This is a genomic window from Sporosarcina sp. (assembly GCF_029257255.1).
In the GTDB taxonomy this organism is placed as follows: domain Bacteria; phylum Bacillota; class Bacilli; order Bacillales_A; family Planococcaceae; genus Sporosarcina.
This window is the reverse complement of sequence record NZ_JARICI010000087.1, coordinates 1-57,671: the sequence shown is the minus strand read 5'-3', so window position 1 is coordinate 57,671 and position 57,671 is coordinate 1. Positions and strand designations below refer to the sequence as shown.

Annotated in this window: 56 protein-coding genes, 1 pseudogene, 2 riboswitches and 1 other annotated feature (1 of these 60 running past the window's edge); of the genes and pseudogenes, 41 read left to right on the top strand and 16 right to left on the bottom strand. The window is 44.6% G+C overall.

All coding sequences use genetic code 11. The annotated features are described in order from the left end of the window. From opp4A to Q1J64_RS15930, 4 genes are all read left to right on the top strand, one after another. A protein-coding gene (gene opp4A, locus Q1J64_RS15945; protein WP_483315936.1) for an oligopeptide ABC transporter substrate-binding protein crosses the window boundary here: on the top strand, window positions 1–1,019 show its 3' portion. Its footprint begins 760 nt before the window's first position; 1,019 of the gene's 1,779 nt are visible here — the last part of the coding sequence; its start codon lies beyond the left edge, outside the window; it ends in the stop codon at window positions 1,017–1,019. A 243-nt stretch (window positions 1,020–1,262) separates the two neighbouring features. Beyond that, window positions 1,263–2,192 carry a S66 peptidase family protein gene (locus Q1J64_RS15940; protein ID WP_301110165.1) on the top strand — a complete coding sequence of 310 codons (930 nt, stop codon included), beginning with the start codon at window positions 1,263–1,265 and terminating at the stop codon, window positions 2,190–2,192. Further along, window positions 2,193–3,302 (top strand): mandelate racemase/muconate lactonizing enzyme family protein, encoded by a 1,110-nt coding sequence (locus tag Q1J64_RS15935; RefSeq protein ID WP_301110105.1) that lies wholly within the window; start codon window positions 2,193–2,195, stop codon window positions 3,300–3,302. Continuing rightward, window positions 3,295–4,221: a C40 family peptidase gene (locus tag Q1J64_RS15930; RefSeq protein WP_301110104.1), complete on the top strand. Its 927-nt coding sequence runs from the start codon at window positions 3,295–3,297 to the stop codon at window positions 4,219–4,221. Before Q1J64_RS15935 ends, Q1J64_RS15930 begins: the two co-directional genes overlap by 8 nt. A 133-nt stretch (window positions 4,222–4,354) precedes the next feature. On the opposite strand, the gene Q1J64_RS15925 is transcribed toward Q1J64_RS15930, so the two are convergent. Then, a complete protein-coding gene (locus Q1J64_RS15925; RefSeq protein ID WP_301110103.1) occupies window positions 4,355–4,828 on the bottom strand; it encodes an immunoglobulin-like domain-containing protein in 474 nt (157 codons plus the stop codon). 126 nt (window positions 4,829–4,954) lie between these two features. Here Q1J64_RS15925 and Q1J64_RS15920 point away from each other — a divergent pair, with 126 nt between their 5' ends. The 6 genes from Q1J64_RS15920 (at window position 4,955) to Q1J64_RS15895 (ending at window position 10,687) form a co-directional block, all read left to right on the top strand. Next, window positions 4,955–5,434, top strand: a complete 480-nt coding sequence (locus tag Q1J64_RS15920) for an acyl-CoA thioesterase (RefSeq protein ID WP_301110102.1) — start codon at window positions 4,955–4,957, stop codon at window positions 5,432–5,434. A gap of 318 nt (window positions 5,435–5,752) precedes the next feature. Further along, window positions 5,753–6,538: a hypothetical protein gene (locus Q1J64_RS15915; protein WP_301110101.1), complete on the top strand. Its 786-nt coding sequence runs from the start codon at window positions 5,753–5,755 to the stop codon at window positions 6,536–6,538. A 2-nt stretch (window positions 6,539–6,540) separates the two neighbouring features. Beyond that, a complete protein-coding gene (locus Q1J64_RS15910) occupies window positions 6,541–7,335 on the top strand; it encodes a hypothetical protein (protein WP_301110100.1) in 795 nt (264 codons plus the stop codon). A 2-nt stretch (window positions 7,336–7,337) separates the two neighbouring features. Continuing rightward, window positions 7,338–7,706, top strand: a complete 369-nt coding sequence (locus Q1J64_RS15905; RefSeq protein WP_301110099.1) for a GntR family transcriptional regulator — start codon at window positions 7,338–7,340, stop codon at window positions 7,704–7,706. Further along, a complete protein-coding gene (locus tag Q1J64_RS15900; RefSeq protein ID WP_301110098.1) occupies window positions 7,699–8,391 on the top strand; it encodes an ABC transporter ATP-binding protein in 693 nt (230 codons plus the stop codon). Before Q1J64_RS15905 ends, Q1J64_RS15900 begins: the two co-directional genes overlap by 8 nt. 388 nt (window positions 8,392–8,779) lie before the next feature. Continuing rightward, complete coding sequence (locus Q1J64_RS15895; protein WP_301110097.1) at window positions 8,780–10,687, top strand: DUF2207 domain-containing protein; 1,908 nt, start codon at window positions 8,780–8,782, stop codon at window positions 10,685–10,687. 15 nt (window positions 10,688–10,702) lie between these two features. Here Q1J64_RS15895 and mscL read toward each other — a convergent pair whose 3' ends face one another. After that, a complete protein-coding gene (gene mscL, locus Q1J64_RS15890) occupies window positions 10,703–11,089 on the bottom strand; it encodes a large conductance mechanosensitive channel protein MscL (protein WP_301110095.1) in 387 nt (128 codons plus the stop codon). Window positions 11,090–11,095: 6 nt separating this feature from the next. Continuing rightward, window positions 11,096–11,767, bottom strand: coding sequence for a phosphatase PAP2 family protein (locus Q1J64_RS15885; RefSeq protein WP_301110094.1), 672 nt, complete (start codon window positions 11,765–11,767; stop codon window positions 11,096–11,098). A 139-nt stretch (window positions 11,768–11,906) separates the two neighbouring features. Between Q1J64_RS15885 and ytxJ the strand changes: the two genes are divergently transcribed. The 5 genes from ytxJ (at window position 11,907) to dsdA (ending at window position 16,728) form a co-directional block, all read left to right on the top strand. Continuing rightward, window positions 11,907–12,236, top strand: a complete 330-nt coding sequence (gene ytxJ / locus Q1J64_RS15880; protein WP_301110093.1) for a bacillithiol system redox-active protein YtxJ — start codon at window positions 11,907–11,909, stop codon at window positions 12,234–12,236. A 231-nt stretch (window positions 12,237–12,467) separates the two neighbouring features. Beyond that, window positions 12,468–13,517, top strand: coding sequence for a Delta(5) desaturase DesA (desA, locus tag Q1J64_RS15875; protein WP_301110092.1), 1,050 nt, complete (start codon window positions 12,468–12,470; stop codon window positions 13,515–13,517). Window positions 13,518–13,629: 112 nt separating this feature from the next. Next, complete coding sequence (locus Q1J64_RS15870; protein WP_301110091.1) at window positions 13,630–14,757, top strand: sensor histidine kinase; 1,128 nt, start codon at window positions 13,630–13,632, stop codon at window positions 14,755–14,757. Window positions 14,758–14,763: 6 nt separating this feature from the next. Continuing rightward, on the top strand, window positions 14,764–15,375 hold the full coding sequence (locus tag Q1J64_RS15865; RefSeq protein ID WP_301110090.1) for a response regulator transcription factor: 612 nt from the start codon (window positions 14,764–14,766) through the stop codon (window positions 15,373–15,375). A 42-nt stretch (window positions 15,376–15,417) separates the two neighbouring features. Then, window positions 15,418–16,728: a D-serine ammonia-lyase gene (dsdA, locus tag Q1J64_RS15860; RefSeq protein WP_301110089.1), complete on the top strand. Its 1,311-nt coding sequence runs from the start codon at window positions 15,418–15,420 to the stop codon at window positions 16,726–16,728. Window positions 16,729–16,987: 259 nt separating this feature from the next. Here the strand turns inward: dsdA and thiW are convergent, their stop codons facing one another. Genes thiW through thiM form a run of 4 tightly spaced genes read right to left on the bottom strand, consistent with a single transcriptional unit; the run spans window position 16,988 to window position 19,741 of the window. Beyond that, the gene (gene thiW, locus Q1J64_RS15855; protein WP_301110088.1) at window positions 16,988–17,476 is read right to left on the bottom strand and encodes an energy coupling factor transporter S component ThiW; all 489 of its coding nucleotides are present in this window, start codon (window positions 17,474–17,476) and stop codon (window positions 16,988–16,990) included. Window positions 17,477–17,483: 7 nt separating this feature from the next. Continuing rightward, window positions 17,484–18,131 carry a thiamine phosphate synthase gene (gene thiE / locus Q1J64_RS15850; protein ID WP_301110087.1) on the bottom strand — a complete coding sequence of 216 codons (648 nt, stop codon included), beginning with the start codon at window positions 18,129–18,131 and terminating at the stop codon, window positions 17,484–17,486. Next, a complete protein-coding gene (gene thiD / locus Q1J64_RS15845) occupies window positions 18,132–18,947 on the bottom strand; it encodes a bifunctional hydroxymethylpyrimidine kinase/phosphomethylpyrimidine kinase (protein WP_301110086.1) in 816 nt (271 codons plus the stop codon). It abuts the gene before it with no gap. Between the two features lie 23 nt (window positions 18,948–18,970). Then, entirely contained in the window at window positions 18,971–19,741 is a 771-nt protein-coding gene (gene thiM, locus Q1J64_RS15840) for a hydroxyethylthiazole kinase (protein ID WP_301110085.1), read from the bottom strand. A gap of 59 nt (window positions 19,742–19,800) precedes the next feature. After that, a riboswitch (TPP riboswitch) is annotated at window positions 19,801–19,909 on the bottom strand. A 191-nt stretch (window positions 19,910–20,100) separates the two neighbouring features. Between thiM and Q1J64_RS15835 the strand changes: the two genes are divergently transcribed. Next, on the top strand, window positions 20,101–21,297 hold the full coding sequence (locus tag Q1J64_RS15835; protein ID WP_301110084.1) for a DUF3238 domain-containing protein: 1,197 nt from the start codon (window positions 20,101–20,103) through the stop codon (window positions 21,295–21,297). A gap of 102 nt (window positions 21,298–21,399) precedes the next feature. On the opposite strand, the gene Q1J64_RS15830 is transcribed toward Q1J64_RS15835, so the two are convergent. The 6 genes from Q1J64_RS15830 to Q1J64_RS15805 all read right to left on the bottom strand — a co-directional run bounded on the left by Q1J64_RS15830 (window position 21,400) and on the right by Q1J64_RS15805 (window position 28,671). After that, the gene (locus Q1J64_RS15830; protein WP_301110083.1) at window positions 21,400–22,803 is read right to left on the bottom strand and encodes an ATP-binding protein; all 1,404 of its coding nucleotides are present in this window, start codon (window positions 22,801–22,803) and stop codon (window positions 21,400–21,402) included. Next, window positions 22,800–23,495 (bottom strand): response regulator transcription factor, encoded by a 696-nt coding sequence (locus Q1J64_RS15825; RefSeq protein ID WP_301110082.1) that lies wholly within the window; start codon window positions 23,493–23,495, stop codon window positions 22,800–22,802. The genes Q1J64_RS15830 and Q1J64_RS15825 overlap by 4 nt, the downstream gene beginning before the upstream one ends. 87 nt (window positions 23,496–23,582) lie before the next feature. Beyond that, on the bottom strand, window positions 23,583–24,734 hold the full coding sequence (locus Q1J64_RS15820; protein WP_301110081.1) for a Ger(x)C family spore germination protein: 1,152 nt from the start codon (window positions 24,732–24,734) through the stop codon (window positions 23,583–23,585). After that, window positions 24,731–26,182 carry a spore germination protein gene (locus Q1J64_RS15815; RefSeq protein WP_301110080.1) on the bottom strand — a complete coding sequence of 484 codons (1,452 nt, stop codon included), beginning with the start codon at window positions 26,180–26,182 and terminating at the stop codon, window positions 24,731–24,733. Before Q1J64_RS15815 ends, Q1J64_RS15820 begins: the two co-directional genes overlap by 4 nt. Window positions 26,183–26,210: 28 nt before the next feature. After that, on the bottom strand, window positions 26,211–27,302 hold the full coding sequence (locus tag Q1J64_RS15810; protein WP_301110079.1) for an endospore germination permease: 1,092 nt from the start codon (window positions 27,300–27,302) through the stop codon (window positions 26,211–26,213). Between the two features lie 223 nt (window positions 27,303–27,525). Continuing rightward, entirely contained in the window at window positions 27,526–28,671 is a 1,146-nt protein-coding gene (locus tag Q1J64_RS15805; protein ID WP_301110078.1) for a S1C family serine protease, read from the bottom strand. 286 nt (window positions 28,672–28,957) lie between these two features. On the opposite strand from Q1J64_RS15805, the gene adh reads away from it, so the two are divergent. Together adh and Q1J64_RS15795 are read left to right on the top strand one after the other, a co-directional pair. Beyond that, entirely contained in the window at window positions 28,958–30,499 is a 1,542-nt protein-coding gene (adh, locus tag Q1J64_RS15800) for an aldehyde dehydrogenase (protein ID WP_301110077.1), read from the top strand. A gap of 43 nt (window positions 30,500–30,542) precedes the next feature. Next, on the top strand, window positions 30,543–30,899 hold the full coding sequence (locus tag Q1J64_RS15795) for a DUF779 domain-containing protein (RefSeq protein ID WP_301110076.1): 357 nt from the start codon (window positions 30,543–30,545) through the stop codon (window positions 30,897–30,899). A 30-nt stretch (window positions 30,900–30,929) separates the two neighbouring features. Here Q1J64_RS15795 and Q1J64_RS15790 read toward each other — a convergent pair whose 3' ends face one another. Beyond that, complete coding sequence (locus Q1J64_RS15790; protein WP_301110075.1) at window positions 30,930–31,331, bottom strand: thiol-disulfide oxidoreductase DCC family protein; 402 nt, start codon at window positions 31,329–31,331, stop codon at window positions 30,930–30,932. A gap of 174 nt (window positions 31,332–31,505) precedes the next feature. On the opposite strand from Q1J64_RS15790, the gene Q1J64_RS15785 reads away from it, so the two are divergent. Further along, window positions 31,506–31,850, top strand: coding sequence for a hypothetical protein (locus Q1J64_RS15785; RefSeq protein ID WP_301110074.1), 345 nt, complete (start codon window positions 31,506–31,508; stop codon window positions 31,848–31,850). A gap of 60 nt (window positions 31,851–31,910) precedes the next feature. Here the strand turns inward: Q1J64_RS15785 and metH are convergent, their stop codons facing one another. Together metH and Q1J64_RS15775 are read right to left on the bottom strand one after the other, a co-directional pair. Beyond that, window positions 31,911–35,354: a methionine synthase gene (gene metH / locus Q1J64_RS15780; protein WP_301110073.1), complete on the bottom strand. Its 3,444-nt coding sequence runs from the start codon at window positions 35,352–35,354 to the stop codon at window positions 31,911–31,913. Continuing rightward, window positions 35,335–37,194, bottom strand: coding sequence for a bifunctional homocysteine S-methyltransferase/methylenetetrahydrofolate reductase (locus tag Q1J64_RS15775; RefSeq protein WP_301110072.1), 1,860 nt, complete (start codon window positions 37,192–37,194; stop codon window positions 35,335–35,337). Before Q1J64_RS15775 ends, metH begins: the two co-directional genes overlap by 20 nt. Before the next feature lie 80 nt (window positions 37,195–37,274). Next, window positions 37,275–37,383, bottom strand: a riboswitch (SAM riboswitch). A 165-nt stretch (window positions 37,384–37,548) separates the two neighbouring features. Between Q1J64_RS15775 and Q1J64_RS15770 the strand changes: the two genes are divergently transcribed. From Q1J64_RS15770 to nusG, 22 genes and pseudogenes are all read left to right on the top strand, one after another. Beyond that, window positions 37,549–37,746: a histidine kinase gene (locus Q1J64_RS15770; RefSeq protein ID WP_301110071.1), complete on the top strand. Its 198-nt coding sequence runs from the start codon at window positions 37,549–37,551 to the stop codon at window positions 37,744–37,746. Window positions 37,747–38,049: 303 nt separating this feature from the next. Continuing rightward, window positions 38,050–38,823, top strand: a pseudogene (locus Q1J64_RS15765) (Cof-type HAD-IIB family hydrolase). Window positions 38,824–39,214: 391 nt separating this feature from the next. Continuing rightward, window positions 39,215–39,814: a biotin transporter BioY gene (locus Q1J64_RS15760; RefSeq protein ID WP_301110070.1), complete on the top strand. Its 600-nt coding sequence runs from the start codon at window positions 39,215–39,217 to the stop codon at window positions 39,812–39,814. Further along, window positions 39,811–40,815 (top strand): biotin synthase BioB, encoded by a 1,005-nt coding sequence (bioB, locus tag Q1J64_RS15755; RefSeq protein ID WP_301110069.1) that lies wholly within the window; start codon window positions 39,811–39,813, stop codon window positions 40,813–40,815. Before Q1J64_RS15760 ends, bioB begins: the two co-directional genes overlap by 4 nt. A 228-nt stretch (window positions 40,816–41,043) precedes the next feature. Beyond that, on the top strand, window positions 41,044–41,514 hold the full coding sequence (locus tag Q1J64_RS15750) for a CtsR family transcriptional regulator (RefSeq protein WP_301110068.1): 471 nt from the start codon (window positions 41,044–41,046) through the stop codon (window positions 41,512–41,514). Window positions 41,515–41,525: 11 nt separating this feature from the next. After that, window positions 41,526–42,077, top strand: a complete 552-nt coding sequence (locus Q1J64_RS15745; RefSeq protein ID WP_301110067.1) for a UvrB/UvrC motif-containing protein — start codon at window positions 41,526–41,528, stop codon at window positions 42,075–42,077. Next, window positions 42,067–43,155, top strand: coding sequence for a protein-arginine kinase McsB (gene mcsB / locus Q1J64_RS15740; protein ID WP_301110066.1), 1,089 nt, complete (start codon window positions 42,067–42,069; stop codon window positions 43,153–43,155). The genes Q1J64_RS15745 and mcsB overlap by 11 nt, the downstream gene beginning before the upstream one ends. Window positions 43,156–43,340: 185 nt before the next feature. Beyond that, window positions 43,341–45,788, top strand: coding sequence for an ATP-dependent Clp protease ATP-binding subunit (locus tag Q1J64_RS15735; protein WP_301110065.1), 2,448 nt, complete (start codon window positions 43,341–43,343; stop codon window positions 45,786–45,788). A gap of 82 nt (window positions 45,789–45,870) precedes the next feature. After that, window positions 45,871–47,241, top strand: coding sequence for a DNA repair protein RadA (gene radA, locus Q1J64_RS15730; protein ID WP_301110064.1), 1,371 nt, complete (start codon window positions 45,871–45,873; stop codon window positions 47,239–47,241). 128 nt (window positions 47,242–47,369) lie between these two features. Continuing rightward, entirely contained in the window at window positions 47,370–48,449 is a 1,080-nt protein-coding gene (locus tag Q1J64_RS15725; protein ID WP_301110063.1) for a PIN/TRAM domain-containing protein, read from the top strand. Window positions 48,450–48,476: 27 nt separating this feature from the next. Continuing rightward, window positions 48,477–49,157, top strand: coding sequence for a 2-C-methyl-D-erythritol 4-phosphate cytidylyltransferase (gene ispD, locus Q1J64_RS15720; RefSeq protein ID WP_301110062.1), 681 nt, complete (start codon window positions 48,477–48,479; stop codon window positions 49,155–49,157). A 13-nt stretch (window positions 49,158–49,170) separates the two neighbouring features. Continuing rightward, window positions 49,171–49,650 (top strand): 2-C-methyl-D-erythritol 2,4-cyclodiphosphate synthase, encoded by a 480-nt coding sequence (gene ispF / locus Q1J64_RS15715; protein WP_301110061.1) that lies wholly within the window; start codon window positions 49,171–49,173, stop codon window positions 49,648–49,650. A gap of 113 nt (window positions 49,651–49,763) precedes the next feature. Then, window positions 49,764–51,224, top strand: a complete 1,461-nt coding sequence (gene gltX / locus Q1J64_RS15710) for a glutamate--tRNA ligase (protein WP_301110060.1) — start codon at window positions 49,764–49,766, stop codon at window positions 51,222–51,224. Between the two features lie 55 nt (window positions 51,225–51,279). Next, window positions 51,280–51,492: a binding site (T-box leader), on the top strand. A 372-nt stretch (window positions 51,493–51,864) separates the two neighbouring features. Continuing rightward, on the top strand, window positions 51,865–52,539 hold the full coding sequence (gene cysE, locus Q1J64_RS15705; RefSeq protein WP_301110059.1) for a serine O-acetyltransferase: 675 nt from the start codon (window positions 51,865–51,867) through the stop codon (window positions 52,537–52,539). Next, window positions 52,520–53,920: a cysteine--tRNA ligase gene (cysS, locus tag Q1J64_RS15700; RefSeq protein WP_301110057.1), complete on the top strand. Its 1,401-nt coding sequence runs from the start codon at window positions 52,520–52,522 to the stop codon at window positions 53,918–53,920. Before cysE ends, cysS begins: the two co-directional genes overlap by 20 nt. Before the next feature lie 4 nt (window positions 53,921–53,924). Next, on the top strand, window positions 53,925–54,344 hold the full coding sequence (locus Q1J64_RS15695; RefSeq protein WP_301110056.1) for a Mini-ribonuclease 3: 420 nt from the start codon (window positions 53,925–53,927) through the stop codon (window positions 54,342–54,344). Further along, entirely contained in the window at window positions 54,341–55,096 is a 756-nt protein-coding gene (rlmB, locus tag Q1J64_RS15690; protein ID WP_301110055.1) for a 23S rRNA (guanosine(2251)-2'-O)-methyltransferase RlmB, read from the top strand. The genes Q1J64_RS15695 and rlmB overlap by 4 nt, the downstream gene beginning before the upstream one ends. Continuing rightward, window positions 55,093–55,608: an NYN domain-containing protein gene (locus tag Q1J64_RS15685; RefSeq protein WP_301110054.1), complete on the top strand. Its 516-nt coding sequence runs from the start codon at window positions 55,093–55,095 to the stop codon at window positions 55,606–55,608. Before rlmB ends, Q1J64_RS15685 begins: the two co-directional genes overlap by 4 nt. An 80-nt stretch (window positions 55,609–55,688) precedes the next feature. Then, a complete protein-coding gene (gene sigH / locus Q1J64_RS15680; protein WP_301110164.1) occupies window positions 55,689–56,327 on the top strand; it encodes an RNA polymerase sporulation sigma factor SigH in 639 nt (212 codons plus the stop codon). Between the two features lie 80 nt (window positions 56,328–56,407). Beyond that, the gene (gene rpmG, locus Q1J64_RS15675) at window positions 56,408–56,557 is read left to right on the top strand and encodes a 50S ribosomal protein L33 (RefSeq protein WP_301110053.1); all 150 of its coding nucleotides are present in this window, start codon (window positions 56,408–56,410) and stop codon (window positions 56,555–56,557) included. Between the two features lie 56 nt (window positions 56,558–56,613). Further along, window positions 56,614–56,799 carry a preprotein translocase subunit SecE gene (gene secE / locus Q1J64_RS15670; RefSeq protein WP_301110052.1) on the top strand — a complete coding sequence of 62 codons (186 nt, stop codon included), beginning with the start codon at window positions 56,614–56,616 and terminating at the stop codon, window positions 56,797–56,799. A gap of 107 nt (window positions 56,800–56,906) precedes the next feature. Then, window positions 56,907–57,443, top strand: a complete 537-nt coding sequence (gene nusG / locus Q1J64_RS15665; protein ID WP_153722552.1) for a transcription termination/antitermination protein NusG — start codon at window positions 56,907–56,909, stop codon at window positions 57,441–57,443. Window positions 57,444–57,671 lie beyond the last annotated feature (228 nt).

Sequence of the window (57,671 nt, the reverse complement as noted above, 5' to 3'; positions counted from 1 at the left end):
GTGAATCTGTTTTATTGGAACGCAATGAAAACTACTGGAGAGGACAGCCGCAGCTTGAATCTGTTGTATTGAAGACGGTGAATGAAGCGATTGTGACCGAGTCGCTGAAACGTGGGGATATCGATATAGCGAGAATCCCGGCAGACCAGACAGAAGCGGTAAAGCAGCTAGGCAATATTGAGTTGCTAGGAGATATCGATCTGGCATACACCTATATAGGATTCAAGCTGGGCAGATGGGATGAGGAGAAAAAGGAAAACCGAATGGATCCTAAAGCGAAACTTTCGAATAAATTAGTGCGGCAGGCGATGTGGCACGCGATGGATAATGAGTCGGTCGGAAAATATGTCTATCACGGACTGCGTTTCCCTGCTTCCACACTGATTGTGCCAGTTTTAGATACGTATCATGATAAGGGAAATGCCGGCCGTCCATATGACCCGGAAAAAGCGAATGCACTGCTCGATGAAGCAGGCTATCTTGACGTGAGCGGTGATGGTTTCCGGGAAGAACCGGAAGGCCAGCCGTTCACTTTGCGTTTTGCCTCGATGGCAGGAGGAGATTCGGCGGAGCCTGTCGCTATGTACTATATTCAAAATTGGGCAGATGTCGGACTGAAAGTGGAACTGACGGACGGAAGACTGCATGATTTTAATGCATTTTACGACCTGGTGAAATCGGATGATCCGAAGGTGGATATATTCCAGGGAGCCTGGGGTGCCGGGTCTGATCCGGATCCATCCGGTCTTTACGGACGCAAGGCACTGTTTAATTACTCACGGTATGTGAGTGAGAAGAATGATGAGCTGCTTGAATTAGGAACTTCTGAAGCGGCATTTGATTCGCAGGAAAGGCGTGAAATCTATAACGAGTGGCAGGCGTTGATGGTAGAAGACGTGCCACTTGCGCCGACACTGTATCGCTATGAAATTTTGGGTGTGAATAAGCGGGTTGTTAATTATTCGATTGATCCAAAGTCGGAGAATAGCCGCGTTTGGAAGTGGGGCGTGTCAGAATGAACGAAATTTGTGGGGTGCGCTCATACATAGCGGTCAAGTAATCATAGCAACCGTGGCGGCGCTCATACACCACGCGCGCGTGATCATAACCTTCCGTTACACGCCCATACAGCAAGCGTCCGTGATCATAACCCCAACCCGCGCGCTCATAGCACCTCAAAAACCGCAGTTTTCGCGTAGATGAAACTGCGGTTTTATCTGCGTACCGCATTGAATATGATAAAGTAGGACACAGAAAGGGTGATGACTAGTATGATCCGTCCTAATCGTTTAGTAAAAGGTGATGTAATTGGAATTGTGGCGCCGGCGAGTCCCGTCGCGCAGGCAGACGTGGAGCGTTCGTTTTCATTTTTGGAACAGCTCGGACTGCGTTATAAAATCGGGCACTCTGTCTATAAAAAGAACGGCTATCTAGCAGGGACCGATGAGGAACGTCTTGCTGATCTGCATGATATGTTCCGTGATCCTGAGGTGAAAGGAATCCTATGCGCTGGCGGCGGTTATGGGTCAGCACGCTTTGCGGATCGTCTGGATATGGAGTTAATTCACGAACATCCGAAAGCGTTTTGGGGATTCAGTGATATCACCTATCTGCATACGGCAATTCGCCAAGGTGCAGGGCTTGTGACGTTTCATGGCCCGATGCTTGCTTCCTGTGTGGCAAAAGATGAATTCCACGAACTGTCAGGGAAGATGTTCGGGCAGCTGTTTGAACCTGTCGAAGTGCATTATACAGAAGCGATTTCTCCGCTTAAAGCACTGAGCGCGGGCATAGCGGAAGGAGAAGTAGTCGGCGGTAACTTAACACAGTTAGCGAACAGCCTTGGCAGTGAATTTGAAATAGAGACGAATCAAAAATTACTGTTCATTGAGGATGTCGGGGAAGAGCCATATAAAGTGGATCGTTTGCTGAATCAGCTTCGTTTGGCGGGCAAGCTGCGTGAAGCATCAGGGATAATCATAGGTGATTTTGCAAAAGCGGAGCCTTCCAATCCAGAGAAGTCGCTGACACTTGACGAAGTGTTTGCTCACTATTTCAAAGATCTGGGCAAGCCGGTCGTAGAGGGCTTCCAAATGGGACACTGCGAACCGAATATCGCCATACCGCTCGGCGTCAAAGGGCGTTTGAATGCGAATGAAAGGACGCTCACTATCTTACCGGGAGTGGAATGAATGAACATTCGCACCGTCGAAACATTTGTGGTGCAGTCAAAGCTTACGAAACCGTTTGTCACGGCATTGCGGGCCGTTCATAATGTGCAATCAATTATTGTGAAGGTCACGTTGGAAACCGGTTTAATCGGCTGGGGGGAAGCTGTGCCGACTCACGTGATCACCGGGGAGACGTTCGGAAGTATACGCTATGCTATTGACCGAGTGCTTGGACCGGTTTTAATTGGAGAGGACGTGACAAGGCGTGAAGTGCTGTTTGAAAAAGTTCAGCGTTCATTGCTAGGCAACACGAGCGCTAAGGCAGCAGTTGATATGGCGATTCACGACATACTAGCGCAGCAATGCGGTCTTCCATTAGTGCAGATGCTTGGGGGATACAACGACCGCTTGACGACCGATTTGACGGTCAGTGTGGGCGCCCCGGAAGATATGGTGAAAGAAGCAACGGAACATGCGGCAAAAGGATTCTCTGTACTGAAGATAAAAATCGGTACAGGGAATTTTCAGGAAGAGCGTGCAAGAATCCAGGCTATTCGACGGGAAGTCGGACCGAGTATTGTGCTTCGGCTAGACGCTAATCAAGGTTGGAAACCAAAGGAAGCAATCCGGATCATCCGTCAGCTTGAAGACGACGGCATGGATATCGAACTGGTTGAGCAGCCAGTTGCAGCGAATGATCTTGAGGGACTGCGTGAAGTGACGAAGCGAACGGATACTTTGATCATGGCAGATGAATCATTGTTTTCCGCAGCTGATGCAAGAAGGTTGCTTGAAATGCACGCTGCCGATTTGCTGAATATCAAATTGATGAAGTCGGGGGGGATCCACGAAGCGTTGAAAATCAATGCAATGGCGCAAAGCTATGGAGTGGAATGTATGACGGGCAGTATGATGGAGACAGCTGTCGGTGTGACGGCAGCCGCTCATTTTGCAGCGAGCCAGCCAAATGTTACGCGTACGGATTTAGATGCACCGCTTTTATTGGCGGATGTGTTTAATTGTGGGGGGATCGTGTACAAAGGCTCTGTAATAGAGTTTGGCAACGGATTTGGTTTAGGATTTGACTTGAACCGGATGCAGCAATGGGTGAAGGAACGTGCCAATGAATGAAAATTGGGTATGCGCCGTCAGTGTCGCAACTGTTTGGACCGATCCGGATGCACCGCGGCTCGTTGATTTGCCTGCGCTGCAGCAGCCGGTTCAGCTGGAGAAGTGGTTTGGACAGCTCATGTTTGAAGAGCGATTGGCGCTGAGTGAGGAAAATCGGATTCAGACCCAGATTTTATATGGCGAGCCGGTTATTGTGGAAGAGATTGTGGAAGATTGGGCGAAAGTGATCGTCAGCGGTCAGCCTTCTTCCAAAGATTCACGAGGTTATCCCGGCTGGGTGCCGCTCGTGCAATTATCCCAGCGCACCGCATCTTTAACGAGGGTACATGTGCGTGTGACCGCCCCAAAAACTTGGCTGAACAATGAAACGGGTGAGCGGTTTTTACCGGTTTCATTCAACACGGTTTTTCCGTGCAGCCGCTGTCATGGCGATCAGTTCCGCGTATGGACACCGCATGGGTGGAAACTGGTTCGCAGTAGAGACGTAAAACAAGTCGAAGAATTTGAAAGCGGCAGACCTCTTGCAAAAGGCAAAAAGTTTTTAGGACTGCCATATGTCTGGGGTGGTATGTCCGGATGGGGCTTTGATTGTTCGGGATTTGTCCATCAATTGTGGAAATCCTGTGGTGTGCTGCTGCCTAGGGATGCGGCGGATCAGGCAGAAGTCGGATTGCCGGTATCATGCAATCAGGCAACCTGGCAAAAAGGAGATCTGCTTTTCTTCAAGGACAGACAGGATGGTCCTGTCACCCATGTTGCCATGTATGCGGGAGGTGGTCAGATGCTGCACGCACCGTCGACCGGCAAAGCAGTCGAACAAATTAAAATTGCCGGCTCTGCCTATAACCCGAAACTGTCAGGGGTTCGAAGAGTTTCAGACTTGATTTATGAGATGAAAAGCAGTGTGGCTGAGACATAACTAAAGAATAGTCCGTTCCCCTACAAGCCTGCACACTAAATAGGGAAAATTTATAAATAAGCAGTTAAATTCAAAGAATGCATGAAGGAGAATGGTCCCTCATGCATATTGGAGGCTATATCCCAGCTTCTTTCTAGTGGACTATAAAAGGCGCTGCAATCATCACCTCATGATAAGGTTCTTTCTGTACTGCGGTTTTAACAAGCCGGTATGTGCCTTTGTACAATTCTACACCCAGATCTTCAACGGAGAATTCCTGAGTTATTTCACTGTGGGAATTCAGCGAAATGCCGCTGTCCCGGAAATGCGGATCGCGAAGAAATACCGCGTCTGAATATGTGATGATATACCACAGGTTTTCTTTATACAGCTCTATATGATAAAACGGACCGATTTCAAATGTCCCGTCCGCCTTATTTGTGATAATGGTTTTAATTGCAGAGGGGGAACCATGGAACTCATTCTTTATTAACTCCAATGAAATACCCTCAGATTGTGAAGGCAGCAGCTGGTCAGGTGCTGGTTCAGCCAATGTGCTAACTGCTAAGGTGCTTCCGCAGCCGGAGAGAAAAAACAGCATGACGCTGAGCAACATCCATTTTTTCATTTCGATCACCTCTATTTCAGTATAAACCCAATGCAAAGATTAAAAATTGATTTGTATCAAGAATTGGTGATACCTGTTCATTGTTCGTTATACTGAAGAGGAAGAATTCATAAGGGAGCTGTCGCAATGTCTGAAGAAAAATCCATGAGCCAATCGAGAACTATTCAAAGCAAACTGGTCCTACCGCCTGATACCAACCATATCCAATCCATATTTGGAGGCAAAGTACTTGCTTATATCGATGAGATTGCGGCGATTTGTGCAATGAAACACGCAGGTACAAGAGCTGCTGTAACGGCTTCAATCGACTCAGTCGATTTCGTTTCACCTGCTTTGCTCGGGGATGTCATCGAACTCGAAGCGGTGGTAACTTCTGTCGGTAATACCTCCATGGAAGTGTTCGTAACGGTTCATTCGCAGAATTTAGTAACTGGTGAAGTCAGGCTAACTACAGAATCCTTCTGTACGATGGTGGCGGTCGATGATACGAATAGACCAGTTCCTGTCGCAAAGATTTATCCAGAAACGCAAGCGGAGCAGCGTCTGTTTGATTCCGCACCGGCGAGACGCGAACTACGTCAGCAGCGCCGATTAATGAAGTATTAATGTGAAAGAGAGGGACTGTTCAAGAAGTCATTGTAAATGACTTCCTGTGCAGTTCTTTTTTATTGCCTGGAAACGGTGAGAATGTGCGGTCAAATCCCGGTTTGGTTCGTTGCGAGACGAGATAGGTGCGGTGTAGTTTGCGAAAGGTTCGGCGGGATGCAGCTTTGGTTCGCTTCATGGAAGTTTTAGAGCGGAATGAGACCGTTTTGGCGCGTTGCTGAAGATTTCATTTATATTTATATTTGTAACAACTTGCCAATCCATTTCATATAGTGTACTATGTAACTAATACAGTAATACGAAAGGGGATGAAATTAGTTGGCAATATGGAAAGGGCTATGGAAAAAGGAATGGCTGATGATGAAAGGCTGGATCTACGCCACAACGGTAATGGCGGTTTTGCTTGTAATCATTGCATCAGCAGGATTATCATTTCTCGCTGAAGGAAAATTAGTCATGTCGTTTATGTTGGGGATTTCATTGATGATGTGGATATTGATCGCTGTGTGCATACCGATTGCATTATTATTGAACAGTTTATGGAGTGAATGGAAACGGCCGGATGTGTGGCTGCATTCTCCCCGGTCGATTTATCAATTGTTTGGAAGCAAAGTATTACTTGCTGCTGTAATCGGATTCACTTACATGCTGTTGCCAGGTTTCACGCTTGCTGTGTACGCGACTGTTACTGAAGAATCAATTGAAGGATTAGGAGCAGGGGAGATTATTCGTGTGATGTTTGGATTTACTTCGTCACTTTTCTTAGCGGCAATCGGATTCATGCTAATCGGCTTATTCTTAGCTGTTGTCTACCGGGTGATTAAATCATATATCCGCCGCGGAGCAATCTTCATCTGGCTTGGAGTTCTATTTATTTCGATGTGGCTGTTTCAATCCATTATGGAATCTGAGCTTTACTGGAAAGTCGCTCATTTTGGTCAATTGCCGAGTATCTTCCAGTCAGATGATATCAATATCGGAGACTTTTATTACGCACTGAGCGCTGGAACAATGTATGTCGGACAGATTTTATTAATAGCCGGCTTCCTGGCGTTTCTCTTCTTTACTTCCGCTTGGCTATTTGAAAAGAAAGTGAGGTTATGACTATGAAGACAGCATGGCGCGGGTTATTCCGCAAAGAATGGGTTTTACTGAAATGGCTGACGATATGGATTGTTGGGTTGAATGCACTGGTAATCCTTGCAGTGCCATCTGCAATTACCAGTTTGAGTGGAATTCCTGGTACTTTATATGAGCACACACATATCGTCACGGGAACCTGGTTTGCCCTCTATACGTTTTCAGGGGCTGGAATCCTGTTATACAGTCTGACAAAAGAAATAAAAACACCGGATATATGGCTGCACTCACCAAGATCCATGTTTCAGCTGGCAGGAGCAAAGGCTTTGTTCTCAGCTTTTATTGCGATCGCCACACTGTTTTTTGGCGGACTGCTGGCAGGGATCATGTTTTCTATACTAGGTGAATGGTCAACGGATTCTGCGTGGCATGGGGCTTTGGCGCTCATCAGTATCCTGCTTGCGATTTCTTTAAAATCATGTTTCCTGATGGCAGTAGGTTTCTTCTTCTGGAGTCTGTATCAGGTTATTCGGTTACGGACGCGTTTCTTCGCGGTACCGTTGACGGTGATGCTATTCTTCTTGGCACTGGTGATTTGGGAAATGCTTCGGATCAATGACTTCTTTGATTGGCTTCGTACGCTGATGCCAATTAAATTAACAAATGAGTCGTTCTATAATGAACAGACAGATTACTTTTTCACTGGATTTGTGCGTGATGGAATCGTGTTCTCTGTCGGCAGTGTGCTGTTTTACGCAGTTCTCATCTATGTGTTGTTTGCGGTAGGATCGCGGTTGTTTGAAAAGAAAGCGAGGTTGTAGCGATGAGCATGGAGTTTCTCTCAGATAAACCGATTTACCAGCAGCTCGTCGATCATATCATTGGAGATATAATTCGAGGCACCATAAAAGTCGGAGAAAAACTGCCGTCCGTGCGTGATTATGCCGTTTCGGTCGGCGTCAATGCCAATACGATGCAGCGCGTTTATAAGGAACTGGAGCAAATGGAAATTACGGAGACCAGAAGGGGGCAGGGATCATTCGTGACGGACAATACAGAGCGGATTCAGGAACTGCGCGAGGAAATGAAGGAGCAACTCGTGCAGACGTTTATACAAAGCGTAGAAGCACTCGGTTTTACGACAAATGAAATGGTCAGCTATCTGCAGAAACGGGGTGGAAGTGATGATTAAATTGCAGGCAGTTTCAAAGCGTTATGGATTCAAGCAGGCGCTCGACAGTGTGACCCTTTCATTGCCGGCTGGGAAAATCATCGGTCTTGTTGGTGAAAACGGCAGCGGGAAAACAACATTGCTTAAGCTGCTGGCGGGTTTGCTGTCACCGAATTCTGGAGTAGCGGCACTTGACGGCCAGGCAATTACAAGACGTGTTGCAGCGACAGTCGCCTATATGCCTGATACCGATCTATTCTATCCATATTTCACGGTCAGACAGCTGTTTGAATTTTACGATTCGCAGTTTGAGGATTTTCAAATGAAGAAGGCAGAAGAAATTCTAGAGTTCCTGAATCTTTCATTGGACACGAAGATCAGTACGCTTTCAAAAGGAAACCGCGGCCGTGTCAAAATTGCCGTTACACTCGGCCGGGAAGCAGACTATTATCTGCTGGATGAACCATTCTCAGGGCTAGATCCGATGGTGCGGGAGGATATTGCGAAGGGGCTGATCCGCTTTACTGATACGGAACGGCAGACGATTGTGATGTCCACCCATGAACTAAAAGAAGTAGAGCCACTACTTGATGAACTGATTGTCTTGAAGGGCGGGCAGGTGCTGGCCCATAAAACAATTGATGAAATTCGCGACGACTACGGAATGGATGCAACGGCCTGGATGGTGTCTCTTTTCCGATCATAAAAAAACAGCAGCGTATGAAAAGGCTACCCTTTCATACGCCGCTGTTACGTTTTTAGTTATTGCTGCTGAATGTACGGACTAAGCCCAGTACTGTTCCACCGAGAATAAATGCGAACAATGCATACATGATATAGATGAACCACATGAATATCCACTCCTTTAATCAGTATCCTGCCTTCCATTGTACCACCCTGGCAGGCGCGTTGCAATGGCGTTTGCAGGCCAACTGTGTCAGCTGTACGACCGTAGGCACAGACTGGTTTTCTGGGAAAATAGACTGCTATTTCAATGAACTTCTCCCTCTTAACTCCTGGATTTACCAGTAATTGAAACTGTTTCACATCATGGTTCGTAATCATTTTAATAGACTGGTTTAAGGGGTGCGACTATGAAGAGGTTTCTGACTGTATTTATATTTTTATTCGTAATAGGACTGCCTATAGGAACAGTGGCGGCAAAATCGTATTCTATTGATGAGGTGCAGATTCGCGGATGGATTGATCCAAATGGGACGATCCTCGTAAATGAATTGTTCACGTATTCATTTGACGGTAACTTTTCGAAGCTGACTCGTGCTTTTCCTGCTGAACACCGGCCGCAAATCGAGGGATTTAAGGCGTTTCAGATAATGAATGGCAATGCTAGAGTGGGATATGTCGACGATCGTCAGTTGAAGAGACTTCCTGTTTCATTGGATAAAGAAAATTGGGTAACAAAAATAGCGCAAAAAGATGGAACGATTCAGGTAATGTACATTTATTATGTTCAGAACGCAACTGTTTCATACGATACATACAGCGATTTGCAGCTGGCTTTTTTTGAAGAAGGTTCCAATCATGATGTGGATATGAAAGACGTGCAGATTTCTTTCATTTTGCCTGAAGAAGCAGATGAAAAGAATATTCATGGTTACCTTTATGCTTCAGAAGGTGAAGAGCCGGTCATTCACGGCAATGGCATTCAATTTCACACTCCGGTTTCCAAAGCAAACACTTACACAGCTGTGCGGGTTTTGTTTCCTTCAGCAATGATGACTGCGCAAAATAAAGGCAGGGCACCGGTTTCATTGGAAGAAGCAATAGCAGGAGAGCAGCAAAAGGTTGATGAACAGGCATGGAAAGTGGCACAGATTCCTGCGTTGAAAAAAATCACAATCGGTGTCACGGTATTTCTTGGACTTATTGCGATAGTTGTTCTCTGGACGAAATCCCGTTACAGCGGGTTTTTCGGAAGTACTGCTTATATCATGAAGACAGATCCACTTTATCTGAGCTTTATAGATCATTCCGGGGCATGGTATAGAGGCAGTTTTCTGGCAGGATTATTTTCCTTGGTTGATAAAGGAGACGCCACCGTTGAGCTTGCAGACAGTGCGGAACGGTTTGCAGACCGGCCCAATTCACCTGACAAGACGTTGGCCTTTCATTTGAAGAAGGGTAAAGGGGATCTGCAGCCGTTTGAGCGGAAGTTGGTTACTTGGCTGTTCAAAGGGCGTATAACGAAAGAGCGATTTCATCTACATGATATTGCTCAAGGCAAAGAATCTAAAGCGGCGTTAAAAAAACAGCATGCGTTTGAAGTGGAGCACAGCGAGTGGCATGAAGAAGTGAAAGATTTATTAGTGGAGTCAGGAACCTTATCCAAACGATATTCATTTCTATTAAGACTATTGATATTAATCGTGACGGGCTTCATGTCAGCAATTGCATTTTATATCGGATCAGAGAGCGACTGGGCATTCAGATTGGTGTTGCCGGCCATTTTCTTTCCAGTTGCGCTGTACAGCATTAAAGAAGAGATTCAAAAATGGCCATCGGTATTGTACTTTATCGCGTTGTTATTTTTGGTGAATTCATTGGATTATGAGGGGCTAGAAAGTGTTTTCAGCTGGTTCGTGATCATCGCGCTTATCACGTTTTACTTAGTGCCGAGGTCCTTGCTGAGTTCCAAAGCGGCTTTCTATACAAAGATGAGCATTAATAAATTCAGAAGAGAGATAAAATATGGCATGCCGGAAGGGTTATCAGATGATGAGCAGCAACAGTACCTAATACGCGTCTATTTGCTCAAACCATCTAAAAAGAAGCTGCCTCAAGTATTGGGAGCAGAAACTGCGACTGCGGCATTTGCAATGGCTTCACTCTTTACGCTTCAGGAGGATCCTTTGCAATTTGTTCATTCTACTTGGGGACCCAAGCTAGTGAAGGCTGGAAGTTCAGATGGGACGTCACATGACGGCGGAGGGTTTTCAGGCGGTGGCGGTGGAGACGGCGGGGGAGGTGCAGGAGCGGATTAACCGCTGCCTGCATTTTTACTTTTGTTCCTTCAATAAATCCCGGATTTCTGAAAGCAGTTCTTCTTTCGTATCCAATGCTTTTTCTTCGGGTTCTTCTGCAACCGGCTCCGGCTGTTTCATTTTCAATTTCATCAGCACCCGCAGGAAGATAAAGATAGACCCTGCTACAATCAGGAAGTCGATAATAGATTGAATAAACAGCCCGTACTTGATTTCGGTATCTTTATAGGGATAGGTTAATTGTGAGAAATCCAGGCCGCCCGATAGGATGCCGATAATCGGTGTAATGATATTTTCAACCAGTGAAGATACGATGGCTCCGAAAGCCGCACCAATGACAACACCAATGGCTAAGTCGAAGATATTTCCTTTAAACGCGAATTCTTTAAAATCTTTCCACATATACTGTCATTCCTTCTGTAATAAATTTAATTGATAGCGTTGTTCTTTTTTTCGCTGAAACCGCTGGTACACCGCAATGGAAGCAATGATCCAAACTGCACTGGCGTATACACCGCCCACAATATCACTCGGAAAATGCACCCCTAAATAAATTCGGCTAACTGCGATTATAACAATCATGAAAACAGCAATTGCCACGGCAAGTGTCCGGCTCCAAGTATTCCGTAAATTGCGCCAGATGATGTAGGTAAGAACAGTGTATAAACTGAATGCCATCATCGTGTGCCCGCTCGGAAAACTGTAACCGCCGATATCGATCAGCCGATGGAGATCGGGGCGTTCACGTTTAAAAATGAATTTCAGCACTTGATTGAGTATACCTGTCCCGCTTAAAACAGCAACCAGCAATAATGCCTGCGCCCTGTGTTTTGTACGGATGAGAATTACCAGAGCAGCCACTGCAATCAGTGCAACGGTCAACGTGGAGCCGATAGTCGTAAATGTTCTCATGACTGTTGTCAGCCAAGGAACCTCTGCACCTTGGACAGCTTCAATAATGACGTCATCGAATACTGAAATCGTCTGCATGTGAATAGAAGTAGCAACCATAGCGAATAAACCTGTTAAGACTAAACAGACTCCCCAAGTCAGCAATAAACGAATAGACAGTTCACGCATGTATCCCGGCCCCCCTTTCTACTGCTTTATATTGTGAATGAAAGCTAAAAAAATGTACAGTGAAAGGCGGCCGTGCAAGCCCATAGATTGTTTTGAAAAAGCAGGTAAAGGTATACTGATGAAAAAGGAGTGTTGTATCATGCAGGAAATTTCTACAACAGAACAATGGGATGAAGTACTTGATCAGTCCAATGAAAAACCGGTGCTTATAATGAAGCACAGTTCTACATGTCCGGTCAGCGCTTCTGCATTTGACGCATTTCGACGGACAGAAACCGATTTGCCCAAATATTATCTGATTGTGCAAAAGAGTCGCCCGTTGTCACAGGAAATTGAACGGGAATTAGAAATACGTCATGAATCACCGCAACTATTTTTATTGAAAGGCGGCAAAGCGGCCTGGAAAGCAACGCATTATTCTATTATAGAACCCGCTATTACAAAGGCGATCCAGGAACACCAGGTGTAAGAATATATTATAACCTGCGATTAGGCTGTCTAAAAAGTCCTGTTCATATGACTTTTTAGATAGCCTTTTTGGCGCGTCGCCATGCTGATCCATATTGATTTCATTTTAAGAAATGTTATTGTGAATATGACATTTGTCATCTCAAAGTCATGACATCTATGTCTACCTCTCCTTGTTGAAACACGATATTCTTAATGTAATAGCAATCCCAATTAGGAGGGACAATCAAACATGAGTAAAGAGAAAACGAAACAGCTGCATAAAGACGTCGCACCATTCGCGAAGTCTGACTTAAAGAAAAGTGTTTTTCAAATGCTGAATACGATACCGCCTGTTTTTATTCTTTGGTTCCTGGCGTATCAAAGCTTGAACGTTTCCGTCGTTTTGACAATTGCGCTTGCAATCACAGCTGCGTTCTTCGTAGTCCGCACATTCATTATCTTTCATGACTGTACGCATGGTTCATTCTTCCGCAATAAGAAAGCGAATAATATTGTGGGAACAATCACTGGCGTCCTGACATTATTTCCTTATGAAAAGTGGAAAAGAGAACACTCTATCCATCACGCGACAAGTTCGAATCTTGATAAGCGCGGAGTAGGCGATATTTGGGTAATGACTGTTGAAGAGTATGAAAATGCTTCTAAATGGCAGCGTTTAGGCTATCGTTTCTATCGTAACCCTATCGTATTGTTTGGTTTTGGACCTTTATATCTGGTATTAATCGCAGGCCGTTTTAATCGTAAAGATGCGCGTAAGAAAGAGCGTATGAACACGTATCTGATCAATGTCATCCTTCTGGCGATGTACAGCGGATTGATCGCACTTATCGGCTGGCAGTCATTCCTGCTGATCCAAGGCACAATGATGTTCACTGCCGCGGCGCTTGGAATTTGGTTATTCTACATTCAGCACACATTCGAAGATTCTTATTTCGAAGAAGAATCAGAATGGGATTACGTAAAAGCAGCTGTAGAAGGCAGTTCGTATTATCAATTGCCGCGTGTTCTGCAGTGGGCGACAGGAAACATCGGATTCCACCACGTACACCATCTGGCTCCGCGTGTACCGAATTATAATTTAGAGATGGCGCATGAATTAACACCGCCACTGCATCAAGCCACAACCATCACATTAAAAACAAGCCTGGAATCCTTACGCTACCGTCTGTATGATCCGGCAAATAAAAAGTTCATTACATTTAGAGAAGCTAAACAATCTATCATGAACAAAGAAAAGTTGAAGATTGATTTAAAACCAAAACGTACAACATTTGACTGATCGGGCGAGAGAAGGAATTCCTTCTCCGCCTTTTTTATTTACTAAAGTGTAAGCGGGTCAATCCGGCAACTATTTGTTACAATGGATTAATAAAGGATGGCGATGAGAACCTATGCACAGCTGGTACAGTATTTTCCCGAAAAGCCCATGGCTCAGCATTTATGCATGGGTAGTGTTTTGTATTTTACCTTTCTTCTATATTTTGCGAAGTGCGTCACCGATGGGGTTATTGATCGGTTTCACGCTGCTCGTCTTCTTCTTCTTATCCTATTATTTTTCCGTGAAATCAGACAGCGGCCTCATGTATATGTGGATCAGTTTTGAAATAGTTATTACCGTATTAATGACTCTGTTATTCGGATATGTATATCTATCTATATTTATTGCGTTTTTTATTGGGAATATCCGTAATCCTGTAGGGTTTTTTATCATTTATGGCTTGCATATTGCCATATTGATCGGCGCAGTCGTTGCAGGATTCTTTATCGAAATTAAACTGTTTCTTCCCCAGATTCACTTCATTATTCTTGCTATTATCGGCGTCGTGCTGCTGCCTTTTAATCTTTATAATCGTCAAAAACGTGATCGATTACAGGATCAGCTGGTGCATGCAAGACAACGTATATCAGAATTGACGATTGTCCAGGAGCGCGAGCGGATTGCAAGGGATCTCCATGATACGCTGGGACAAAAACTGTCAATGATTGGGCTGAAAAGTGATTTAGCAGTACGCTTAATGGATCGTGATATAGAATCTGCTAAAGCAGAAATTCATGATATCCGGCAGATCTCCAGTACAGCATTAAAAGAAGTCCGCGTGCTTGTCAGCGGGATGCGCCGTGTTAAATTGAAGGATGAATTGGTACGCGTGGAGCAATTGTTGAAAGCGGCGGAAATTGAAATAGAACACGAAGGCGATCCGAATTTTCCGGATATGTCGCCGATTGTAGAGAATGTCTTGGTTATGTGCTTAAAAGAAGCGATCAACAATGTAGTGAAACATAGCTACGCAAAGCACTGCTGCATCGTTTTTGAACGGACTGAAAAAGAGTTTCGTATTATCGTGAAAGATAACGGAATTGGAATCGCGAAAAACGGTGTGAACCTGCCGGGGAACGGGCTGGACGGCATGGAAGAGCGTCTGGAATTCGTTAACGGTAAGCTTTCCATTAGCAGTCAGGAAGGAACGCAATTGAAGATTACAGTTCCCGCAGTTCTGAAACAAATTAAGGAAGGGTGATAGCTTATGATCCGTATTGTGATAGCAGAAGATCAAGGAATGATGCTAGGTGCGTTAGGGTCGTTATTAAACTTAGAAGATGATATGGAAGTAGTCGGCATGGCGAAAAACGGTCAGGAAGCAGTGGAATTAGTGAAAAAGCTGCAGCCTAACATTTGTATAATGGATATCGAGATGCCCATCAAGACAGGATTGGACGCAGCGGAAGAGCTGCAGGGTGAAGACTGCCAAATCATCATCTTGACGACTTTTGCAAGAACGGGGTATTTTGAGCGCGCTCGAAATGCAGGTGTCCGGGGCTATTTGCTGAAGGATAATCCAATCGAAGAACTGGTGAAGTCCATTCATTCCATTATTAAAGGACGACGTATCTATGCTCCTGAATTAATAGATTTGGCATTTGATGCAAAAGAAGAGGAAAAGAATCCTCTAACAGAGCGTGAAGGGCAAGTGCTAAAGTTAATATCGGAAGGAAAGACGACGAAACAAATCGCGGCAGAATTATTTTTATCACCCGGCACAGTCCGTAATTATGTGTCAACAATCTTGGATAAGCTCGGTGTGCGAAACCGGATCGAAGCGATTTCGATGTTTCAGGAGAAGGGCTGGTTTAAATAGACATCATTTGAATAGAATGACTGTAAGGAAGGGGTGTCTGGAATGAAAGACAATGAACGAAAAGAATGGCTAGCGAAGGAGCCTTTATTTCAGCAAGTGATGGACATGAAAGAAGTGCTGTGGCGTAACCCTTCTATAGAGCCGGTAAATCAGGCGATGGAGAAAACGCGTCTGACACAAGAAGATGTTGATGATGCCCGTCAGAGACTCGAACGATTCGCTCCGTACTTGGAAAAAGTCTTTCCAGACACTGCTGTTAATCAGGGAATCATTGAATCACCGCTCACTTCAATTCCTGCAATGAAACAGATGTTGGAGCAGCAGTATAAGCTGAAGATTCCAGGTAAGCTGTTGTTGAAGCAGGATAATGCACTGCCAATTTCAGGTTCTATTAAAGCACGCGGCGGTATTTATGAAGTGCTGAAACATGCAGAAACATTGGCGCTTGAGCATCAATTAGTGAATGATACGCAAGATTATCTCCAATTCGCTGAGCCGGCCTTCAAGAATTTATTTGCACAGCACAAAATAGCGGTAGGATCGACAGGAAACCTTGGACTGAGTATCGGCATTATGAGTGCGAAGCTTGGTTTTACTGTAACCGTACATATGTCAGCAGATGCAAAGCAATGGAAGAAGGATTTATTGCGGTCCAAAGGCGTACAGGTCGTGGAGTATGAAGACGACTACAGTAAAGCCGTGGAAGAAGGTAGACGCCAGGCACAAGAAGATCCTTCTTGCCATTTTGTAGATGATGAAAACTCAACTGATCTTTTTATGGGCTACGCAGTCGCAGGTGAGCGTGTTGCCGCGCAACTGAAAGCTCTACGTATCAAAGTAGATCAGGAGCATCCGCTTTTTGTTTACTTACCTTGCGGAGTAGGCGGAGGGCCCGGCGGAGTGGCATTCGGCTTGAAACTGGCGCTCGGTGATCATGTGCATTGTTTCTTTGCCGAGCCAACGCATTCTCCATGCATGATGCTGGGGATGATGACAGGCCTGCATGACCGAGTTTCAGTCGCTGATTTTCATTTGGATAATAAAACGGCCGCCGATGGTCTGGCAGTAGGAACAGCTTCTGCGTTCGTAGGAAAAACGATGGAACCTTTCCTTGCCGGATGCTATTCTGTTGCAGACCGTACGTTGTTCACGCTTTTAAAGGAATTGGCAGACAGTGAAGACATTTGGTTGGAACCTTCTGCGCTCGCAGGCATGACAGGTCCTGTTAAGTCTATAGAGTCTCGCATCCAAGGGGCAGATTTGGCAAAAGCCGTTCATCTTGTCTGGGGTACAGGCGGAAATATGGTGCCTGAAGAGGAAATGCGAAGCTATTATGAGCAAGCGGGGAAATAATAATCTTTTTTCCCGGGAAGGCGGTTCGGAGTGTCGTAAAACATGACACCCTGAACCGCCCTTTTTAATATTAAACGTAATTTATTATAGTGGATCATAGAATGCCAATGAACGCTCATAAACGTTGGTCAACCGATCAAACAAGGCTGCCAAGCGCTCCTACTTCACCCGTAGCCCGATCATAGCAACTCGATACACGCTCATAAGTCTATTATCAGCGCTCATACCCCTATCAAGCTTTCATTGATTCACCGCAAAATCAGTGCAAGTCCTGAAATAACTTCAGCTTCAAGAGTCTTGGCGCCAGTAAAAGACCGATAATGGTCCCGCTTACTGTTGACACAAGAAAAGGAGGCAGGAAGAAAAAAGCGGTAACAGTCGTACCCATCAAAATTTTTGCATAAGGCACGGCAAATAAAGGTGCAATGAAACCGGTGCCGATTATTTCACCGATGCCGGCTGTCCAATTCCGTTTAAGCTTTTGGTAGAACAGTCCAGCTAACAGCGCGCCAATCATCCCGCCAGGAAACGCCAGTAAAGAACCGGTTCCTGTCAGAATTCGCACAAGTCCGGTTACAAATGCAACTAGAACCGCTGCGCCGGGCCCCATGACGATCGCCACGATGACATTGACGGCATGCTGAATAGGGTAAGCTCTTGCGATGCCCGCCGGAAATGAAACAAAGGCAGATCCGGCGACAGCAATCGCCGCAAACATTGTCATAAAAACCATTTTTCTTGTATTCATAGTAACCTCATGTGAGTAGTTTGGAGAAAGCTTTAGCAGCGTCCATTGGATTTTCAGCGGAAGCGATGGCGGAAATTACAGCAACACCATCAGCTCCGGCTTGTAGGGCAAGGCCGGAATTAGCTAAAGTGAGTCCGCCAATCCCTACAGTCGGCATATCAGGAAAAGTATTGCGGATTTCTTCAATTAGCTCAGGACCTACAACAGCAGAAGCATCTAATTTCGTTGCCGTTGGATAAATCGGTCCAATCCCAACATAATCCGCTCCGATTTCTTCAGCAAGTTTCACTTCATCTGAATTGTGAGTAGAGACACCGAGCCATTTATCCGGACCGATGCGTTTGCGCACAAGTGCTGCCTGTTCATCATCCTGCCCAACATGGACACCGTCTGCATTAAGAGCTAGCGCAAGGTCGACATCATCATTAATAATAAATGGAACGCGATAAAGCCGGCACATTGCCTGACACTTTTTTGCGAACCCAAGCAACGCATCTCCCTGCAACGCATTTTCTCCCTTTTCACGCAGCTGGAAGCAAGTGATTCCGCCGCGAAGAGCAGCCTCTAAAACGGCCAGTGGCTCCTGATTGCGTATATTTGGGGTACCCATTATAAAATACAGGCCCATCGCTTTTCGTACGTCTGCCTTGCGCATTTAGTGCATCTCCTTTTTCAGCTGACCGTAAGCCCAGTGATTTGTCGGACCATGGCCAGAGCCAAGGCGTAAGCCATGTTCAATAGCGGCCTGAATAAACTGTTTCGCCTCTGCAACCGCGTCAGACATGGCACAGCCTTTTGCGATAAATCCAGCTAAAGCGGCTGCAAATGTACAGCCGGTCCCATGGGTATCTTTCGTTTGCACCCACGGAGTCGTCATCGTAAATGACTGTCCTTCACAATCAAGATAATAATCTTTTGCCTCGAGTACATCGTAGCGGTGTCCGCCTTTTATAATCACTGCTTTCGCACCCATCTCGATGAATTTCTGTGCGGCTTGCTGAATTTCTTCATCACTGACTATTTTCATTTCTGTCAGCACTTCTGCTTCGGGGATATTTGGCGTAATGATTGCAGCCATCGGAATTAGATGATCTTTCAACGCCTGTATTGCTTCTTGCTGTAATAAAGAATGGCCGCCTTTAGCAATCATGACGGGATCGATTACAAGAGGGAAGGGTGCATATTCCTTCAATACAGTAGCAACAGCTATGATAATTTCAGCTGAAAATAGCATCCCTGTTTTACATGCTTTTACGTCAAAATCGTCCAATACTGCACGGATCTGTGCTGTGACACCATCTGTCAGTACAGGATAGACTCCGTGAACGCCATGAGTATTTTGTGCAGTTACAGCTGTTAGAGCAGATGTGCCGAACACACCAAGTTCCTGAAACGTCTTCAGATCTGCCTGGATCCCTGCGCCGCCTCCGCTGTCTGATCCCGCAATAGTCAATGCTACATTTACTGTCAATGAAAAAACCCCCTTACTCCTAGTTACACTAAAAACGTGTTATTGTCCCGATCCAGTGTATGTAATGTGTTTAAGAAATTTACTGCGAAATCTCCAGGGCCTTTTGAGATATTGGCTGAAGCTTCGCCTGCACGCTTATAAAATGAGAGAGCTTCGGCTGCGGCTTCCAAAGGCCGTTCACTTGCGACTGCCAGGAAAGCGCCGACAACTGAGCTGAGCAGACAACCTGTCCCAGTAATCTCAGTCATAGAAGGATGTCCGCCTCCTATTGAAATGGAACGATGACCGTCCGTAACGATATCTGTTTGACCTGACACAGCAACTAAACATTTGTAGTCGAGAGCAACTTTTTTGGCGATTTCTTCTATGTCTGCGCTTCCTTCACCGGCGTCTACACCTTTAGCGTTCCATGGTACGTCCGCGATGGCTGCAAGTTCGCCGGCATTGCAGCGGATGAGGGTGACATCTACTTCAGTCAGAACTTTGAGAACGCTTGCTTTTCGAAACGGTGTCGCTCCTGCACCGACAGGGTCAAGTACGACAGGTTTTCCTGCGGCTCTCGCGCTATTGCCTGCCAGAATCATGGCATCAACGGTCTGTTGCTTGAGCGTTCCGATATTCAAAATACTGCAGGAAGCAATTTTTGCAATATCCTCTGCTTCTTCTAAGGCATCGGCCATTACAGGCGATGCACCGATTGCCAGCAGCCCGTTTGCTTGAAAGTTTGCTACTACAAAGTTCGTGATGCAATGAACGAGCGGCTGTTCATTTCTAAGAAGTTGAATTAGCTTCATGTTTCTCATCCTCTCCATAAAGGTATATATACAAAAAGCCCATACAAAGATGGGGAGTGTACGAAAGCCACTCACTTCCCTCCGCTAGCATGTACTAGATCAGGTTCCAAGGGTTTGCATGACAGCATCTCAGCCCGAAAAGATCGGTGGGCACCCCTAGTGGTGAATATGAATCAGACATATTAATTGTATCATAAAATTTTATAAAGGATAAAACCGGACAAGATTGAGAAGGATAAAAGATATAAAATGAGAGATTGAGCACAAGAGAAGGAGCATGAAGAATAGGCCTAAGGGTAGAGAGTTGTCTGAATTTAAACAAAGATTCATGCATATTAGATAAAAGGGAGCGGATGTAAATGAAGCCTTTATTTGAAATACAAAGATTGTCCCATTCATTAGACGACCTGACATTTTCTTGGAGCGATGCAGCGGGATATTATCGTGTCTATAAAAATGACCAACAAGTATATGAAGGAACAGCTGCAGAATTCACAGACGGTGAATTGGATCCGAGACATCCATTTCAATACACTGTTGAACGTGTAGAAGATGATCAAGTCCAAGACGTCATCGTCATGCAGACCTCTGCGCTGACGACAACTATGGAAGATGAGCATCCTTTACAGCGGCTGGTCATCACAACTATTACGGCCGCTTCACAAATTGCGCTGTCTTGGGAATGGATCAAAGGTGTGAAGAAGTTTGATGTTTACCGCAATGGTAAGTATGTGCAGACGGTAGAAGATAATCGCTTCATTGACCGGGAATGCCCTTTATCTGAATCAGTTACCTACAGCATTTCGGGTACACGTCCATTGATCGACAGCAATCATCATATGAATGTCAGCAAGTCGATGGCGGCGAAAGTGTTTGATGCGGTTACACCGAATGATCCGGAAAGTGAACCGACGGAGGAAGTTTATACGTTTACTGTACACGTAAAACGTCGCGATCAATTATTGCAGCCCGTTGCAAAGCGGAAAAAAGCAAAGCAAATAGATCAATGGAAGTTTCGTTATACCACGTTTCTGAAGGAAGACATACTAAAAAATCCAAATCTGCTGTCTCCACTTCCATATTTTACTGGAGATGACCGTGATTTCAATCCGGAAGGAAAGAGTTTTCGTACACGAGTGAACATGGAAGGGCAGTTTGACGGCAAAGAAAACCCGCTTCAATTTACCAAAGCAGTCGGACCGTCGATCGGGTTGAATTATTTGAAACGGTATAAACGCCATGGCCATGCATCAGTGGACGGAATTAAAATTAAACGTCTTGAAGGGGAGCTGAAAGAAATCAATTTTGAGGTTAACCATGATGTAGGCAATCCTCTCACTGCTTCACCGTCGATTCATTATGAAGTAAAGGGGCATCTGGACCGCGAAGGAAATATCGACTTGGTGGGCTATCATAATGATGCGCCCCATCATGAAATATACCTGTCTCTTAACGATGGTGACTGGCAGACAATTCATCGCTCGGAAAGTGAAGGGCTGGCGTATTTGTCCGGCGTACTGGGTGATAATTATTGGCGCTATATGACGTGTAATTAAATAGGAAAGGACCACCCAAAAAGCTAGCATTTTGGGTGGTCCTACTTTTTTATCTGAAGAGACAGAATGTATTGGTGCGTTGCTGTACTTTTCAGTGACTTTTTATTTTGGTAGACGGATGGTGAATTTCGTTCCCTGCCCTTTTTCGCTTTGTACTTCAATTGTTCCTCCATGTAAAATAACGAGCTGTTTGACAATCGATAAACCGAGTCCGAATTCACCGTATGGAGTGGAGGTTCTAGACATGATTGCCTTATAGAAACGGTCCCATATCTGTTCAATTTCTTCCGGGTCCATGCCGATTCCCGTATCTTCAATTTGAATTACAGTTTCAGCGGTAGTTTCATCGCCTCTCAATGTAATTACGCCGTTTTCGCAAAACTGAATACTATTTTTCGTAATATTTATGAGAATCTGCATCAAACGATCATAATCTGCACTGACTGAAAGCGGGTCAGAGACATCTACTATTAGTGTGTTTTGCCGTTCATTAGCTGCAAATTCAAGCTGGTCTGCGGTCATTTCAAGCAGTTCCTTTAAAGGCAGGGTCTGTTTATTCAGCTGGATTTGATTGGCTCGAATTTTTTCGTAATCCAGATTTTCATTGACGAGGCGAATGAGCCGTTTGGATTCATCTTGAGCTAATTGTAGCGCCTTATCCTGCTCTTCTGCGGAAATCATCTGTTCTCGCAGACCTTCGATAATTCCGCGGATTGTGGTGAGCGGTGTGCGCAGTTCATGGGAAACATCGGCCATGAACTGACGTCTGCGATTTTCGAGAGAGTCTATTTCCTTCATCGAAGTTTCCAGTTTTTCAGTCATTTCATTGAAGTCGTTAGACAGTTCACCGATTTCGTCGAATTCTGATGAAGGAACCCGAACCGTGTAATCGCCGCCTGAAACAGCTGCAGCCGCTTTTCTTAAACGCTGAATTCGGCGAACATGAAGCACAGAAAGCAACCCGCTCAGGAGTAAAGCCAGAAGTACGCCTGCACAAGTCGTGTAGAGAACGTAATGATTCATCTGAGAAATAATTGCGCGTGATCCGGTGATAGGGGATGTTAGCAGGATACCGCCGATAAACTGTTGTCTTTCAAAGTACGGCAGCAGTACGAATGTGACCGCCTCGTCAAAGCGCTTAAGCTCCTGTCTAACTGTCACTGACTGGCCGTTTTGTAATGCGTTCCATTCTTCTTGATTCAGTTCGATTAACGCGGTCTTCAGTCCGGTCGAATAAACAATGGAAGAACGTTCATTGAACAGGCTGTATTGAATGGAGCGGGCGTCTAAGACATGGCCGTATGATTTCAAAATTGTTTCTGAGTTATGATTGCTCTGACGAAGATCAGTTAAAATCGCCTGCCCGTACGTTGTAAGTTCATCTGTTTTCTGCTTATAGACCACATTTTCCAAGTAATGTGTCAGCAATAAACTGAGCACGAGAACAGTCAGAAGGATCACGCTAAAGTGACTGAGCAGCTGCTGATAGAATGTTTTAATTTTCATGGGGCTGTTCCGGCGCTTTCATCGAAACGGTAGCCGACACCCCAGACGGTATGGAAAAAGTGGTGATCAGGCAGTGAAAGTTTTGAACGAAGCCGTTTAATATGGACATCCACTGTCCGTTCATCTCCGTAAAAATCATATCCCCATACCTGATCTAGCAGTTGATCACGCGAGAAGACCTGTTTCGGATGCTGGATGAAGAAATGCAGCAGATCAAATTCCTTTGGGGTCAGATTGGAAACTGGTTCGCCCTTAACCGAGACTTCCCGTGTATGTAGATTCAGGCAAAAAAAGAGGGTCCGGATTTCTTCTTTATCGCTTAATTCCTTTGCGGTGTATCTGCGGGTGACAGCTTTAATCCGCGCCATTAACGCAAGAGGACTGAAAGGCTTCGTGACATAGTCATCGGCACCCATTTCAAATCCACGCACTTGATCTGCTTCGCCATCCTTCGCAGTGAGCATAATAATAGGAACTTCTATACCACGCTCTCTGATTTTTCGACAAATCGTCAGACCGTCTAGATCAGGCAGCATCCAGTCTATAATCAGGCAATCCCAAGTTGAATGAATGGCTCGTTCATACCCATCAAGCCCATTTGCTTCAAATATTCCTTCAATACCTTCTTTTTCGAAGAATAAACCAATCATTTCAGAGACGCTTTCGTTATCCTCTATCACTAGAATTCTCATTGCGGCACCTCCTTACGTCTTTGTACTTAAAATAGTACGAATCCGTAGAAAATGCAACGAGGAGGATAGCTGTCGGCAAAACTATTCTTATTTCGTTATTTTAACCGATTCTTTAAAAGATTTGCGGTCCGAATTAAGTTTAACAACGTCTACATTTAATTTACCAAATGAATTTTCAGTTAAATGAATCCGTCCATTTTCCTGATGTTTTTTCCATGTCTCTAATTCCTTACGATAGAGCCGTTCCGAGAACCGATATATGTCAATGTCTTTGTCTATCGCATCGTGATAAGTTGCCATGATTTCTCGGGCAACCTCTTCTTCGATCTTTTTTTTGATTTCCTTTATGGTTATGCTGCCTGTCAGATTACTTATACTCGCCTGCAGTTTAACATCTACATCAAATTTCACGTCATGTTTGACGTCAGGAGTGATTTTTACCTTTAAATTTTCAATAATTACTGTATTGAAGTGGCCTTCATCTGATTTATAGGTGACCTCACCCCGTTTGGTTTCATTTGTCATCCATTGCATGCCGCGCGCCTCGTCACCTGATATAAATCCTTTGAAGCCACCCCGTGTTAAGACGCCGACACCCGACAGTTCAGGAGCCTTAATAGACTCTTTACTTGATGACCAATTTTCTTTAATTGTAATGAGAGGGATGGCAGCCTCATGGCCGGGTTCATCTAATCCGATTAGCAGCTCGCGTATGTTGACTGGGGAAATGAAAGACTCCTGTTCGAAAGAGTTTTCAGGATCTCCCAGCTTAGACAGCGTGAGGGCTTTATTAATGACCGGCCGCACCAACAGAACTTCTTCCACTGGATCTTGCGTAGTGTAGACCCATATTTGATATCTTGTTTCACGATAACGGATAAAACTGTCAACAATTGGGGTGAATTTTACGTTTTTCATAACTTCTTCTGAAATGACTAAGAATGAAAAATGTCCCCAAAAGACTTTTTGATCAACAGTATGATAAAGCTCATTGACGGCATCGTCTAATGTATCTCCACTTGCAAAGCCAATTTCAGCTTGGGGCTGATCTGTTGTCGGCTGATCGTTCTTTGCTGTGTTGGCGAAGTCGATAATTTGCATATATATTTCATATTTTCCATCTTTAAAATCAACACCCATCCCGTTGACGTAAAGCATTCGCTCTGGTTCGTTCATATCCCAACAGCCAGTCAGCAGTGCAATAGAACCGATTAATAAAGAGAGTGCAATTTTGTTCATTTCTTCCCCCCTTTATTACGAGTCTTATCTTTTGGGTCTAACATGTTCGGCCGCTTCTTATACTGATCTGGTGGTAAACGCAGTAATGTCTTCTTAATGGAATTCCAGCTTAAATCAGTCCACAGATTCATATATGGCACACCGAAAATCCGGATACTCGACAAGTAAACAATTGTAAAATAAAGTGACAGGTAAAATCCGAATAAACCAAAGGAAGCAGTTAACAAAATAAAACCAATGCGCAGCAGGCTGACTGCTGATACCAGTGATTGATTGACGAGTGTGTACGTAGCAATTGTGGATGTAGCGATAATAACAATCATCGCAGGACTCGTTAAACCGGCTCGAATCGCTGCATCTCCGATAATGATGCCGCCAACTACGCCGATTGTATTACCGATTACAGAAGGCAGACGCAGCCCGGCTTCACGAAACAGTTCGAACATGCCGAGCATGAGCAACATTTCAAATACAGAGGGGAAAGGCAGCCCCAAATTCGCCTGAACAATTGTGGCAAGTAGCTGAAGCGGTAATTGATTTTGATGAAAAGTGGTTAAGGCAAGCCAAAAAGCAGGCAGTAGTAATCCGATCAAAATACTTATAACGCGCAAAAGGCGCTGAACAGAACTGTAAAAAACCGTATTCTCATTATCTTCTGCGGTTTTTACCAAAAAGAACAAATTAACCGGAGTGATGACGGCATAAGCTGTCCCGTCCACTAAAATTAAAAAACGACCGCGCGCCAATGCCTGAACTGCATTGTCTGGCCTTCCTGTATAATGACTTCTGGGAAAAAGTTTTGGGCTTCTATTGACACTTTCCATCAATAAGCTACCGCTAAAGACGATGTCCTTGTCCTCTTGATTCAGTTGGCTGCGTATTTGATTCAGCGTATCCTCACTTGCAATATCATCGAAATATAAAAGTGCTACAGCTGTCTTGGAACGTTTTCCTAATACAAACTTTTCGACACATAGTGAATTAGTTGGCAACCGCTTCCTCAAAAGTGCTATATTGACGGAAATATCTTCAATAAAATTATCGCGTGGTCCTTGCACAGGTACTTCTATACGCGTTTCCTCTGGATTGCGGTTCGGTTTTTTGGAGATATTTCCGGAAATCAACAAATCCTCTTCTACAAAATACAGAAGCACATGTCCTGAATAAACAAGAGAAATGATTTCTTCCTTTGTTTTGGGAGTTTTCATACTGGGTATGTGCAAATACGATGGAATAGCCTGTTCGAGCTCCATCACCTGCGCATGGCTGCAGAGCAGCTGGACGCGGGGGACGATGACTTCATTTAGAAGTTGCGTGTCAATCATCGCATCGCATGTAATGAATTCTACAGTGTGTGAGGAGAAATGATAGCGCTGGAACTGTATATCAGCGGACTTTTGAAACAATTTCTTTAATGTCACACCATCGATTTTTTCATTGGGCTGCATAGTTTCTCACCTTTTTATAACGATGTAGTCAGTTGCTAGTTTTAGATGCTTTTCTTGATAAGAAAGCGGCGATTGTCAAAAGAATTGTAAGAAGTAATAGAAATGTTAAGGTACTGATTAAGAGATATTCCCCTTTCAATTTCAGGAACGTATATTCACTAAGTAAAAATAGCGAAAGGCTCATAAAGAAAAATGCGGGTCCAATGACATTCCATATCCGCTTTTTATCGCCAGTCCATTTCAGTAAATCCACAGCAATATACAGCAACAACCCGATTCGGATGAAAGCTCCTGTCAGCCACTGATAAATTGATAAAAAATCCACGTGATTAAAGAAACGTCCAATGGCTACGAGTCCCCATTCCTCGTACGCGGGATATCGTTGCTGCCTAGCCTCCTCGGGCCCGAATTCTGTGATGGCGCCAATTAGCGGACCCGTCGTCAGTCCGACTAAAATGAACAGCATAATAGCAAAATGGTACCAACGTATACGATCTTTGACCTGATGCTGAAGAAATAGTAAGAGCATCAGCTCGAGAAAGCCAGATGCCGGATATGCTGCTGACAGCAATACTGGCTGGAATCCGTGCTCCAGGAAAGGCCTGAGCATCTCATAATTTTTAACTTGGATATTTGTTATGGCTACAAAGAAACCTAAGACTACAACAAAAGATAGTACCAATGCATTTACCATGACAATTGTCTGAAGATCTGTGGTAACGAGCAGTATGCAAAGGATACAATAGATCAACAGCATGGGAACAAGAGGGGTATTAGGCAAAAAGGTAGCTGTAATCCAATGCAATGCTTCAGCCAATGTAAAAGCAGCCATGATGAGTAAATAGAAAGCGGTTATATATCGGACACTTACAGCTGGAACAGTGCCTATCGCTGATGCCAGCCAGTCTCCTATATGCTGTCGGTTCGTAACTCTGTGAATATAGATAAAGAGGAAAATTAAAGGGAAGACCATTACGGCTGCCAGCAATATGGAGATCCAGCCGTCGCGTCCCGCGTCTTCTAAGAGAGAGGGGATAATGGTCACATGATTCTTTAACCCAATTACTGTCATCGACAGAAAAATGACATGAAGGATGCTAATTGATCCAGTTTGTTTCAAATAAATCCCTTCTCACATCTAATGATACTTCTTAGCTTTGCCAAAAAAACATTAACTTATAATCTGCACGCATAAAAAAAGGCTAGGACAAAACTAAAAATAAAGTCCGATCCCCTGCGCTCCACTCAAATGCTTTGCAAATTATTTCTTAAAAATAGACATAAAAAAGCGTAAGGGATGAACTCCTTTACGCCTTTTTATATTATGTCCCAGCCTTTCTAGATTATTTCATTTGGCTGCCTGTCAGTGTAATGTTTAGCTCTTGTTTTTTACCGCCGCGGTAGATGGTTACGCTCGCTTTACTGCCGACCTCCAGTTTCGAATAAAGATATTTTCGCAAATCAAGTGAGTTTTCTATCGTGTCCCCGTTGATTTCGGTCAGTACATCCTGCTCCTGCAATCCAGCCTTTTCAGCAGCAGAACCAGGTTCTACGGCCGTCACCATGACGCCCCCTTTGATTTCTTTCGGCAAATCTTTGACGTAAATATATGGAATACTTGCTAAATCAGCAAGTCCGATGCCAAGATATGGGCGCTGAATTTCTCCAAGTTCCGCCAGTTGCTCAACCAGCGTTTTGACTTCATTGCTTGGGATAGCAAATCCAATGCCTTCGACTCCGCTTTGCGCCACTTTCAAACTGTTGATGCCGATCACTTCACCTTGAGTATTGAATAAAGCGCCGCCGCTGTTTCCACTGTTGATGGCGGCGTCTGTTTGGATGACTTCTGTCTGCCATGTTCCTGCTGACGTATTGACATCCAATGTCCGCGAAGCAGAACTGACGATTCCTTTTGTTACTGTACCAGAGAAGTCTAAGCCGAGTGGATTTCCGATGGCGATGACGGAATCACCGGCCCGTACTTTACTTGAATCTCCAAATGTAACATCAGCAGAAGCGTACTTTTTATCAATCTTTAGGACAGCAATATCTGTTAAAGCATCTGTACCGAGAAGCTCGGCTTTAGCTTTTGTACCTGAGCTTAATGTAACCTCGATTTTTTGTGCGTTTTCTATTACGTGATTATTCGTCACGATATAGGCATGATTTCCATCTATTTTATAAATGACACCCGAACCGGTTCCTGCTGCCTGCTCGGTGGAAGATCCCGCGAACCGATTGCCCGCTGTTTGATAATTTACTACCCCGACAATAGCTTTTGAAGACTGTTCGACCATATCCGCTAATGACTCTGCTGAATTTGCAGATAATGATTCCACGCCGTAGGGGGTAACAGCGGCACTTGCTGTTTCTGTTTCCGGCTTGGAAGTGAGAAGGTCGGTGTTCGTCACGACACCCAGCGTGAGCATAGATCCTACAACGCCTGCTCCTACAATGGAGAGTACTCGTGTAACGGTATTGTTTCCCATGTTGAAAACCCCTGTCATTTGTATTTCTTTTATCGTACTGCTAACTTATGAACAAATTATTAAGGATTCATTACCAATCTATGAAAAAGAAGAATTCAATACAACTGGTAAAATAACAATAGTATTTAGTTGAAAGAATTTTAATCTTCAGATAGAATAAAAGAAAGTTTATGTAAGCGTATACATCCGGCATAAGATTTTCCTGTTGTTCGTATAGTGGCTTTATGTGCAATGAGACTGCACTTGAATAAAAGCAAAATAAAGAGAATAGGGAGTGTGACGCAGTATGGTACAAGCATCAGAAAGCAAGGTTTATGCAAATCCGAATACAGAAGGTTCTATTGTTCAATTCAAAGAGCGCTATGATAATTTCATTGGCGGTAAATGGACAGCACCAGTTAATGGACAGTATTTCGATAATTCGACACCTGTAACTGGTAAAGTTTTCACACAGGTGGCAAGATCCACAGCAGAAGACATTGAACTGGCACTTGATTCGGCCCACGCGGCGAAGGAAGAATGGGGAAAAACATCCGTCACTGAACGCTCAAATATTTTGTTGAAAATTGCAGACCGTATCGAAGAGAACCTTGAGATGCTGGCGGTCGCGGAAACGTGGGACAACGGCAAAGCGGTCCGAGAGACATTGAATGCTGATCTGCCTCTCGCAGTGGATCACTTCCGCTATTTTGCATCTGCCATTCGTGCACAAGAAGGCGGAATCAGCCAGATTGACAACAATACGGTTGCGTATCACTTCCATGAGCCTCTTGGTGTAGTAGGGCAGATCATCCCTTGGAATTTTCCGATTCTGATGGCTGTCTGGAAACTGGCTCCCGCATTGGCAGCAGGAAACTGTGTGGTCTTGAAGCCAGCTGAGCAGACACCAGCGTCCATTTTAGTGTTGGTGGAACTGATTGAAGACTTACTGCCAGCAGGTGTACTAAACGTAGTCAACGGTTTCGGCTTGGAAGCAGGGAAACCATTGGCATCCAATCCGCGTATCAGCAAAATTGCATTTACAGGAGAAACGACAACAGGCCGTCTCATTATGCAATATGCTTCTCAAAATCTGATTCCAGTGACACTTGAACTCGGCGGGAAATCACCGAATATTTTCTTCGAAGATATTATGGATGCAGATGATGCGTTTTTCGATAAAGCGATTGAAGGGTTTGTTATGTTTGCCTTGAATCAAGGGGAAGTTTGTACTTGTCCTTCACGGGCACTGATCCAGGAGTCGATTTATGATAAATTCATGGAACGTGCTCTTGAACGCGTAAAAGCAATTAAGACAGGTAATCCACTCGATCCTGACGTGATGATGGGGGCACAGGCATCTACAGAGCAAATGGAGAAGATCCTTTCCTACTTAGACATTGGTAAGCAAGAAGGCGCAGAATGTCTGACAGGCGGAGAGCAGAACAAGCTGGAAGGCGACTTGAAAGACGGCTACTATGTGAAGCCTACTGTCTTTAAAGGTGATAACAAGATGCGGATTTTCCAGGAAGAGATTTTTGGTCCAGTTGTTGCTGTAACGACTTTCAAGGACAAAGAAGAAGCACTCGAAATTGCTAATGATACGCTATATGGATTAGGTTCAGGCGTTTGGACGCGCGATATGAATACAGCTTATCGGTTCGGGCGTGGGATTCAGGCGGGACGTGTATGGACGAACTGCTACCATGCTTATCCTGCACACTCCGCATTTGGCGGCTATAAAGCATCTGGTATCGGCCGCGAAAACCACTTGCAGATGCTGGCTCACTACCAGCAGACGAAAAATATGCTGGTCAGCTATGATGAAAACAAGCAAGGATTCTTTTGATCCAATCTCTCTTTAGGGATTTGAAGTGAATGGAGGAATTGCCATGCCAGACCGTGTAACGGCAACTGACGAAGCGTTGGCTCTCATTGAATTGCTAAAAGAGAAGCATGGTCCATTGATGTTCCATCAGTCAGGCGGATGCTGCGACGGCTCTTCTCCTATGTGCTATGAAGACGGAGATCTGATCGTCGGTGATCAAGATGTGCTGCTCGGGCATATTGGCGGTGTTCCGTTCTATATGATGAAAAGCCAGTATGAATACTGGAAGCATACACAATTGATCATTGATGTAGTGGACGGACGGGGAGGCATGTTTTCACTTGAAGGTGTAGAGGGAAAACGTTTCCTGACACGATCCCGTGCATTTACGGACGAAGAATATAAGCAGCTGATATCATAAAGAAAGCCTTCCGGCGACGGAAGGCTTTTCTCATGCAATAAAACGTTTTCGTTCTTCTGGGGTTGGAAGCATACAGGATAACTCTTTTTTACCAAACCACTTGTAACGGTTAGCTGCTATATAATCATATACACGGTCACGGATCACTGGAGGTACTACGATGAAAAGAAATGCCAGGTGCCATAGACCATCCAGTTTTTTTGCAATACGCAGAGCGGCGCCTGATTTTGTATGGGCTTTGCCGTTTTCAATCAGAACCAGACTGTCTACATCATTTGGAATTTGATGTTTTTTACGTAGTTCTTTCCCGACATCATCTTGCAGGGAAGCGAAAGAAAAGTGCTGGTAAGGATCGCGCTTGATAATAAATTGCACGCTTGCATCACAAAAGTTACATTCGCCGTCAAATAATACAATTCGATTACGTTTCATGCAAAATCTCTCCTTCGGAATTGGTTATAACATACTATACCCACTCTACAGCCGCTTCACGCACCCGTTTCATATCTAAACAAGACAACAAGCAGGTTCTTTTTTTATGCCCCATGGCGCTAGCCCGTAATAATCCTTCAGTCTCGCATGTAATAGGGTATAGGAGGTGAAATGATGATGAATCAAGGAATGCCTGGAATGCACGGAATGCACGGTATGCCCGGACAACAGCCTGGTTTCCCTATGCAGCCGATTGTCTGCCCGACGCAATACCGCTATAATGATTGCTTTACTCAGCAGGAATTTCCTGTTATCCATCCGATTGTTAACGTCAATCGTCACCATGTAGTTGGTGTGCCTCAGCATTACTATACAGAGTCAACTCAAGATGTCATGGGTAACACGTTTATGCCTGGCATGGGTCCTGCTTCACAAGGTCCGGGGGGATACGGACACGGACACGGACACGGATGCGGACATGGACACGGATGCGGACGCCGCAGAAGATGTGGCCGATAATCCATTTCCCAGAACAGTAAAAACCGCGGTCTCTATTAACGGAGACAGCGGTTTTTACTATTATTCTACGTTGAAATATCTTGCATCCGGATGTGCAAAGACGATCGCGGAAACAGATGCTTCCGGCTCCATCATGAATTCTTCAGTCAGGATAACACCATGATCTTCAGGCTTGATCAGGCCAAATAGTTTCGCTTGGTCTTCGAGATTTGGACAGGCTGGATAACCGAATGAGAATCGCTGACCTTGGTACTTGGCAGCAAAACGTTCACGCATTGTGAAGTCTGTCGGATCCGGGAAGCCCCATTGGTCACGGATTTCCTGGTGAATTCGTTCCGCAAATCCTTCTGCAAGTTCCAAAGCAGTTGCTTGAAATGCATGGCTTTCCAAGAACTTTCCTTGTTCTTTCAGCTGGTTCGCATAATCACGTACGCCTTTACCAGCCGTTACTTGCATGAACGCTACATAATCCATTTCGCCGCTGTCGACTGTTTTCAGATAGTCCGCTAAGCATAGGAATGGTTCTTTATCTTGACGAGGGAATGTGAACCGCTCGATTTCTATTTTGGAATCTTCAGGATCATAAATGATCACATCGTCTCCGTCTGCTTGAGCAGGGAAGAACTGGTAGATGCCGGAAGCCCTCATTTTATCGGACTTCAGGAACTCAGTCACCATTTCATGCAGCTGGACAGCGCGCTCTTCGTTATTTTCAAGCATTTTATCGACGTTACCGCGCAGGCCTAGATGATGGCCGATCAGTGTGCGCATATTCACGTATGGGTGCAAGTGTGCAACTGAATAATCTTTTATTACACGTCTGCGCAGATCTGTGGGTACAAATACAGGAGCATCTGTACGGACTGTTTTCGCAGGGCGCACCGCTACGGCAACGGCTGTATCTGCTGCACGGCTTGCTTTCTTCGCGTCATTAACCTCGCGTTTTTCAAGACTTTCTTGAAGTTCATCCAGGAGTGCGCCTTTTCCGTCACTCTGCAAACGGTTAGCCAGGTCCAGACCTTGCATCGCATCCTTAGCAAAAATAACAGGTCCGTCATACTCAGGTGCGATTTTTGTTTCTGTAAAACGTCTTGTCAATGCTGCGCCGCCGACCATAACAGGTGTATCGATTCCGGCAGCCTTGAAGTCTTGAGCTGTTAAAACCATTTGTTGTGCAGATTTTACGAGCAATCCCGAAAGACCGATGATATCCGGCTTTTCTTTGCGGATCACATCGATCAGCGTAGCGGGCGTGACTTTAATACCGATATCGATTACTTTGAAACCGTTATTACCTAAAATGATTTCTACAAGGTTTTTCCCGATATCGTGTACGTCGCCTTTAACGGTAGCAAGAATAATTTTTCCTTTTCCGCTGTCGTCTTCTTTCTTATCCATGAACTGTTCCAGATAAGAAACAGACGCTTTCATCACTTCTGCACTTTGCAGTACTTCTGCAACAATCAGTTGATTGTCATTGAATAAGCGCCCGACTTCAGACATTCCTGTCATCAACGGCCCATTGATGACATCGAGAGGGGAATCATACATTTTCAATGCAGCTTCCAAGTCGGGAATCAAGCCTTCCTTCGTGCCTTCCACTACATAGTAAGCAAGACGTTCTGGAACAGTTTTTGGAATGTCGTCTTCAGTCTTTTCTTTCTTCTTATCTCTATAGAAATCTGCGAAATCAGCTAATGTTTCATCAGTTGTAGTGAACAGCAAATCATTTGCCAGCTTGATTTCCGTTTCTGGAATTGAAGCAAAGCGCTCAAGTTTTTCTGTATTGACGATTGCGTAATCGAGACCAGCTTGCGTGCAATGATACAAATATACTGCATTCAGCACTTCACGGCCAACAGGCGGCAATCCGAATGAAACGTTACTTACACCTAAAGTCGTCAGCGTACGAGGGAGTTTCTCCTTAATTAGACGAATTCCCTCAATCGTCTCGACGGCGGAGCCGATATACTGTTCGTCGCCTGTTCCGACAGGGAAGACGAGCGGATCAAAAATGATGTCTTCAGGTTCAATTCCCCATTTATTCACAAGCAATTCGTAAGACCGTTCAGCAACTTCGAGCTTTCTTTCTCTCGTCACTGCCATTCCGATTTCATCAATCGTACCGACAACAACTGCGGCACCATACTTTTTCACAAGAGGTAACACTGCGTCAAATCGCTCTTCTCCGTCCTCAAGGTTGATGGAGTTGATGATTGCTTTACCTTGAGAATATTTCAGTGCTTCTGCAATGACGTTTTCATCTGTTGAGTCAATGACTAATGGAACTTTCACTTTTTTTACGACTTCTTTCATAAACTTAGTCATGTCATACAGCTCGTCACGGTCAGGATTGGCAAGACAGATATCCAGTACATGCGCACCTCGTTTTACTTGTGCGCGGGCAATTTCAGACGCTTCTTCAAACTTTTCATCTACAATCAGCTGCTTAAATTTACGGGAGCCGATTACGTTCGTCCGTTCACCGATCAGCAAAGGACGAAGTGTATCGTCATACAGCAAAGGTTCGATGCCAGAAACCGCGTGGCCATGCACTTCTTCCGGCATTTTACGAGGTGCCTTGTCTTTTACAGCTTCACGGATAGCGCGGATATGTTCAGGTGTCGTCCCACAGCATCCGCCGACCATATTCAGCCATCCCTTTTCTGCAAAACCTTCCAGCTTCTTTGAAAGTGATTCCGGCGATTCATGATAATGACCTTCCTCATCCGGCAGACCGGCATTTGGATAACAAGTTACATAGCTTGTTGCCAAGTCTGATAATGAACGCAGGTGATCGGTCATAAATTCAGGACCTGTGGCACAGTTCAAGCCGACAGATAAAGGCTCAACGTGTTCAATGGAGATGTAAAATGCTTCAATGCTCTGTCCCGCAAGTGTTGTACCCATTGGCTCAATTGTCCCGGAAATCATAATCGGGACTTCGCGGCCCAGCTCTTCAAACGCTTTTTTGATGCCGATTGTGCCTGCTTTGACGTTCAGCATATCCTGACTCGTCTCCATCAAAACCAAGTCGCATCCCGCTTCGACAAGTGCTTTCGCCTGTACATAAAAATCATTCGAAAGCTCATCGAACGTAATTCCGCCGGTAACAGAGAGTGTCTTCGTTGTAGGACCGATTGCGCCTGCAACGAAACGCGGCCATTTCGGCGTGGAATATTTGGCAGTGCTATTCTTAGCCAACTCTACTGCTTTTGTATTGATCTCATGTGCGCGGTGACCAAGAGAGAACTCGTTCAGCACAAGGGGAGTGCCGCCGAACGTGTTGGTACAAATAATGTCGGCACCGGCTTCCAAGTATTCGTCATGGATCTTCTCTAAAATATCTGGCCGTAAAATGTTTAAGTATTCATTACATCCGTCGTATTCTTCTCCGCCAAAGTCTTCTGTAGAGAGATCCTCTGCTTGCAGCATTGTCCCCATCGCGCCATCAATAATCAATATTCGTTTGTCTAGTTGTTCTTCAATGGGATGTTTCTGCATGTGTTAATTCCCTCTCCTTCTGCTCATCTAGCTGTTTAATATATTGGTTCAGTTCAAGTGTCATATCATAACGCAGGAACGGTGTGATCAAATAGATTCCATTGAAATATTTGGCCGCTGTCTCAATCAGTTCTTTTGCGATCTGAATTCCGGTTTCCGTTGCTTTTTGACGGTCATCACCACATTCACGCATACGTCCAAGAACTTCATCAGACAGCTTGATCCCGGGTACTTCGTGGTGTAAAAACTCGGCATTGCGTATATTCGTCAAAGGCATAATCCCAATGAAAATCGGAGTATCTAAATGTTTCGTAGCTTCATAGACATCGATAATCTTTTCCTTCGTATAAACAGGCTGTGTAATGAAATAATCTGCGCCCATCTCAATCTTTTTCTCTAAACGCTGAACCGCCCGATCGAGTACACGGACGTTCGGGTTAAAGGCTGCGGAAACAGAGAAGTTGGCTTTCTTGCGCAACGGCTTACCTGAGAATGAAATTCCTTCATTCAGCTGTTTGATCAGTTGCAACAGTTCCATGCTCGATACATCATAGACGCTGGTTGCACCAGGGAAGTCGCCAACTTTTGTCGGGTCGCCTGTCACTGCTAGAATATCGTGAATGCCTAATGCATCCAGCCCCATTAAATGAGATTGCAAACCAATCAGGTTATGGTCGCGGCATGTTAGGTGTACAAGAGGGCGTACATTATGCTGCATCTTGATGATCGACGCCATCGCCATATTACTGATCCGCGGTGATGCGAGTGAGTTGTCAGCCATCGTGACTGCGTCTACTCCTGCATCATAGAGCAAGTTTGCTCCTTTAATGTAATCTTCAGTCTCTAAATGGCGTGGTGTATCCAGCTCTACGATCACCGTGCGCTCCGTTTTCGCCTTTTCATGAAGAGGCTGATGTTTCACGGGTCCTGCTTCATGAATAATGATTGGTTTTGCCGGTGCTACCACTTTCTTTTTGATAGGCTCCAATCTTGCTAACCGGGTTTTCGCTGCTTTGATATGTTTTGGAGTTGTGCCGCAGCAACCACCGATTAAGCGTACGCCTTGATCGCGAAGCAAAACAGCAGCGCGTCCGAAGTATTCCGCTTCTGATTCATAAACGATCCGGCCGTCTTCTACATCAAGCAGGCTGGCATTCGGATAGGCGGATAAAAATGCATTCTTAGGAAGTGTCACATTTTCAAACGCCTGAATCGTATGGTAAGGGCCTAACCGACAGTTAACGCCAACGATGCTTGCGCCTAGTGACTCGAGCTGATGCAATGCTTCATTTAAAGACATTCCGTTTTGCAGAACGCCGGGATCATGCATGGACACTTGAGCGATCAATGGAACATCTGTAATCCTGCGAAGTGTGGAAACAACTGACGACAATTCTTCGAAATCGTAGTACGTTTCCAACAGCAGACCGTCCGGATCTCCTGACAGGAGTGCGTTGGCCTGTTGAAGAACGACTTGATTGATTTCATCTAGACTGGCATCGCTTTTCCGAATACCCCGTAAACCACCGATTGTTCCGAGTACAAACTGTCCGCCTGGTGCAGCAGCGCGTTTTGCAATTTGGATTGCTGCTTTATTAAACTCAGTGACACGGCTTTCTAAACCATAACGAGCCAATTTCACCGCGTTCGCACTGTACGTATTCGTCTGAATAATATCCGCGCCCGCTTCAATATAGTCCCGGTGAATCTTCTCTACAATTTCCGGCTTTTCTATATTTAGTTCTTCATAGCAATAATCAATCCCGTATGAATATAAAATGGTACCCATTGCCCCGTCAGCCGTCAGAACATTTGTTTGAAGCTTCTCCAGTAATGACATCGTCAAATCTCCCCTTTGCTTTTTATAATCAAAAAAAGCCTTCATCTATAGAAGGCTTTGTAATCAAAATGACTAGTTCCCTCTCATCTTTCCGGATGCAGCAAAGCATACCGCTGGAAGTAGCACCTTGCCAAATGGCTGGTTGCTGAAGCGTCATCGGGCCAGTCCCTCAGCTTCTCTGGATAAGATATGTTTCTTATTAAATTATTTTGATAATTCTAATCATAAGCATAGCGGCTTTGCTAGTATTCGTCAAGTGTACGTTTAGTGAAGTTGGGCAAGCTGATTAGACGGATAGAGATTTGGTTGACACTGTGATAAAATTATAGGAATAAATTGAAAAGGTGAGGGATTATGCAATTTTTTAAATATTCGATTCCCATTGCAGCAATTGTCGGCACAATTGCCTGGATCATGCTGAGCAATAATTTTGAAGAAGTACCTTGGGATGCACGCGTCTGGATCACATTTGGCGCAGCTGCACTGAGCGGTGTCTTAGCTTTCTTCCTGTTTCGAAAAGAGAAAGAAGAAAAGATTGATAAGAAGAAGTAAGCCGGCGATCATTCGTGTTAGCAGCCGGAGAAAAACTTATTTGAGAGATTCATGAAAAGCAAAAGTCGTACTTTATAACGGCTCTTGCTATAACTAAAAAACGTTTGAAAGAAGCACTGCTTACTTTAGCTGGAAACCCTTTTCCTAAAGGAGTTTTAGATATGAAGTCGCTAAAGGTAAAGACAGTGCTTTTCGTTTGTTTGCGGGAGATTTCAGAATAATTTATGAAAATAGTCACTTTGAATAATAATAGCTATTTTTTTGAATTACTTTGTAGGAGTAAATGGTGGAAAGGAGTTTGCAATGAACTGTAAGATTGTATTTTTCGACGTAGATGGAACTCTTATAAATTACGAAGATGGATGTATTTCAGCAAGTACTAAGAGAGCTATACAAATATTGAAAAGCAGAGGCGTCAAAATAGTAGCAGCTACAGGTAGACCATTATCAATGTGTCAAGACTTAGAAGAATTGGGCGTAGATACGTTTATCACAGCAAACGGTGCCTATACTAAACACCAAGATCAAGTCATACATAAAATACCCCTGCCAAAAGATATTGTTCATTCTGTAAATAAGTTTGCAGATGAAAATAAACATAGTCTTTCATTTTTTACAGAAGAATTAACAATGAACAGAATCCAGAGTCCGACTACTTTTCATGCAATGAGTGAAACACTTTCATTACGAGAATACCCCAAGTTCAATGAAGAGAAGTTTGATGAAGAAATATACTTAATGTGTTTATATGCAGGAGAAGAAATTATTCCAATTTAGGAATTGCAGTTCCCTGATTTAATATTTCAACGTTGGCATCCGCATATCGTTAATGTTTTACATGAAGATGTGTCAAAATCAATTGCTGTTAAAAAAGTACTGCAATATTTTGATATAGATTCAAGCGAAGCCTTGGCATTTGGTGATGGAGATAACGATATCGATATGCTAGCGATGGTAGGCTATGGTATTTCTATGGGAAATGGTAGTAATAAATTGAAAAATATTGCAGACTTTATAACGAAAAAGTCAAATGAAGACGGTATCGAATTTGCCTTAAAATCTCTTCAATTAATTTAGGCACATCACCAAAACATGTACTTGATAGTGCACTTAGTAAGCAGTTTGGGATTTGCGGTGCAGACGGTACGCTTTCAGGAGGGACGGATGAAACGGAAATTAACGGTTCCATACTACCGTCTCGCTAAAGGGTCCGTTTGTTGCACAAGTTTTTTTGCAGATCAACGGTTTCAAACCGCTACCTGACGAACGGAGGCGATTGTAGAAGACGATGTATAATTTTAATTCAATAATAGATTGTAATAGCCAACATTAAACAATAAAAACCAAGATCGACAGCATTCCGCTGCCGGTCTTTTTCATTGTTAACTAAAATTAAAATAATGTTGACGTAAAATGAGTTAACTATTACTATTTTTATAGTAACCAAAAAAGATTAAGGGGTGTAAGGATGACAACAGTTACAGAAGGACGTACGAAAAGTCAGCTGGGGGCGCTGGCAGTTGTATACAGCGGAATGTTCGCAGCACTCATGATGATCGGGGCTAATATCACATCATTCCTGCCATTCTTGGTGGTCATGAATGTTCCCATCACACTTCAGACATTCTTTGCGGTCTTGTCTGGACTATTACTCGGTAGCCGTCTGGGTGCATTATCAATGACTGTCTACATGCTGGTCGGTCTTGCAGGAGCACCGGTATTTGCAAGATTCTCGGGTGGATTCGGACAAGTTTTAAGCCCGACTTTCGGGTTTATCGTTTCATTTATTCTAGTTGCCTACGTTGTGGGGAAAATCGTAGAGCGAAAAAGCACACTGACTGCTTATATTACTGCAGCACTAACAGGGACAGCGATCAACTATTTGATAGGAACTAACTTGATGTACGTTGCCTATAAAATATGGGCAGCGGCACCAGAGATATTCACCTATAAAATTGCATGGATCTGGATGGTTCCGCCGTTGCCGAAAGATATTTTATTGGCGGTGCTTGCAGGGATCTTTGCATTTAGAATTTCAAAACACTTGAAAGTGAGGCGGACAATTTGACGGATTATCAACTGCTGGCTGACAAAGTTTTGGCTGGGCATGTACTAACGGACGAGGAAGCACTTTCCATCCTAAATAGTCCTGATGAAGAGTTACTTTTATTGCTTCATGCAACATATTCCATTCGTTCGCATTACTATGGAAACAAAGTAAAACTTAATATGATCATCAACACGAAATCAGGACTCTGTCCCGAAAACTGCGGATATTGTGCGCAGTCGATCGTCTCAAAAGCTCCTGTTGAAAAGTATGCCATGATGAAATCAGAAGAAATTCTGGAGGGAGCAGAGCGTGCTGCTGCCAATAAAGCAGGCACTTATTGTATCGTGGCGAGCGGACGTGGGCCTCGTGACAGTGAGCTAGAAATCGTCATTGATTCAGTGAGGAAAATCAAAGAAAAGCATGAAGGTATGACTGTCTGTGCATGTCTCGGCATCTTGAAGCCGGAGCAGGCGGTGCGTTTGAAAGAAGCGGGTGTGGATCGCTATAACCACAACCTGAACACTTCTGCAGAGCACCACGAGAGCATCACGACATCGCATACGTATGATGATCGTGTAAAAACGGTAGGTCACGCAAAAGAAGCGGGCATATCACCTTGTTCCGGCGTGATTGTCGGGATGCGCGAAACGAAAGAAGATGTCATCTCGATGGCGCACAGCCTGCGGGTACTGGATGCGGATTCCATTCCGGTAAACTTCCTGCACGCTGTGGATGGTACTTCGCTTGAAGGCACATCTGAATTAGATCCTCGCTACTGTCTAAAGGTACTCAGCTTGTTCCGTTATATTAATCCAACGAAAGAAATCCGGATCTCAGGCGGGCGTGAAGTGAATCTGCGCAGTCTACAGCCGCTTGGTTTATATGCGGCCAACTCGATCTTTATTGGAGATTATCTGACAACCGCGGGGCAAGAGAACGATAAAGACCTTCAGATGCTTGAAGACATGGGCTTTGAAGTCGATCTGGCACCTCTGAAAAAAGAAACAGTTTCTATTTAAACGAATGAAAACCGTGCAGATCCCACTGTGCGGTTTTTTATGTCGAAGAAAAGCCGTCAAGATCATGAATAATCAAGTGAAGAGTGTGAAAGCCTAAGCTAGCGAGATTGGCAAAAACTGCCCATCCGAATAAAACAAATCAATTGCATCCGACCTGTTTTCTGCGATACAATCAAGTCAAAGATAGTCAAAGTCAACTAGAAGTACGAGCGGAAACGAGGTGACGAGATGCGGAACATTTCTGACATTATAGAAGGATATTTGAAGGCGATTATCGAAGAGGAAGGTAGTGCTTCTGTTGAAATCAAGCGGAATGAAGTGGCTGAGAAATTTCAGTGTGTACCTTCGCAGATCAACTATGTAATCAAAACTCGTTTTACAGTCGAAAGAGGCTATGCAGTAGAATCGAAGCGAGGCGGCGGCGGTTATATCCGGATTTACCGGGTGAAGACGAATTCTCGGAAAGATTTACTCGAACAGGCGGTAGAAAGTCTTGAAGATGAAGCGTCGTCCACAATGGCGGAAGACGTCATTTTTCGCTTAATTGAAGAAGAAGTGATTAACGAGCGTGAAGCGAAACTTATGTTGGCAGCTGTAGGCCGCAATACACTGCGCTATATGCTTCCTGAACGCGATGCATTGCGTTCGCGTATCCTTCGTGCCATGTTAGTGACATTAATTTACGAAGAAGTGGATTGAGGTGGATATACATGCTATGTGAAAACTGCAAAGAGCGGCCGGCTGCCGTGGTCTTCAAACAAGAGACAATGAACGGTGTGACAGAGCGGCATTTATGTGATAAATGTGCGTTTTATTCCCAGACGTTTTCATTTAGTCCTGATCAGGAACCCTTATCTATCCAGCAATTTTTAGCTCATTGGCTTGGCGGCTCTGACTTGCTGCAGGAACAAAAGGCGAATGAAAAGATGCCGGAAGGTCCTAAATGTCCGAATTGCGGACTTACTTTCCACAGCTTTCTGGATATCGGGAAATTCGGCTGTGCGACTTGTTATGATGCATTTCGCGAGCAACTTCCAAGGGTGTTTGCAAAATTACACAACGGCAATACGAGCCACGGCGGGAAAATCCCTGTTTCCTTCAACGAACGTTTTGCATTAAAAAAACAACTGGAAGATATCCGTTCAAAAATGAAAGAGGCGGTAGAATCAGAGCGTTTTGAAGAAGCTGCTGAACTGAGAGACGAAGCTAACCAGGTGAAACAGCAGCTGGCTGACGGGGGTGACGATCAGCATGTCATTTGAAAAATTTATCAATCAAGAGCTGACCGGCTGGATGGTGGCAGAAGGAGAGCATTCAGATATTGTTCTTTCTACACGAATTCGCTTAGCGCGTAATCTGCAAAGCCATCTGTTCCCGATTTGTGCGTCTGCAGAAGATGCGAAACAGGTCAATGAAGCTGTCGATCAAGCGGTATCCGCAATGGAAGAACTGCATTTTGCGGGCACGAGCATGTCTGACTTAACATTGCTTGAACGGCAAATACTTGTAGAGAAGCATTTAGTAAGCCCGCAGCTGATTAATCCGGAAAAATATGGTTCTGTTCTGCTTTCAGAAGATGAAACAATCAGTATCATGGTGAATGAAGAAGACCATATTCGCATTCAATGTATTTATCCGGGTTTTCAAGTCAAAAGGGCTTATGAACAGGCGGATAAAGTAGATAGTGAACTTGAACATAATCTGGACTATGCATTTGATGAGACATTCGGCTATCTTACGAGCTGTCCCTCCAATACAGGTACCGGAATGCGGGCATCTGTCATGATGCATTTGCCGGCTCTGACGATTACTAAACAGCTCGATCGGATCGTTCCTGCTGTCTCACGGCTCGGTATGGTGGTACGAGGAAGTTATGGAGAAGGCAGTGAGGCGCTCGGTAATATTTATCAGATTTCCAATCAAACGACACTTGGTAAATCAGAAGAAGAAGTACTGAAGGATCTTGAGAATATTTCCAAGCGTTTAATTGCTCACGAAAAGAAATCACGTGAGTTATTGCTGGCTAAATCTCAAGTTCATCTGGAAAACCGCCTGTATCGTTCGCTCGGCACAATCACGCATGCCAGGATCTTGCCGACTGCAGAAGCGGCGAGATGTTTGTCTGACGTCCGTTTGGGTATTGATTTACATATCATAAAAAATATTGATATGACGATTTTGAATGAGCTGATGATATTCATGCAGCCGGGCTTCCTTCAGCAATATGCGGGTGCAGAGCTGACGCCTGATGAGCGGGACGTTTTCCGTGCTCAATTATTTCGTGACCGTTTAGGTATTGAAAGGTCACAAGCTGCCGAAACTGACGCAGATGAAACGTAAGCAAAACTTTTGCAAGAAGGCTGTTAGCGATTTACAATTAATCAACTATAGTCAAGGTCAATGTGAGAAACATGGCTTATTAGGAAACGTATTGAATATGTATAGTAGTAGGCATTAAAGCAAGGATGCTATTAGTGGCATAATATACAATATCTTTTACTTATGAATGAAAGAGGGGAATGAATATGATGTTTAATCGATTTACACAACGCGCGCAAAAAGTTTTGCAATTGGCTCAAGAAGAAGCAATCCGATTAAAACACGAATCTATTGGTACGGAGCATATTTTACTTGGTTTAATTCGAGAAGGCGGCGGCATCGCGGCAAAAGCACTGGAAGCGATTAATGTGAATGCAGATACGATTGAAAGAGAAGTGGAAGTCCTAGTGGGCGTCGGTTCTAAAGATGTAGGACCGATCGTTCATTATACACCGCGTGCGAAACGCGTCATCGAACTGTCAGTCGACGAGTCACGCAAATTAGGGCATTCTTACATCGGTACAGAACATATTTTATTGGCCCTCATTCGTGAAGGAGAAGGCGTTGCAGCCCGTGTCCTGAACAATGCAGGCGTCAGTCTGAATAAAGCACGTCAGCAAGTGCTTCAATTGCTCGGCAACGATGAAAGTTCAGTCGCAAATACTACAGGCACAGCATCAGCCGCAACACCGACGCTCGATAGTCTAGCTAGAGACTTAACTGAGATTGCCCGCGAAGGTACGCTGGACCCGGTTATCGGACGTAGCAAAGAAATTACCCGCGTGATTGAAGTATTAGCTCGCCGTACGAAAAACAATCCGGTGCTGATCGGGGAACCGGGTGTCGGTAAAACGGCAATTGCAGAAGGATTGGCGCAGCAGGTCGTTAATAACGAAGTGCCAGAAATTTTGCGTGATAAGCGTGTCATGACACTGGATATGGGTACAGTTGTCGCGGGTACGAAATACCGCGGTGAATTTGAAGACCGTATGAAAAAGGTTATGGAAGAGATTCGTCAGGCAGGGAATATCATTCTGTTCATCGACGAGCTGCATACATTGATCGGTGCTGGCGGAGCGGAAGGTGCAATTGATGCATCAAATATTTTAAAACCTTCTCTTGCACGGGGTGAACTTCAGTGTATCGGAGCTACTACGTTAGATGAATATCGTAAATATATTGAAAAAGATGCAGCCCTTGAACGACGTTTCCAGCCGATTCAAGTGGATGAGCCATCTGTAGAAGAGACTGTCCTGATTATCAGAGGACTTCGTGATCGGTATGAAGCACACCACCGTGTGAAAATTACGGATGAAGCAGTGGAAGCGGCTGCGAAAATGTCTGACCGCTATATTTCTGACCGTTTCTTGCCGGATAAAGCGATTGACTTGATTGATGAAGCAGGATCAAAAGTCCGACTTCGTTCATATACAACTCCTCCGAATCTTAAAGAATTAGAAGTGAAATTAGAAGCGATCCGTTCGGAAAAGAATGCAGCTGTTCAAAGCCAAGAGTTCGAAAAAGCAGCATCTTATCGCGACACTGAACAAAAGATGAAGGAAGAGTTAGAAACAACGAAAGCGGCATGGAAAGAAAAACAAGGCCAAACCGAGTCTGAAGTAACAGTCAATGATATCGCGGCGGTCGTTGCAATGTGGACGGGTATCCCGGTCGATAAGATCGCAGAAACAGAGTCAGCTAAGCTTCTGAAAATGGAAGAGATTCTGCATGAGCGTGTCATTGGTCAGAACGAAGCGGTCTTAGCAATCTCAAAAGCCATCCGCCGTGCGCGTGCTGGATTAAAAGATCCAAAACGACCGATTGGTTCCTTTATTTTCCTTGGTCCAACCGGTGTAGGTAAAACAGAATTGGCCCGTGCGTTAGCAGAAGTCATGTTCGGAGATGAAGATGCGATGATTCGTATCGATATGTCCGAGTATATGGAAAAACATGCGACGTCCCGTTTGGTCGGTTCACCTCCGGGCTATGTAGGCTATGAAGAAGGCGGCCAGCTGACAGAGAAAGTACGCCGTAAGCCGTACTCCGTTGTACTGCTCGATGAAATTGAAAAAGCGCATCCAGATGTCTTTAATATCTTGCTTCAAGTGTTGGAAGACGGGCGCTTAACAGATTCTAAAGGACGTACGGTAGATTTCCGCAATACCGTTATGATCATGACGTCAAACGTCGGTGCTACAGAATTGAAGAAAAACCGTTATGTCGGCTTCAATATCAATGGTGGGGAATCTGATTATGCAGATATGAAGGAAAAGATGCTTGCTGAACTGAAGAAAACATTCAGACCTGAATTCCTAAACCGGGTAGATGACATGATCGTTTTCCATTCATTAGAAAAAGATCACTTACGTCAGATTGTTAGTTTAATGTCGGAAGACCTTGCGAAGCGACTAGCCGAACAGAATATCGAATTAGTCTTGACGGAAGCTGCGAAAGATAAGATTACGGATGAAGGGTACGATCCGGAATACGGAGCTCGTCCGCTGCGTCGTGCATTGCAGAAACACGTGGAGGACCGATTATCTGAAGAATTACTTGAGGGTAAAGTATTAACAGGTGAAAAAGTCGTCATTGATGTAGAAGATGATCAGTTCATTGTGCGGACAGAGAAACAAACTGAAACTGTACAAAACTAATTTGAATCAAGATCAGGATAGCTCGCTCGCTTAGATTTTAAAAAGCGGGGCGGGCTGTCCTTTTCGTTTGGGGAGAGAGCATATGGCTAAGCGTAAGTCTAAATTTATGTGTCGCTCTTGCGGCTATGAATCACCGAAGTGGATGGGTCGCTGTCCGGGTTGCGGTGAATGGAACACGATGGATGAAGAAGTTGAAATCGTACAGAAAGGGCCACGCGCAGCGTTTCAACATGGGGATAGAGTAAAGCAAAAAGCGCTTCCGATCAGCGCGGTCGAAATGGTAGAAGAGCCGCGTGTGAAAACAGAGCTGAATGAACTGAACCGCGTATTAGGCGGGGGGATTGTACCTGGTTCGCTCATCTTAATTGGCGGGGATCCGGGGATAGGGAAATCGACGCTATTGCTGCAAGTGTCTTCCTTGCTTGCTAATCAGCAGGAGCGTGTGCTGTATATATCCGGTGAGGAATCGATCCGGCAGACGAAGCTGCGTGCGGAGAGACTAGGTGTTAAATCGGATGAATTATATATCTACGCAGAAACAGATCTTGGCATGATCCACGAAACAATAGATGCTGTAAAACCAAAATTCATTATTGTGGATTCCATTCAGACGGTGCATCATCCGGAAGTAACTTCAGCACCCGGCAGTGTGTCGCAGGTCAGGGAATGTACAGCTGAACTTATGCGTATTGCGAAGACGCAGAACATCGCTATCTTTCTTGTGGGACACGTTACGAAAGATGGACAGATTGCAGGTCCGCGTCTGCTTGAGCATATGGTGGATACCGTTTTGTACTTTGAAGGGGAGCGTCATCACACATACCGAATTTTGCGCAGTGTAAAAAACCGTTTCGGTTCAACCAATGAAATTGCGATTTTTGAAATGCTGCAGTCTGGATTGAAAGAAGTGCTGAATCCGTCAGAACTGTTTTTACGTGAACGATCCCAAGGGGGAGGCGGTTCAACGGTTGTTGCTTCAATGGAAGGGACGCGGCCGATTTTAGTGGAAATTCAGGCACTGATTACCCCCTCGAGCTTCAATTATCCAAAACGAATGGCGACGGGGATCGATCAAAACCGTGTGTCATTGCTCATGGCGGTACTGGAAAAGCGTGCGGGCATGATGCTGCAGACGCAGGATGCGTATATTAAGGTTGCGGGTGGGGTTAAACTGGACGAGCCAGCTATTGATTTAGCAGTTTTGCTGAGTATTGTTTCAAGCTACCGTGATACCGCAGTCGGCATAGGGGATTGTTTTATTGGAGAAGTAGGGTTAACGGGTGAGGTAAGAAGGGTATCGAGAATAGAACAGCGAGTCACAGAGGCGGCGAAACTTGGTTTTGACCGCGTTATTATGCCGGCTTCCAATATGGGTGGCTGGGATATTCCAACAGGCATTCAAGTGGTAGGTGTCGAAACAATATCTGAAGCACTTGGGATCGCGTTTAAGTAAAGAAACTTTTATTCATTTAGATTGTCCTAGTAAGAGGAGTGAGGAATTTTCAGAAATTCCTCACATAACCTAAGCGGCTAGCTGTCATTCGTTGTATACTAGTAAAAAGGAAAAGGAGGTGGAAGAAAATGTTGAAAAGAGTAGTCCAACTATCTTTCTTGCTAATCGGAGGAACTCTCGGTGTATTATTTTTACCGTACTTATTTGGCTTGTTTGTATTCACATCGCGTCCAATTATTGAAAACGCATACGTGGAAGCAATTTTAGGAGCGATCATTCTATTTATATTCAGCTTATTTTTAACCGAGCCGATTGTGAACTTTATTAAATGGATAGAAGAAAGACTTTTGAAAGCACCGATCATGGACCTATTGTTCGGGACAGTAGGACTCATTGTCGGACTGAGTGTTGCATTTTTAGTCAGCTTTGGCTTGAATGCAATGGAAATACCTTTCTTTTCTGCAGTACTTCCTGCATTGCTGTCAATTCTTCTTGGCTATTTGGGCTTCCAGGTCGGCTTTAAGAAGTGGGAGGAGTTCATCAATGCTTTCTCCAATTTACGCAGCACAACAAAAAAGAAGGAAACGGCGGAAGCCGCTGCACCGCAAAAGAATGTCTATAAACTGCTCGATACGAGTGTCATTATCGACGGGCGCATAGCGGATATCGCGGCAACAGGTTTTCTGCAGGGAATCCTTGTTGTTCCTCAATTTGTCTTGACGGAATTGCAACACATCGCCGATTCTTCGGATACGCTGAAGCGTACAAAGGGACGGCGTGGTCTGGATATTTTGAAACGACTGCAAAACGATGACGGTCCAACCGTCTTGATTACAGATGAAGACTTCAATGACGTAGCGGAAGTAGATTTGAAATTAGTGAAACTAGCAAAGAAAATGGAAGGCCTGGTTGTGACGAACGATTTTAATCTCAATAAAGTTTCAGATTTGCATGGTGTGGCAGTACTGAATATTAATGATTTAGCCAATGCAGTGAAACCAGTCGTCATTCCAGGAGAAGAAATGCATGTAGTAGTCATCAAAGACGGCAAAGAGCATAATCAGGGTGTTGCGTACTTGGATGACGGCACGATGATTGTCATCGAAGACGGCAGATCGTATATTGGTCAGGCGATTGACGTCGTGGTGACAAGTGTTCTTCAGACATCTGCCGGAAGAATGATTTTTGCAAAACCGAAAGGCCGATAAAACGGCCGCAGAAAGCAGAGGGAAAATGTGAACTATACCGTAATGATTCCGGCTGCAGGCAGCGGCAAACGCATGGGAGCCGGACAAAACAAACTCTTTTTAGAGATTGGCGGAAAATCCATTCTCTATCATACAGTCAGTGTATTTCAGGAAGATCCTCATTGCGAGGAAATTATCATCGCTGTGAAACCTGACGAACAGGCGGCAATTCAAGAAATACTTGAACGCAATGGAAGTGTGAAAGCTGTTACCTTTGCAGAAGGCGGAGGCGAACGGCAAGACAGCGTAGCTGCCTGTATAGCAGCCTATAAGGGCAATGGCATTGTGCTTGTTCATGATGCCGCCAGACCATTCCTTGATTCGTCTGTGATCCGCGAGTTAGTCAGCAAGGCGAATGATACTGGTGCTGCGATTACGGCTGTCCCGGCGAAAGATACAATAAAGTTGGCTGAAAACGGCGTTGTACAGCAGACACTGAACCGTGAAAATCTATGGCTGGTACAGACGCCGCAGGCATTTCAGTATGAAGTGCTCAAAGGTGCATCCGATGCAGCGAGCCGAGATGGTTTTCTTGGAACGGATGAGTCGATGCTGGTCGAACGATTTGGCCACGACGTATGCGTAGTGGAAGGCTCGTATGATAATGTAAAGATGACAACCCAGGAGGATCTCGCAATCGGCGAAATTCTGCTGGCAAGAAGAAAGTAGGAGGAATTACCTCATGTTTCGAATTGGACAAGGTTTTGATGTACATGCTTTTGCTGAAAACAGACCTCTCATTATTGGAGGTATTACGATCCCGCATACAAAAGGTTTAATTGGACACTCTGACGCAGATGTTCTGCTGCACACTGTAACAGATGCAGCGCTCGGAGCAATTGGGAAAGTCGATATCGGAACACATTTTCCAGACACAGATGAGGCTTTTAAGGACGCGGATTCTGCGATTTTATTGGAAAAAGTGTGGCGGATGGTCAAAGAAGAAGGTTACCGTCTTGGAAATATCGACTGTACCATTATCGCGCAAAAGCCGAAGATGGCACCGTATATCGGGGATATTCGTACGCGTGTAGCGGAATTGCTGGAAGCGGATCTGTCGCAGGTCAATGTAAAAGCGACTACAACGGAACGTCTGGGTTTCCCGGGGCGTGAAGAAGGTATCGCTGCAATGGCGACGATTCTGTTAATGAAAAACGATTGACTTTCAAAATAAATGCGACAGTGATAAAATAGATAAACAATTAACTACATTCAACATCATTCTTCTGTCCATATAAGTGGCGGGAGATCATTTTAAGAACGGAGAGGTACACTATGACACAAGAAGTACGAGTGCGTTACGCGCCGAGTCCAACCGGTCACTTACATATCGGAGGAGCACGGACTGCTTTGTTTAACTATTTATTTGCCAAACATTATGGCGGTAAATTTATTATTCGGATTGAAGATACAGATACAGAGCGAAACATCGAGAGCGGCGAGTTATCACAGCTCGAAAATTTGACGTGGCTCGGCATTCATCATGACGAATCCATCGATATCGGCGGCGAATACGGTCCGTACCGCCAAACAGAGCGACTCGATCTTTATAAGAAATATGCAGATGAAATGCTTGAAAAAGGCCATGCCTATAAGTGTTTCTGTACGCCTGAAGAACTGGAAGCGAAACGCGATGCGCAAAAAGCTGCCGGTATTGCAGCGCCGATGTACGATGGAGCCTGCCGTCATCTGACTGCTGAAGAAGTGGCGGAAAAAGAAGCGGCTGGCATGACTTACAGCATCCGTATGCGTGTCCCGGAAAATGCGACGTACGCAATCGACGATTTAGTCCGCGGTTCCGTGACGTTCGAATCGAAGGACATCGGAGACTGGGTAATGGTCAAGACAAATGGGATTCCTACGTATAACTTTGCCGTAGTGGTGGATGATCATCTGATGAAGATCTCTCATGTATTCCGCGGAGAAGAACATTTGACGAACACGCCGAAGCAGCTGATGATCTTTGACGTATTTGGCTGGGAACACCCGCGTTTTGGTCACATGACGCTGATCGTCAATGAAGATCGCAAGAAACTTTCGAAACGTGATGAATCGATCATTCAGTTCATCTCGCAATATAAAGAGCTTGGCTATTTGCCTGAAGCGATGTTCAACTTCTTCGCGCTGCTTGGCTGGTCGCCGGGTGGAGAGGAAGAGATCTTCTCGCATGATGAATTAGTGAAACTGTTTGACGAATCTCGTCTTTCTAAATCACCGTCTATGTTTGATACGAATAAACTGACATGGGTGAACAACCAATACATCAAAAAGCTGTCATTGGAAGAAGTCATCGAGCTGACATTGCCTCATTTGCAGGCTGCAGGTCTTGTGCCGGAGAAAATGTCGGAACAAGAACAGACATGGGTTCATGATTTGATTGCGTTATATCAAGGTCAATTAAGTTTCGGAGCTGAAATCGTCGACTTATCCGCCCAGTTCTTCCAGGATGCTGTTGAATATGATGAACAAGCGACTGAAATCTTATCAGGTGAACAAGTACCTGAAGTCATGACTTCATTGAAGAATCAATTGGAAGCTTTAGAAGTATTCGACGCGCCGTCTATTAAGGCAGCCATCAAAGCAGTTCAAAAAGAAACGGGACATAAAGGCAAGAACTTATTCATGCCGGTCCGTGTCGTAGCAACAGGCCAAACATCAGGACCTGAGCTGCCAGACTCAATTGCGCTGATCGGAAAAGAAAAAATTCTACAGCGTGTCGAAAGATTTGCAAAATAATCAATATTGACTTTTTGGTTGTTTTGTGTAAAATGAACGTAATATGAAACTTTATAGAAAAGCGTTGAGAAGGAAAGTACATGTTGAATGCTCTGCAGAGAGGGTCATCTAGGCTGCAAATGACCTGAGTCAATTCAAGATGGGAATGCACCTTTGAGCGATGAGCTGAAACTTCAGTAGGCCATACGTTTTGTCTGCGTTAAAGACTTTAAGCGGGAAGATACAATCTTCCAAGCGGAGTGGAACCACGCAAACCAGCGTCTCTGTCATCAATTGACAGAGGCGTTTTTTATATTCAAAAGCGGAAAGCGCCGTTAAGCCTCGACAGGCGTTGGAGGGCTTAAAATAAAGGCGTCCTTTGCCTTTATCTTTAAGACCGAAACGACCCGAGAGGCTGGCGCTTGCAGCTGGATGGATTCAAAAGCGGAAGTGGCTGTCCAGAGGCGGTAGGCATAAGACAAAGATGCGAAGCGGTGCCCTATGCCGCACAGCAGCTTTGTCTTATGACCCGAGCCTCTAGCCGCTGCAGCTGGATGACACCAAAAGCGGAAAGCGCCGTTAAGCCTCGACAGTTAACCAAAACGTATAAGATCGCTGACATCTAGATATATTCAATAAAGATGAAAAAGGGGGAAGTTCATTGTTCAAACGTATGAAAGAGGATATCCAATGCATTTTCGGGCAGGATCCGTCTGCCCGCAGTACATTTGAAGTGGCGCTGACGTATTCAGGTTTGCATGCAATTTGGGCACATCGCATTGCGCATTCTTTCTATAAAAGAAATCTGCGTTTCATGGCACGTGTAGTATCTCAGGTCAGCAGATTTTTTACAGGGATCGAAATTCATCCGGGAGCCGTGATAGGCCGCCGTCTGTTTATTGATCATGGAATGGGCGTTGTCATCGGGGAAACGTGTGAAATCGGGGATGATGTTACACTGTACCAAGGAGTCACGTTAGGTGGAACCGGGAAAGAGGGCGGTAAACGCCATCCGACGCTGGAGAATAACGTGCTAGTCGCTTCGGGTGCGAAAGTTCTCGGTTCTATTACGATAGGTGAAAACAGCAAGGTGGGAGCGGGATCGGTTATTTTGAAAGAGGTGCCGCCGAACTCGACTGTTGTCGGAATTCCCGGTAAAATTGTGATTTCCAATGGAGTCAGAATAAAAGAACGCTTAGATCATAGCTTGCCGGATCCGGTCGCAGATGAATTCAGACGTCTGGAAAAACAAATTGAAGAATTAAAATTACGAACACAACAGTTGGAATCAACTACTGGTAAAAAGGATGATTTACATGACCATACAACTTTATAATACATTGACACGCAAGAAAGAGAAGTTTATCCCGATAGAAGAAGGAAAGGTTAAGATGTATGTCTGCGGCCCGACTGTCTATAATTACATTCACATCGGAAACGCACGCCCTGTGATTGCATTCGATACAGTTCGCCGCTATTTAGAATACCGCGGATACGAAGTGAATTACGTTTCCAACTTTACAGATGTAGACGACAAAATTATCAATACGGCAAAAGAGTTGAATGAAGAAGTAGGTGTACTGACAGAGCGTTTTATCAAAGCGTACTTTGAAGACGTGGGCGCTCTTGGCTGTGGAGAAGCGACTGCTCATCCGCGCGTTACAGAACATATGGATGAAATTATTGAATTTATTCAGCTTCTGATCGATAAAGGATTTGCTTATGAAACAAACGGAGATGTCTATTTCCGTACTCGTGAGTTCGATGGCTACGGCAAGCTTTCCCATCAATCTGTAGATGAATTAAAGGTTGGTGCGAGAGTCGAGGAGAACGTGATTAAATCAGATCCTTTGGACTTTGCACTGTGGAAAGCGGCTAAAGAAGGAGAGATTTTCTGGGAGAGTCCATGGGGTAAGGGGCGTCCGGGTTGGCACATTGAATGTTCGGTAATGGCGCGAGAGTTGCTGGGCGATACGATCGATATCCATGCCGGCGGTCAGGACTTAACGTTCCCTCACCACGAAAATGAAATCGCACAGTCCGAAGCGGCTACTGGCAAGACGTTTGCGAACTATTGGATGCATAACGGCTATATCAATATCGACAATGAAAAGATGTCAAAGTCTCTTGGGAACTTCATTTTAGTTCACGATATCCGTAAACAGATAGATCCGAAAATACTTCGATTCTTTATGTTGTCCGTCCACTACCGGCACCCTGTCAACTTTGCACAGGAATTAGTGGAAAGTGCTGCGAACGGCCTGGAGCGTATTGAGACGGCGTATGCGAATCTCAAGCATCGTCTGACGATTTCGGCTGATTTAGCAGAAGATCAGCCGTCTTGGCTAGATATGATTCAGGAGCAGGTAACTGCATTTGAAACAGCGATGGACGACGATTTCAATACAGCGAATGCCATTGCTGCTATATTTGAACTGACAAAACAGGCAAATCTTTATTTATTGGAGAAAAATACAGATCGTCACGTACTGCAGAAGTTTATAGAAACGTTTGATCAACTGATGGGCGTTCTTGGATTGCCGTTTGTTAGTACAGAAGAGCTGGTGGATGAAAAAGTGGACGCCTTGATTCAGGAACGATTAGAGGCTAGAAAAAACCGCGATTTCGCAAGGTCTGATGAAATTCGTGATGAATTGAAGGCGGAGGGCATTGTGTTAGAAGATACAGCACAAGGAACTCGCTGGAAAAGAGGGTAATTAAATGGGGTCTTTGCGTGATATAGATGTAAAACAACTCAACGCCCTTGCCCTTGCTTATATGGGCGATGCAGTTTATGAACAGGCGGTAAGAGAGCATTTACTGCGGTGCGGACGTGTGAAGCCGCATATTCTGCATAAAGAAGCAACGCGTTTCGTATCAGCGAAAGCGCAGGCGCAGATCATTATTGCGATGAAAGAAAAAAACTTGCTGACAGAGGAAGAAAGTGCCGTCATGCGCCGCGGTCGTAATGCGAAATCAGGCTCTGTCCCTAAAAACACAGATGTGACGACCTATAATTACAGTTCGGCTTTCGAAGCGGTTCTTGGCTATGTTTATTTATTAGGCAGACAGGAACGGCTGGCTGAACTAATGGGCAAAGCAATTCATTTTGTGGAACATCCTGAGGAGGAAATGGCATGACAGCGGAAGAAGTAGAACTAATTGGCGGCAGGAATCCTGTAGTAGAAGCATTGCGTTCCGGCAGACAGTTGAATAAGATATGGGTAGCAGAAGGTGTAAATAAAAAAAGCATCGGCGAAATTATGAAACTCGCGAAAGAAGCTGGCGTTGTCATTCAAACGGCGCCGAAACAAAAATTAGATGGTATGACGGAATTGACGCATCAGGGGATTGTCGCATCTGTAGCCGCCTATGACTACGCGGAGTTGGATGATTTATTTGCAATTGCGGAGAAGAGACAAGAAGATCCGTTTTTTATCATCTTGGACGAACTTGAAGATCCTCATAACTTGGGGTCTATCTTACGTACCGCCGATGCTGCCGGTGTTCACGGAATTATTATTCCAAAGAGAAGATCGGTGGGTCTTACAGGAATAGTGGCGAAAGCTTCAACAGGTGCGATCGAGCATGTTCCGGTTGTGCGTGTTAATAATTTATCGCAGACTGTTGATGATCTAAAGAAACGAAATGTTTGGATTGCAGGTACGGATGCGTCCAATTCAACGGATTATCGCCATATGGATGCTACGTTGCCTTTAGGGGTTATTATTGGCAGTGAGGGGAAAGGCATGTCGCGGATCTTACGTGAAAAATGTGATTTCCTTTATAGTTTGCCTATGGTAGGTCATGTTACCTCGTTAAATGCTTCTGTAGCGGCGGCGTTGCTGATGTACGAAGTTTTACGGAAGCGTCAAGCTCAGGCAACGTCATGAAGAAAGATGTGCTGCTCGTTGATGGCTATAATATCATCGGTGCGTGGCCTGAACTGCAAGATCTGAAAAGAGAAGATTTCGCACAAGCCAGAGATCGTCTGATTGAACGGATGGCGGAATATCAAGCGCATAAAGGTTGGCGTGTCATTGTTGTGTTTGACGCGCATCTGGTACCTGGCATTGAAAAGCGGAAAAAGCAATATCGAGTGGAAATAGTGTTTACCAGGGAGAACGAAACTGCGGATGAACGGATAGAGAAACTTGTATCCGAACTCTCTAACCGGTTAACGCAGGTTCATGTGGCTACTTCAGACCTGGTTGAGCAGTGGGTGGTATTCGCACAAGGTGCTTTGCGGGTGTCGGCCAGAGAGTTGGAAATCGAAATGAAGGAAGTGGACAGGCTGATCGCGCAGCGGGTCAGAAAAACTCAAGAAAATCGGCCCTTCTCAAAGATACCATTGACGGATGAAGTGGCGGCGGCCTTCGAAAAAATGAGACGCGGCAGACAATGAGCAGCTGGCATGAAAAACACGTGTCTATACTGTCGGTAATATACCAATAAGACTCTGGGGTGGAGAGGTTGGTGCGGAACATGGAAATTGAGAATAGAAAAAAAGAACTTTCTACAATTTCAGATGAAGAAATGATTGAGCAGATTCATCAGGGAAACTCGGATGTGCTAGACTATTTGATCACAAAGTTTCAGCCGATTGTCCGTTTGAAAGCGCGAACGTATTTTATTATTGGCGGAGATCGGGAAGACATTGTTCAAGAAGGAATGATCGGGCTGTATAAAGCAATTCGTGATTATCGTCCTGACCGTCTGAGTTCTTTCAAGGTGTTCGCGGAGCTTTGCATTACACGGCAGATTATTACAGCCATCAAAACAGCGACCCGGCAAAAACATATTCCGCTGAATACTTCTATTTCTTTGGACAAGCCTATGTATGATGAGGATCAAGAGCGTACGCTGCTTGATATCATCTCGGGCTCGACGCTTGACGATCCTGAAGACTTGATGATTCATAAAGAGAATTTTTCATTTATGGAAGAAGAGATGAATAAAGTACTGAGTGCCTTGGAGAAAGAAGTACTCACACTATATTTGGAAGGCCAGTCATACCGTGAAATATCAGAAGTGCTAAATCGGCAAGTAAAGTCAATCGACAATGCACTGCAACGAATAAAGCGAAAGCTGGAGCACTCGATGGCTGTGGATCTTGTGCGTTAATTCCTTCTGCAGTGAATTGACATGTTGCTGGTAAGATGGTACTCTTTAGCAAGACTATTGTCTTGAATAGGTGAATCCAAATGGTGAAAAAAATAATCATATGCTGTGAGAATTGTGGTTCGCGAAACTATACGCTGCCGGCTGGCAATCAAAGCCGGGATGGCAGGCTCGCCATCAAAAAGTTTTGCAGTCATTGCAACACCCATACGTTGCATAAACAAACCATTTGACCAGTTACATAGAGTCCAATGATGGACGCTGTGTCATTCGGAAGGGTTGGAGAAGAATGAGCAAGATCAGCGATTTTTTGAAAAATGTTGTTTCGGAAATGCGGAAGGTCAGTTGGCCAAAGCGTAAGGAACTGACGAAGTATACGATAGTTGTTATTTCGACTGTCATTTTTATGGCTGTTTATTTTGGGGTAGTAGACATGGGTATTTCAGAGGTTATGAAATGGTATACTGGTCTATAATAAATAAAGTATGAATAGCTTGAGAATATCCCGTTTTGATGAATAAACGGGTTTTTTCAGTTCTAATCAAAAGGAGGGACGGACGCGTAGTCCTACATGTGATGGAGATGGAGAAAAATTGGTATGTAGTTCATACATACTCAGGATATGAAAATAAAGTAAAAGCCAATCTTGAAAAACGTGTTGAAACAATGGGCATGCAAGATAAAATTTTCCGTGTCGTCATTCCGGAAGAAGAAGAGACTGACATAAAAGAAGGTAAAAAGAAAACAGTCATGCGAAAAACGTTCCCGGGTTATGTGTTGGTGGAATTGATCATGACCGATGACTCTTGGTATGTTGTCCGCAATACACCTGGCGTCACAGGGTTTATTGGTTCTTCTGGCGGCGGAGCGAAACCGACTCCATTATTGCCGGAAGAAGTGGAATTCATCCTAAAACAAATGGGAATGAAAGAACAGCGCATTGATATCGACTTTGAAGTCGGCGAAAGTGTCACGGTTCTTGAAGGGCCATTTGCTCACTTTGAAGGTAAAGTAGAAGAGATCGAAATGGACAAAGGAAAAGTTACTGTTACCGTCGATATGTTTGGGCGCGAAACAAGAATGGAACTTTCATTTGACCAAGTTGAAAAAATGGATTGATGTGCAGTTGATATATTTCCTCTTGCAAAAAGTGTGTAATGGTGGTATCATTTCAAAGGTCAGACGTAAAGTCTGCACGGATTAACCAATTCTACCGACATTCGTCGGCAGGCACATATTTGAGTGGGAGGGGCAACCCAATTACCACATCACGGACTTAAGGAGGTGTGTCTCGTGGCTAAAAAAGTTACTAAAGTAGTGAAATTGCAAATTCCAGCTGGTAAAGCA

Bases quoted from the DNA above. Each gene is read 5' to 3' on its own strand.
- Q1J64_RS15735 (WP_301110065.1), top strand. From the start codon at position 43,341: ATGATGTTTAATCGATTTACACAACGCGCGCAAAAAGTTTTGCAATTG.
- radA (WP_301110064.1), top strand. From the start codon at position 45,871: ATGGCTAAGCGTAAGTCTAAATTTATGTGTCGCTCTTGCGGCTATGAA.
- Q1J64_RS15835 (WP_301110084.1), top strand. From the start codon at position 20,101: ATGAAGCCTTTATTTGAAATACAAAGATTGTCCCATTCATTAGACGAC.
- Q1J64_RS15925 (WP_301110103.1), bottom strand. From the start codon at position 4,828: ATGAAAAAATGGATGTTGCTCAGCGTCATGCTGTTTTTTCTCTCCGGC.
- Q1J64_RS15870 (WP_301110091.1), top strand. From the start codon at position 13,630: ATGCACAGCTGGTACAGTATTTTCCCGAAAAGCCCATGGCTCAGCATT.
- Q1J64_RS15685 (WP_301110054.1), top strand. From the start codon at position 55,093: ATGAAGAAAGATGTGCTGCTCGTTGATGGCTATAATATCATCGGTGCG.
- Q1J64_RS15920 (WP_301110102.1), top strand. From the start codon at position 4,955: ATGTCTGAAGAAAAATCCATGAGCCAATCGAGAACTATTCAAAGCAAA.
- Q1J64_RS15725 (WP_301110063.1), top strand. From the start codon at position 47,370: ATGTTGAAAAGAGTAGTCCAACTATCTTTCTTGCTAATCGGAGGAACT.
- rpmG (WP_301110053.1), top strand. From the start codon at position 56,408: ATGGTGAAAAAAATAATCATATGCTGTGAGAATTGTGGTTCGCGAAAC.
- desA (WP_301110092.1), top strand. From the start codon at position 12,468: ATGAGTAAAGAGAAAACGAAACAGCTGCATAAAGACGTCGCACCATTC.
- Q1J64_RS15815 (WP_301110080.1), bottom strand. From the start codon at position 26,182: ATGCAGCCCAATGAAAAAATCGATGGTGTGACATTAAAGAAATTGTTT.
- mscL (WP_301110095.1), bottom strand. From the start codon at position 11,089: ATGTGGAAAGATTTTAAAGAATTCGCGTTTAAAGGAAATATCTTCGAC.
- thiE (WP_301110087.1), bottom strand. From the start codon at position 18,131: ATGCGCAAGGCAGACGTACGAAAAGCGATGGGCCTGTATTTTATAATG.
- Q1J64_RS15825 (WP_301110082.1), bottom strand. From the start codon at position 23,495: ATGAGAATTCTAGTGATAGAGGATAACGAAAGCGTCTCTGAAATGATT.
- Q1J64_RS15905 (WP_301110099.1), top strand. From the start codon at position 7,338: ATGAGCATGGAGTTTCTCTCAGATAAACCGATTTACCAGCAGCTCGTC.
- Q1J64_RS15910 (WP_301110100.1), top strand. From the start codon at position 6,541: ATGAAGACAGCATGGCGCGGGTTATTCCGCAAAGAATGGGTTTTACTG.
- Q1J64_RS15790 (WP_301110075.1), bottom strand. From the start codon at position 31,331: ATGAAACGTAATCGAATTGTATTATTTGACGGCGAATGTAACTTTTGT.
- Q1J64_RS15935 (WP_301110105.1), top strand. From the start codon at position 2,193: ATGAACATTCGCACCGTCGAAACATTTGTGGTGCAGTCAAAGCTTACG.
- adh (WP_301110077.1), top strand. From the start codon at position 28,958: ATGGTACAAGCATCAGAAAGCAAGGTTTATGCAAATCCGAATACAGAA.
- Q1J64_RS15785 (WP_301110074.1), top strand. From the start codon at position 31,506: ATGATGAATCAAGGAATGCCTGGAATGCACGGAATGCACGGTATGCCC.
- Q1J64_RS15760 (WP_301110070.1), top strand. From the start codon at position 39,215: ATGACAACAGTTACAGAAGGACGTACGAAAAGTCAGCTGGGGGCGCTG.
- sigH (WP_301110164.1), top strand. From the start codon at position 55,689: ATGGAAATTGAGAATAGAAAAAAAGAACTTTCTACAATTTCAGATGAA.
- Q1J64_RS15795 (WP_301110076.1), top strand. From the start codon at position 30,543: ATGCCAGACCGTGTAACGGCAACTGACGAAGCGTTGGCTCTCATTGAA.
- Q1J64_RS15865 (WP_301110090.1), top strand. From the start codon at position 14,764: ATGATCCGTATTGTGATAGCAGAAGATCAAGGAATGATGCTAGGTGCG.
- Q1J64_RS15930 (WP_301110104.1), top strand. From the start codon at position 3,295: ATGAATGAAAATTGGGTATGCGCCGTCAGTGTCGCAACTGTTTGGACC.
- cysS (WP_301110057.1), top strand. From the start codon at position 52,520: ATGACCATACAACTTTATAATACATTGACACGCAAGAAAGAGAAGTTT.
- gltX (WP_301110060.1), top strand. From the start codon at position 49,764: ATGACACAAGAAGTACGAGTGCGTTACGCGCCGAGTCCAACCGGTCAC.
- Q1J64_RS15745 (WP_301110067.1), top strand. From the start codon at position 41,526: ATGCTATGTGAAAACTGCAAAGAGCGGCCGGCTGCCGTGGTCTTCAAA.
- mcsB (WP_301110066.1), top strand. From the start codon at position 42,067: ATGTCATTTGAAAAATTTATCAATCAAGAGCTGACCGGCTGGATGGTG.
- dsdA (WP_301110089.1), top strand. From the start codon at position 15,418: ATGAAAGACAATGAACGAAAAGAATGGCTAGCGAAGGAGCCTTTATTT.
- Q1J64_RS15805 (WP_301110078.1), bottom strand. From the start codon at position 28,671: ATGGGAAACAATACCGTTACACGAGTACTCTCCATTGTAGGAGCAGGC.
- Q1J64_RS15885 (WP_301110094.1), bottom strand. From the start codon at position 11,767: ATGCGTGAACTGTCTATTCGTTTATTGCTGACTTGGGGAGTCTGTTTA.
- ytxJ (WP_301110093.1), top strand. From the start codon at position 11,907: ATGCAGGAAATTTCTACAACAGAACAATGGGATGAAGTACTTGATCAG.
- nusG (WP_153722552.1), top strand. From the start codon at position 56,907: ATGGAGAAAAATTGGTATGTAGTTCATACATACTCAGGATATGAAAAT.
- secE (WP_301110052.1), top strand. From the start codon at position 56,614: ATGAGCAAGATCAGCGATTTTTTGAAAAATGTTGTTTCGGAAATGCGG.
- Q1J64_RS15775 (WP_301110072.1), bottom strand. From the start codon at position 37,194: ATGTCATTACTGGAGAAGCTTCAAACAAATGTTCTGACGGCTGACGGG.
- Q1J64_RS15770 (WP_301110071.1), top strand. From the start codon at position 37,549: ATGCAATTTTTTAAATATTCGATTCCCATTGCAGCAATTGTCGGCACA.
- thiW (WP_301110088.1), bottom strand. From the start codon at position 17,476: ATGAATACAAGAAAAATGGTTTTTATGACAATGTTTGCGGCGATTGCT.
- Q1J64_RS15695 (WP_301110056.1), top strand. From the start codon at position 53,925: ATGGGGTCTTTGCGTGATATAGATGTAAAACAACTCAACGCCCTTGCC.
- Q1J64_RS15900 (WP_301110098.1), top strand. From the start codon at position 7,699: ATGATTAAATTGCAGGCAGTTTCAAAGCGTTATGGATTCAAGCAGGCG.
- rlmB (WP_301110055.1), top strand. From the start codon at position 54,341: ATGACAGCGGAAGAAGTAGAACTAATTGGCGGCAGGAATCCTGTAGTA.
- Q1J64_RS15750 (WP_301110068.1), top strand. From the start codon at position 41,044: ATGCGGAACATTTCTGACATTATAGAAGGATATTTGAAGGCGATTATC.
- Q1J64_RS15830 (WP_301110083.1), bottom strand. From the start codon at position 22,803: ATGAAAATTAAAACATTCTATCAGCAGCTGCTCAGTCACTTTAGCGTG.
- thiM (WP_301110085.1), bottom strand. From the start codon at position 19,741: ATGAAGCTAATTCAACTTCTTAGAAATGAACAGCCGCTCGTTCATTGC.
- Q1J64_RS15940 (WP_301110165.1), top strand. From the start codon at position 1,263: ATGACTAGTATGATCCGTCCTAATCGTTTAGTAAAAGGTGATGTAATT.
- Q1J64_RS15895 (WP_301110097.1), top strand. From the start codon at position 8,780: ATGAAGAGGTTTCTGACTGTATTTATATTTTTATTCGTAATAGGACTG.
- metH (WP_301110073.1), bottom strand. From the start codon at position 35,354: ATGCAGAAACATCCCATTGAAGAACAACTAGACAAACGAATATTGATT.
- ispF (WP_301110061.1), top strand. From the start codon at position 49,171: ATGTTTCGAATTGGACAAGGTTTTGATGTACATGCTTTTGCTGAAAAC.
- Q1J64_RS15820 (WP_301110081.1), bottom strand. From the start codon at position 24,734: ATGAACAAAATTGCACTCTCTTTATTAATCGGTTCTATTGCACTGCTG.